We start from the raw sequence: 57671 nt of genomic DNA on the forward strand, positions 1-57671 counted from the left end.
TCGAATGTACCAACCTCTTCGCGGGCAAGCGCGCTCTTGCAGAATGCGCGTCAGCCAGCAGCATCGGTGTTTCCCGCCCTGCCCCCCATGCCGACCAGGCCCCCCGGTCCCACACCTTCAGGCAATCAGTTAGAACTCTTGCCTGCCCCGCGCACTCCCATGCAACAGAAGGTTACTCACTGACTACGCCAATCCGGGTCCGTTGACCCGTTCGGGAGAAACAAATGGAAATCATGACGCCGTCGCTTGAGCTCTTGTTCGAACAAATGGGGCTGGAGTCCGATCAGGCCAGCATCGATTCATTCGTCGCTGCGCATCAGTTGCCGGAAGGCGTGAAGGTGTCCGAAGCCGATTTCTGGACACACAATCAAGCGGCACTGCTCAAGGAAAAGATCCAGCTGGATGACGATTGGGCACCCATCGTTGACGAGCTGAACGTGTTGCTGCACACGCCGACCTGACCCGGCGCGGTGAAAAAAAGGCGGCCCTTCGAGGCCGCCCTTTTTTTGCCTGATGTCCCGTTATCGTGACCCATTGTTGAATGCAACCCGGTCACTGTGGATAACCGGGCTGACCGACATTGAAAAACGTCTGCCGCCCGTTCTGCGCAGGTGCATGCACAAAAAGACCGTCCACCAGCGCGTCGCGACGGGCGTTGTTCCAGTGGGCCGAGCGATGGATATAGCGCTGATGCAACAAACTCAGCTCCGCGTCGCTCAACACCCCGCCCTCTCCTTTCGCGTGGCTGATCAGCTTGGCGGCGATGGGGCGCAATTCCGGTGGCAGGGTGATCTCTGCCGAGTCGCGGATCGGCAAAAACGGCACACCTTCATCAGTTGCCAGCGTGTGCATCACCCGCAGGTAAACGTGGGCCAGGTGGTTGTAGACGCGCCGCTCCAGCGTCACCGTCGCGACCACCGTTTTGACCCCGCGTGAGCTGCTGGCGAACCGTTCGAAGCATTCAACGCCCAGCGAGGCGCTGTCATCCGTAGGGTCGAGCAGACGCTTGGCGTCGAGGGTGGACAGCTCGGCATGGGCCTGCAGCCAGGCTTCTGTGGCGTCGTACGGCGTACTGACGCTGACCAGACTGCGGCGAGGCCGGAACAGCGACACTTTCTCCACCTCCTGGGGTTGATAGCCGCCGCCGATGTCCGAATGGCTGCCGGGCAGGACGATTTCACGGGGCCAGTCGGGTTTGACGCTGTTGAGCACAAAGTTGCGCCGATGCTCATCGCCGGCCACCAGATGCAGCACCTGCTGCGCGCACCCGGGAGGCAGAAACAGATTGACCCGTTTATTGACCCCATCGCGAACGCTGCCCAGATCGGAAATCCCGCCCACGGCAGCCACCGTGTCGAACAGCCCGATAACCTTCAACCGCACGCTGCCGCTGGCCCATGAGAAGCTGTCCGAGAGCGGCAGTTTGCGGGGGTCGAGCACCGGATCCAGCGCGCCCCGGGATTTTTTCAGCACTTCGTTGGCCAGATGCCGGGCCGAAGCCGCACCCCGACTGAAGCCAAACACGTCCAGCTCCAGCGCACCGATGACACAACCCGGGTTATCGCTTTCAAACATTTGAAGTTCGTCGGCAAGTTTTTTGATGCCTCGTGACACTTTTGCCACCACGCCGGTGGTGCCGCGACCAAAGCCTTGGCCCGATACGCGGGAATCGCGCCCGCCAGAGGTAGTGCCAACGCCACTGACATACACCGCGCCATACACATACATGCCGTCCGGGTTAACAATTGCCTTGCGCTGTTGCCTGTATAAACCGGCGAGTCTTGCGATATTGGTGGGGCTGTTGCTGTAACTGCTGCCGGGGTCAGTGTGTCGGCCGCCACATTCTTTTATATGCATGCCGCCGTTAACTTCCGACATGGCCTGACAGTCGGCGCCTATCTGGCTATTCACCCGGTTATTACCGGTCCCGTCGAAGAACACACCGAGGCGGACGGTGACTTCCTGGGCGTCGGTGCGGGAATCGGCCGACGCATGAGTAGAATTTTTCTTTGTCATTTGATTCATCCGTGAGTACTGACATGAGTCCCGAACAGGCATTTACATATTCGGACATATACTCACAGGATGATCGCACTTAACGTCCCGTCAACCGATGGAACTGCACTTCAGACGCTTCCTACTTCAATATCGGACGGTTAAATAGTTTTCCGGAGCTGCAAGCTACAAGTGGCAAGCTACAAGACGCCTGCTCTTAGCTTGCAGCTTGCAGCTTGCCGCTTACAACTTGCCGCTCAGCTTTTCTCCGGCTTATAGCCCAGACGCAGCCCGCCCCAATGCCGTCCCTTGACCATGATAGGCACGGACAGATCGTGCATCAGTTCGCCGGTGTCGCGGGTGTAGGTCTGCAGCAGCACCGGTTGCTGGTGGCTGCCGCAGCGAATGCCGGTGCGGTCGTCGAACTTGCGCTTGGTGCGGTTGTTGACCGCGTCGACCGCCGTGTCGCCCGTCAACGGTCGGCTGAACACCTGATTGTGGGTCGGCACGTAGCCTTGCTGTGTGCAGGCGATGGCGAAAACCATCCCCTCATGACGGGTGAGCAGCGGTTCCTGAATAGCCGGGAGCGTCTGATCGGTGTAGCGATCGAAGCGCGTCTGGTACTTGGCCGGCGAGGTGTTGGCGATGGGCTGATAGGTGCGGTCGAACAGATCGGTCAGGCTGACCCGGCCCTGATCGATGTCCTGCTCGAACTTCGCTGCAATCTGGCTGGCGCCTTCGCGCGCGAGGTCGTAGATGCGCTGGTGATAGTCATCAAGACCCACCTGAGCGAGGCGTTCACTGATGGTTTCCGCCTGTTCTTCCATCTGCAACGCCGACTGCGCCAGTCGCCGGGTCTGGTCATCGCTGATGGCAAGGTCGCTGCGCATTTGCTCGACGGCAACGAACAGGCTGCTCAGTTGCTCCTGATTGGTCTGCGCGCCCCGTGCGATTTCGCCGACCTGCTGTTCTACCCCAACGGCCAGCCGGGCAATACTCGCCAGTTGCTGGCCGGTGGATTCGACCTGCGCCACGCCACCGCTCAGGTCACCCGACAACTGCCGAATCTGCTCGACCACCTGACGGGTGCGCTGCTGGATATCCACGACCATCTCCCCGACTTCACTGGTCGCCGTCGCCGTACGCCCGGCCAGCCCGCGCACTTCATCGGCGACTACGGCAAAGCCACGGCCGTGTTCACCGGCCCGCGCCGCTTCGATGGCGGCGTTGAGGGCGAGCAGATTGGTCTGGCTGGCGATGGACTGAATCACCGCCGTGACACGCTGAATGTCTTCGCTGCGCTGGCTGAGGGCTTCGATGAGTTCACGGCTGCTGTCGGCCCGTTCACTGAGTTGGTGCATCAGGCCGATGGAAGCGTTGAGCACGTTGAGCCCGGCGCCGCTGCTCTCCCGCGCCTGGCTGGCGGCGGCCAGCGCTTGCTGGCTGAGGGTCGAGGTGGCGCGCTCGGTGGCAATCATCACGTCGGCACTGCTGACGATCTGCTCGGCCGCGTTGACTTGAGACTGCAGCTTGCCCGCCAGTTGCCTGACCGAAAACGCCACGGCCGCAGCAGACAGCGCGTTGCGGCTGGTGCTCCGGGACAGATCACGGGTCAGGCGCGTCATGTTGTCTTCGGCCGACTCTGCCAGGGCGACCGGCGCTCGCCCCGAAAAAAATCGCGGCACCCACAACAGCAACAGCGCAACGGGGAGGCACAGGTAGACGGACACATTACCCCAGGCCATCGCCGCGAACAGCAGACACAGCCCAAGGCTTTGCAGGGCGGGCGTCAGCCAGCGAGAACCGGTAACGACCTGCTGGTCGGCATCCCCGTGCGTCGGGTGAAAGGGTGTTGCTGCGTGACGACCTTTCGCATCCATGTCCGGGACCTGCCCTGCTTTCGTTATTGTGAAAGCATTAAACGCCCAAATAGCGGCCATGCGCCATGAGTCATTGGTGGTAGTCGGTCGGAATGTGCTGCGAAGGGAGGGTGAGACGATCAGCGCGTAAACGGTGCGCAAGGGAACGGCTCGACCACCCGTTGCGGGCGGTCGAACCCGATGGATCACGCCTGACGCTGGTGGCGGTCGATCTGCTCGTGACGTTCCTGAGCTTCGATGCAGTACTTGGTGGTCGGGCTGATCAGCAGGCGCTTGAGGCCAATCGGCTCGCCGCTGTCTTCGCACCAGCCGAAGCTGTCGTCAGCGATGCGGCTCAAGGCCATTTCCAGCTGTGGCAGCATGCGCTGGTCGCGGTCAATCACGTTCACCAGCCAGTGACGCTCTTCTTCGACGGAAGCTGCGTCGGCAGGGTCAGCCGGGGTGTCCAGGCTTTCGATCGCGATACGGCTCTGCTCGATGCGCGCGTGGATTTCGACTTTCATGGCTTGCAACAGGTCGACGAAGAACGCGTGCTGCTCGGCGTTCATGTAGTCATCGGCCGGCATCGCCAGCAACTTTTCCTTGGTCATTGATTTCTCTATAAAAAAACGTGCATTAAGGCGATCTCAAAGGTGCGCCTCAACCTGGCATTAAACGCGCCGTAGTCTCGAAGCGCCGCTTGGCACTCAATTTACGAGGGGCGGCAGTCTAAGGCCGGGTTCGGTACTCGGCAACATAATTGATCAGGATTCGTCCAACAAGGGCTTGAATACCCGGTGGCGTTGGGTCGCGCCGGGGTTTTATTGCACACTTCGCCCGGCGTGGGCGTCCTCAAAAAGAGGCAGATGGTGTCTGACCGGCCGTGGCGTGATCGGTTCAAACCGATAAAAAAACGAAAAGGGCCTGCGAACAGGCCCTTTGTATTAACGCATGCTCGACTCAGCGCTTGAGCTTGCGCTTGTTGCGGTACTGATCGATGACCACGGCGACGACGATGATCAGGCCTTTGATGATGTCCTGCACGTAGGCATCCACGCCGACAAAGGTAAAGCCGCTGGCCATGACCCCGAGGATCAGCGCGCCGATGACGGTGCCGGTGATCCGGCCGACGCCACCGGCCAGGCTGGTGCCGCCGATCACCGCCGCCGCGATGGCGTCCAGCTCGTAGGAAACGCCCATGCCGGCCTGCCCCGTGGCCGCCCGCGCCGAGGCCACTACCCCGGCCAGCCCGGCCAACAGACCGGCAATGCTGTAGACGATCACCAGATGACGCTTGACGTTGATCCCCGAGGTGCGCGCCGCCTGCATGTTGCCGCCGATGGCATAGGTGTATTTGCCGTATTTGGTGTAACGCAGGGCGATGTGAAAGATGACCGCAACCACCAGAAAGATGATGACCGGCATGGCGCCCTGGCCAATCGCGGTGTAGGAATCGTTCAGCATGCTGACGGGCTGGCCGCCGGTGTAATAGCGCGCCAGCCCCCGCGCCGACACCATCATGCCCAGTGTGGCAATGAACGGAGGGATCCCGGTAATGGCGATGATGCTGCCGTTGATGGCCCCGGCGAGCAGGCCCACCCCAAGTCCGGCGATGACCGGCGCCCACACCGGCAGATCGGTCAGCGACGGAAACACCGCGCGGGTGTAATCCGACGATTGCGCCAGGCTGGCGGCAATCATCGCCGAGAGCGCCAGCACCGAGCCTGACGACAAGTCGATGCCGGTGGTGATGATGACCTGGGTGACGCCGATGGCAAGCAGGCCGATGATCGAGACCTGCAGAATCATCAGCACCAGCCGCTGGGAGTTCATCAGAAAGCTCTGATCACGGACGATCCAGCCGAACAGCTCGAAAATCAGGCCGATGCCAATCAGCACCAGAAAGATGCTCAGTTCAGTGGGCATCCGGCGCTTGTGCTTGCGAGGCGCCAGCGCGGGTTTGTTTTCCAGCATCGTGTTCATCTTCATGTGTGCCTCTTGTTCTTTTTCGACCCGACTGGGGCATTACGGCTGGGGCGTGGCGCAGTGCTCGAATCGGCGCTTCAGTCGCCAGATATCTGGTGAACGGGGAGTCAGTGAACAGGGTTTCCGGACGCCAGGTGCATGACCCGTTCCTGGGTGGCTTCGGCACGGTCAAGGGTGCCCATCATTTCGCCTTCGTGCATGACCATGACCCGGTCGCTCATGCCCAGCACTTCCGGCAGCTCGGAAGAGATCATGATCACCGCCATGCCTTCGCTGGCGAGCAGGGAGATCAGCCGATAGATCTCGGCCTTGGCGCCGACGTCGATGCCGCGGGTGGGCTCATCGAGAATCAGCACTCGCGGGTTGGTCATCAGCCAGCGCGCCAGCAAGGCTTTCTGCTGATTGCCGCCGGACAGCGTGTCGATGCACTGCTCAAGGGATGGCGTTTTCACCCGCAGCTTCTTGCACATGTCTTCGCACAGCACACGCAGGGCTTTCTGGTGGACAAAACCGTTGCCAACGTAATGGGGCAACACCGCCATTTCCATGTTTTCCAGCACCGACAGGCACGGAAACAGGCCGCTGAGCTTGCGATCTTCGGTCAGCAGCGCAAAGCCTTTCTCGATGGCGAAGTGCGGGTCGCTGACACGGATCGGCGTGCCGTCGAGGAGGATTTCTCCCCGTGTACTCGGCGTGATGCCGAAGATCGTTTCAGCGACGTTAGTGCGCCCCGAGCCCATCAGCCCGGCGATGCCCAGCACTTCACCGGCGTGCAGGTCGAATGACACGCCTTCGAACACACCGTCCAGAGACAGGTCGCGCACCGACAGCAGCAACTTGCCCACCGGCTGATCGCGTTCTGGAAACAGCTGGGTCAGTTCACGGCCGACCATCATCGAAATCAGGCTGTCACCGTTCATGCTGTCGGCCCGCTGCAGGCCGATGTAGGCGCCGTCACGGAACACCGCCACTTCATCGGCGATGGCGAACACTTCGTTCATCTTGTGGGTGATGTAGATGATGCCCTTACCCTGTGCGCGCAGGTCGGCAATGATCGAAAACAGGTGCGCCACCTCCGTCTCGGTAATGGCGGAGGTCGGCTCGTCCATGATCAACACGTCGGAGTCGTAGGAAACCGCCTTGGCGATCTCGACCATCTGCCGTTCGGCGATGCTCAGGTTGCCGACCTGCTCTTCAGGATCGAGGTTGATGCGCAGGCGTTCGAGCAATTCTGCCGTGCAGCGGTGCATCGCGCGGTGGTCGACCATGTGCAGGCCGTTGAGCTGCTCGCGGCCGATCCAGATATTCTCGGCGATGCTCATGTGGGGCATCAGGTTGAGCTCCTGATGGATCATGGCAATGCCCGACTGCAGCGCCGCCAGCGGCGACTGGAACACCACCGGCTTGCCGCGCAGGCGGATTTCGCCGGTGTCGGGCTGGTAGATGCCGGCGATGATTTTCATCAGCGTGGACTTGCCCGCACCGTTCTCGCCCATCAGCGCCAGTACGCTGCCGGGGCGCACGCGCAGTTGCACGTTGTCCAGCGCCACCACCCCGGGGAAGCCCTTGCTGATGTTGGTGATCTCCAGCAGATAAGGGTGCTCGGCGTCGTTCGCCGTCCCGGAGACGGGCGGGTTCGTTGAAGCCGAAGCGGTTGTGGAAGCGAACATGGTCACAGGCTCCTCGGGTGACAGGGTCGGCAGAGGCACGGCCGGGCCGTGGTCTGCCGGGTGTCAGTCGGTGTGAGGTGAGCGGTTATTTGAAGGTATTGACGTTGTCCGGCGTGATCAGCTTGAAAGGGATCACGATGGCCTGTTCGGGCAGCGTTTCCTTCTTCGCCAGTTTCACGGCCGCATCAATTGCGCCCTCGCCCTGACCCTTGGCGTCCTGGAAAACCGAGACAGAGAGGTCGCCCTTCTTCACGGCGCTCAGGCCATCCGGTGTGCCGTCGACGCCGGCCACAAACACCTCCCCTTTCTTGCCCGCCTGCTTAAGTGCCATGGCCGCGCCGATGGCCATTTCGTCGTTGTTGGAGATGACCGCTTTGAAGTCGCCGCCCTGGGTCAGCCAGTCATTGGTGACGTCCATCCCCTTCTGCCGCTGCCAGGCGCCGGTCTGCTCCTGGGTGACTTTGATGTTGGGGTAGTTTTTCAGGACTTCTTTCACGCCCGCCGTGCGGTCGCGGGTGGAGTTGTTGGCCAGCTCACCGAGCAAGATGACGACATTGCCTTTGCCGTCCATCTTCTTGGCCAGGTATTCCATCTGCATGCGCCCGGCTTCCTTGTCGTCGGAGGTCACGGAAGCAACGCCTGCGGGCAGTTTCGGATCGTCCGGGCGGCGGTTGACGTAAACCAGCGGGACGCCGGCGGCCGTGGCCATCTTGGTGATGCGGTTGGTCGCCTCGGTGTCGACCGGGTTGACGATGAGCGCATCGACTTTTTTGCCGATCAGCTCTTGCACCTGATCGAGCTGTTTGTTCACGTCATTGCGGCCATCGACGAACTGCAGATCGACGCCGCCCATGGCTTTTACTTTCTTGTCCATGTCCTCGCGCATGTAGGTCAGGTAAGTGTCATCGAACTGCGACATGGACACGCCGATCTTCAGGTCGGCGGCCAGGGTGGCGCCGCTGCTCAACATCAGGGCCAGGGCGAGTGAGGTGAAACGGAGCGGGGTATTCATGAACGGTCTTTCTCCAGATTCTTGTTGTTGTAGTGGCAGGAATAACGACTGCTGGAGGTGCTGATACTTAGCGCGGAGCCATTGGCGCCGTGTCTGAGAGATGCGCGACCGACCCGCCCGATGGCCCGCACACCACAACGCCGCGGCTTTGGACGCAGAGCACGTGAGCGATGGTTTCAAGGGCGGATTCGAAGGCGGATTCGAAGGCGGGGGCAGCGTTGATCAATCTGCGGGCTACAGTGTGGAAAAGCGCGTGGGAAACAGCTCGGGGAATGGCGGGAAGCGCGAGTAAGAAGGGACGGCAAGCCTTGGCGGCTGATCTGAAGATGTTCATCGGCGGTACCTGTCTGCGATTGGCTTTCTTGTTTTTGTGTCGCGCGTCCGGCCTGCTGCCGGGAGACCCGGCACCAGGCGCTGACGGCGATCGTCGGCAACCTGGAAATGACTCTATTGGAAAATAATTTCTACTTCAACAGCTTTTAGAATTAATTTCTATTTTCGTTCTGATGCGCCACGTCCGAACTATCGGAAGGTGTTGCGCAGTGCCTCACAGGGCACCCGCGTGCGCTTTTTACAGCACCATCACCCTGCCCTCCATTGCGCTGATTCTCGCAGCATCCAGTACGTTGGCCGAAGCCACGGCATCGTTGGCATCCACCGGATTACGCCCCTGATTCATCACCGCTTCCTGCCACTGCCGGTAAAACTCGGTCCAGCAGCCACGCTCCGACGGGACCCGCTCACGGTGCTCGCCCTGCTCGAACCAGCCCCAGCGTCGGTGTTCTTCCACGCCCCAGCGTTCGCCTTCGGATCGGGGAGACAACCCGGCCAGCGCAGCAGCTTCCTGACCGTCGAGGCCCTCCACGGTATAGCAGCCCTGGGAACCGTTGACCCGAAATCTCGGGCCTTGAGCGTTCTGCAGGCAGTTGCCCCAGAGGTGCGAAACCACGCCGTTGGCATGGGTCAGTGAAACAAAGAAGCCGTGATCAACTTTTTGCTCCGGCGTGGCGAACTCAAGCTCGGCGTACACCCGCTTCACCGGCCCGAACAACAGCAGCGCCTGATCCACCAGATGACTACCAAGATCGCGGAGAATGCCGCCGCCGCTTTCCTTGCCAACCGACGTGGGCGAGTAGCGCTCGACCCGGGACTCGAAGCGGCTGATGTCGCCTAAAACACCCTGATCGATCAGCTTGCGCACGGTGAGAAAATCCGAATCCCAGCGGCGGTTCTGGTACACACCCAACAGCACGCCTCGGCGTTCCGCAGCGTTCACAAGTTCCCGGGCGGCCTGGGCATCCGGCGCGAACGGCTTGTCGCTGACCACCGGCACGCCGAGCTCAATGGCTTCAAGAATCAATGCACGCCGGGAGGCCAGCGGTGTCGAGATCACCACCGCATCGACACCGGCGGCGACCAGATCGGCCAGGCTGTCGAAGGCCGGGACTTTGGGGTAATCGTTGCGCAGGTCATGACGGCGTTCCGGCGAACGGGTGACCACGCCGGCAAAGGTGGCGCCGGGCAGGCTGGCGATCAGCGGCGCATGGAAATAGCGCCCGCCTTTGCCGTAGCCGATGAGTCCGATTTTCATGTGTAAATCTCCTTGCAACACCTTGTCTGGCTCCTACAGGACAAATGTGTCTCTGCAGGATGAAAGCGTTCTCACTGTAGGAGTGAGCTTGCTCGCGATAGCTTTCCGTCCGGTACCTATATGTATCTGATACACCGTCATCGCGAGCAAGCTCACTCCTACAAGGGTCATATCCATCAATACTGACGGGCCTTGGCCAGCGCCGCTTTTTGCCGCTCATACGCCTCGGCCGTTGTGCCGGTGGTCGACACCTGCGCCACGCCCACGCGCCACCACGACAGGTAACCGTGGATCATGGTTTTCGGCAGCACCTTGATGTCGATCAGCGTGGAGACGGTCTGCCTGCGCGTATCGGCCAATGCCGCCTCCAGCTCCTGAGCGTTGCTGACCTTGTAGGTCTTGCAGCCATACGCCGCGGCACTCATCGCAAAATCCACCGGCACGAAGTCGCCGTCCAGCTGCCCGGTCTCGGGATTGCGATACCTGAACTCGGTGCCGAAACTGCCCATGCCGTTGCCCATCTGCAAATTGTTGATGCAACCGAAGGCCATGTTGTCGAGCAGCACCACATTGATCTTGCGCCGTTCCTGAATCGATGTGGCCAGCTCCGAGTGCAGCATCATGTAGGAACCGTCGCCGACCAAGGCGTACACCTCGCGCTCCGGCGCCGCCATTTTCACACCCAACGCGGCGTTGACCTCATAGCCCATGCACGAATAGCCGTACTCGACGTGATAACTGTCGACACTGGTGCTGCGCCAGGCCCGCTGCAAATCGCCGGGCAGGCTGCCGGCCGCCGCGACGATGACCGCGTCCGCTGGCAATTGCTGATTGAGCACGCCCAGCACCCGGCTCTGGGTCAGGCATGACCCGGTCATCTCGACGACATCGCGCAGCACCTGAGGGTCGAGATGGCCGCTGACTTCCGGCTCGAAACCCTCGGTCTGGTATTCCACGGCGTGCAGCCGATCCACTTCCGTGTCCAGGGCGGCCCTCGCCTCTCGCGGCTGATCGCCCCATTGCGCGCGGTAGTCGCCCAACTGATCCGCCAGCGACTGCAACGCCAGGCGCGCATCGGCCAGCACCTGCACGCCATCGAGTTTCTGCACATCGAATGCGCCGATGTTGAGGTTGAGAAATTGCACGTCAGGATTCTGGAACAGGGATTTCGAGCCGGTGGTGAAGTCGCTGTAACGGGTGCCGACGCCGATGATCAGGTCCGCTTCCCGGGCCAGGGTATTCGCGGCCAGGGTGCCGGTCTCACCGATACCGCCCATGTTCAGGGGATGGGCGGAGACGATGGCGCTCTTGCCGGCCTGGGTTTCGCTGAACGGAATGCCGAAGCGCTCGGCGAATGCTTGCAACTCGGCGGCCGCGCCGGAATAGCGCACGCCACCGCCACAGATCAGCAGCGGCTTGCGTTTGCCTTTGAGCAGCGCCACGGCGTCGCTGAGCATGGCTTCGGTGGGCGGACGTCGGTCGATGCGGTGCACGCGCTTTTGCAGGAATGAATCGGGGTAATCGTAGGCTTCGGCCTGCACGTCCTGGGGCAACGCCAGGGTGACAGCGCCGGTTTCGGCAGGGTCGGTGAGCACGCGCATGGCGTTGAGGGCCGCGCTCATCAGTTGCTCGGGGCGGTTGATGCGGTCCCAGTATTTACTCACGGCCTTGAAGGCGTCGTTGGTGCTGATGCTGAGGTCGTGGAATTGTTCGATCTGTTGCAGCACCGGATCGGGCTGGCGGCTGGCGTAGACATCACCGGGCAGCAACAGCAGCGGAATGCGGTTGGCCGATGCGGTGGCCGCGGCGGTGATCATGTTGGCGGCGCCGGGGCCGACCGATGAGCTACAGGCGTAGACCTTGCGCCGCAGGTGTTGCTTGGCAAACCCCATGGCAGCGTGGCACATGCCTTGTTCGTTGCGGCCTTGATGGACGATGAGGTCGCCACTGTCCTGCTCCAGCGCCTGGCCCAGGCCCAGCACGTTGCCGTGACCGAAAATGGTGAACACCCCGGCGACGAACTTGCTCTGCACGCCGTCGACTTCGACGTACTGGTTATCGAGAAACTTCACCAGGGCCTGGGCCATGGTCAATCGAGTCGTGGTCATGCTTGCACCTTGTTGTTATTAGAGGTGATTGCTTCATCTGCTCACCGCGATCCCCTGTAGGAGTGAGCTTGCTCGCGATTGCTATGTGTCATCTGCACAGGTCTTGGCTGATACCACGCAATCGCGAGCAAGGTGGACCGCCACTTCGGTCACTCCTACAAAGGTGATGCATCGCAGGCAGGATTGATATGGCCTCTTACTTCGCCGTCGGCATGCTGAATTCCGCGCCCTTGGCGATGCTGTCCGGCCAGCGCTGCATGACGCTTTTGTAGCGGCTGTAAAAGCGCAGGCCTTCTTCGCCGTAAGCGTGGTGATCGCCGAACAGCGAGCGCTTCCAGCCGCCGAAGGAATGCCAGGCCATCGGCACCGGGATCGGCACGTTGATGCCCACCATGCCGACCTTGATGTTGCGCGCAAAGGCCCGGGCGATGCCGCCGTCGCTGGTGAAGCACGACACGCCGTTGCCGAATTCGTGGGCGTTGATCAGCTCCACCGCCGAAGCGAAATCAGGCACGTGGACGATGCCCAGCACCGGCCCGAAAATTTCTTCCTTATAAATAGTCATCTCCGGGGTCACGTCATCGAACAGCGTAGCGCCGACGAAGAAACCCTGCTCCGCTCCCGGCACGCTGAAGTTGCGCCCGTCGACAATCAGCTTCGCGCCTTCCTGCACGCCCTGGGCGATGTAGCCCTCGACCTTGGCCTTGTGCACCGCGGTGACCAGCGGGCCCATGTCCGAATCGGCGTTCATGCCGTTGCCGACCTTGAGCGCATCGATGCGCGGCAGCAGCTTGTCGATGAGTTTCTGCCCCACGTCACCCACCACCACGGCGATGGAAATCGCCATGCAGCGCTCGCCCGCCGAACCGTAGGCCGCGCCGATCAATGCGTCGGCGGCCTGATCCAGGTCGGCATCGGGCATGACGATCATGTGGTTTTTCGCACCGCCGAGGGCCTGCACGCGTTTGCCGTGTGCAGTGCCCTGCTGATGAATGTATTCGGCGATGGGCGTGGAGCCGACAAACGAAATAGCCTCAATGCCTTTGTGCTGCAACAGCGCGTCCACGGCGACTTTGTCACCCTGCACCACGTTGAACACGCCATCGGGCAGGCCCGCCTGTTTCAACAACTGCGCCATCAGCAGGCTCGCGGACGGGTCGCGCTCGGACGGTTTGAGGATGAAGCAGTTGCCGGTGACCAGCGCCATGGGAATCATCCACAGCGGCACCATCACCGGGAAGTTGAACGGCGTCACGCCAGCGCAAACCCCCAGTGGCTGACGCAGGTTCCAGTTGTCGATGCCGCCACCGATGTTGTCGCTGTAGTCGCTCTTCAACAGGCTCGGCGCGCCACAGGCGAACTCGACGATCTCGATGCCTCGAACCACTTCACCCTTGGCATCGGAAAACACCTTGCCGTGCTCGCGGCAGATGATGGCCGCCAGCTCGTCATGGTGCTGGTCGAGCAATTCCTTGAACTTGAACATCACCCGCGCACGGCGCAGGGACGACTGATCCGCCCACGCAGGAAACGCCGCCTGGGCAGCGGCAACGGCTTCGTCGACAGTCTTCAGTTCCGCCAGCGCCACCCGGGCCTGCACAGCGCCGGTGGCCGGATTGAACACATCACTGAAACGCTCGGCGCTGTCGTGAATCTGGCCGTTGATGTAGTGGCCGATGATCGGGGCGTTGCTCATGACGGGCTCCTTCAAAAAAAATTGGGTTACAGATCCAGCAGCCAACTGTGCTGCGGATCATTGTGAAATTGCCAGGCGCGTTTCGGGCCGGCCATCACGTTCAAATAATAGGACTCGTAGCCATACGGCACGGTGACCGGGTGATACCCCTTGGGCACGGTGACCAGATCATTGTTCTCAACGGCCATGGCCTGATCGATGCTGCGATCGTCGGTGTAAACGCGCTGGAACACATAGCCCTGGGGCGGGTTGACCTGATGGTAATAGGTTTCTTCGAGAAAGCTCTGGTGCGGTAAATCATCTGTGTCGTGCTTGTGCGGCGGATAGCTCGACGAGTGGCCCGAGGGCGTGCGCACCTCCACCACCAGCAATGAATGCGCAGGTTCGGAATCGGGAAGGATGTCGCAGACGTAACGGGTGTTGGCCGCCCGGCCGCGCACGCTGCGCTTCATCGTGTCAGGCGTAATCAGCCGCGCGGGCAGGTCTTTGGACGCATCACCCGGCGCGGCGCACACGGCAATCTGCACTGCGCTCAACGCCGTGACTTCGGCCTGACTCCCTGGTGGCAGGTACACAGCGAAAGGCGATTTGTCCTCGAACACGGACTGCCGATCGCCGAGGTTTTCCCAGCTGAAACCGCCCTGCCCCGGCGCCTCGCCGCTGACGCTGATGCGACCGCTGAGCAGCACCACGCAGATTTCCTTGTCGCCCGCACTCACCGGCAGACGTTCGCCGACGCTGAGTCGGTGTGCGGAGAACCCGACGTAGGTCAACACGCCGTCGGCCAGCGCTACGACGTCGCGCCCTTCTGCTTTGCTCTTGACCAAGAGATTCATGTTCACAGGCTCCTGTGTTCAGGCGGTTGTTGAGGCGTGCTGTGTTGTTGAGCGGAGTGATTCACCTGTGCGGCGGCCAGCAACGCGCGCAGGGTCTCGTAGCCCTTCTTCGCATAGGCATAGCTCGGCGCGACGGCCGGGTCCTGCTCCGCTTCTACCACCAGCCAGCCTTGGTAACCGGCCTGCATCAACACGTTCAGCAGCGCGGCGAAATCGATGTCGCCATCGCCGGGCACGGTAAAGGTGCCGTTCACGATGCAGTCCGGAAAGCTCCACAAGTTGTTGCGCGCCAGTTGCACCACCGGCTTGCGCACGTCCTTGAAATGCACGTGGCAGACGCGATCGACGTGTTTGCTCAGCACCTCCAGCGGTTCGCCGCCCCCCATGTAGCAGTGACCGGAATCGAACAGCAGACCAACTTCGTCACCGGTCAGGGTCATCAGCGTGTCGATGTCCTCAGGGGACTCCACGTACGCGCCCATGTGATGGTGATAGGCCAGGCGAACGCCCCGGGACAATGTGAACCGGGCCAGCTCGGTGAGTTTGTCGGCGTACGCCTGCCAGGCACTGGCGCTGTGGAAGCGCGGCCGCTCGACCAGTCGGATGCGCTGGCCCTGAATCGAATCGGCCACTTCGCCGTAGACCAGCACCGAGGCGCCGTTGTGTTTGAGCAGTTCGACGTGGCTGGCGATGGCGTCGATTTCCTCGGCCGCCGAACGGCTGGCGAGTCGACCGGAATACCAGCCTGACACCAACGCCAGGTCATACGGGCGCAACACATCGGCCACGCCTTGGGCGTCCTTGGGGAATTTGCCGTTGAGCTCGAAGCCTGCGTAGCCGATCTCCTTGCCCTCACTAAGGGCCGTGCTCAGAGGCGTTTCCCCGCCGAGGGCCGGGAGGTCGTCGTTGCTCCAGGAAATCGGGTTGATGCCAATTCGGATTGCAGAAGCGGGCATGGCTGCACCTTTATTGTTGTTATCTCGTTCAACTGAAAACACAGGCCTGGCGTGCTGACGTCAGGCCCGGGCGTCGCGCCAGGATTCGATCAGGAAACCGAAGTTGCTCTGCACCCGAGTGATCAGGTCCGCGTCATCGATTTCGCCCTCCAGCCAGGCTCGGCTGGGCTCGTGAAAGATCGTGCGGCCTACGGCAAAACCCCGGCAGGTGGTACTTTTCGCCGCCTGACGAAAGCCTTCCGCCAGGGTTTCGGCGGGCGCGTTCAGCCCCAGCAACACCACGCCCCGGCAGTACGGATCGCGCTCGTGGATCAGCGCGTCGAGTTGCTCCCAGACCTCGGCAGTCTGCGATTCGATTTTCCACCAGGCCGGGTAAATGCCGAGGTTGTAGAGGCGCTTGAGGGAACGGTAGATGACGTCCGGATGGGTCGAAGGATGATCCTTGGGCGGGATAACCTCCAGCAGCAGTTCGTGCCCACTGGCCAGAGACGCCTGATACAGCCCCAACAACTGCGCTTCCTGCTCCAGGCGCAGCATCGGCTCGTCGTCCGGGTGGTATTGCACCAGGCACTTGATGATTTGTTCCTGAGGCCAGGCCAGTAACGTGCTGCCCACCGAACGCCCGTGTTCGAACGCCAGCGGGCGTGAACCCTGCACTTCCACCGGACGGGCCACCCACCAGCCGCGCCCGCTGGCGGCATTCAGTGAATCCTGAGCAAAGCGCTGATCTGCAAGCACGCCGACATCGGCGACGATGCCGCGCTTGTGCAAGTCGGCCTCGACCCGCGCGACCGCCTGAACGAACAACTGCTTGAGCGGGCCGATGCAGGCCGGATCGCGCCCGGCTTTTTGCGCCAGTTCCACCAGTTGCCCGCGATGATCGAAGGCAAAAATGAACAGTTGCTGCCACTCGCGACGGGGCACGCTGACGCGATGCAGGCGTTGCAGCACCGGGTCTTGATCGGGTCGGGTAATGGGCACCGGGCTGTTGAACAGGTATTCCAGCTCGACCAACGTCGGCATGGCCGGCGCGCAGGCGTGGCGCGATACCACCAGACCACCGCAGGCATTGGCCAACTGGCAGCAGCGCTCGTCGCTCTCGTCGTTGAGCCAGCCCTTGAGAAAACCGGACATGAACGCATCGCCCGCGCCCAGCACATTCAACACTTCCACGCGCACGCCGGGGTAGATCGCGCCGTCTTCAAGCTTGGCGGGAATGGCTCCGTGAATCACCGTACAGCCTTGGGGCCCGAGCTTCACCACCAAAGTCGCGGCACTGAGCTCGCGGACCCGGCGCAGGGCGTTGAGCAAATCGGTCGAGCCGCCAGCGATGAGAAATTCTTCTTCGGTACCGACGATCAGGTCGAAGCGCGGCAGGATGCGCTGCACGTGCTGGCTGACGGTGTCGTTGGCGACGAAGCGCGTCTCGCCGTCAGCCTTGCCGGCCAGGCCCCAGAGCACCGGGCGGTAATCGATGTCGAGGACGCGTTTGACGTTGTGCTTTTCGGCGTAGTCCAGCGCCTGACTGCTGGCGCGGAACACCTGATCGGTGGAGAAATGCGTGCCGGTGATCAACAGCGCCTTGCTGGAGGCGATCTGTGCTTCATCAATGTCTTCCGGTTGCAGCGCCATGTCGGCGCAGTTTTCGCGGTAGAACACCAGCGGAAAGGTTTCGCGGTCCTTGATGCCCAGCAAGACCATCGCGGTCAGGCGCTCGGCGTCGACCTTGATGCCGCTGACATCGCAGCCCTCCCGCGCCAGGGATTCCACCAGAAAACGGCCCATGTGGTCGTCGCCCACGCGGGTCAGCATGGCTGACTTCACCCCCAACCGTGCGCTGCCGAAGGCAATATTGGCGGAGGAGCCGCCGAGGTATTTGGCGAAACTGCTGACGTCCTCCAGGCGCGCGCCGATCTGCTGCGCATAGAGATCGACGCCCAGGCGCCCGAGACAAATCACGTCCAGCTGACGCCCGGTGGCAAAACGAGTCTGGCCCATGCCGGCCCCTCTTCTTTTATTGTTATGGGTTTGATTGCTGATGCCCTCGCCCGCAAACGCAATGCTTGCACGCGAGTTCGTGGATGCAGACTAGAACGGCGCCGGGCCTTGATCAATGAATTTTTCTAAATTATTTTCAGGTGGAATATTTATTCCACTTTGCATTGCGGGTCGCAGCCTGCAAAACTGGCCGCCTGTCTTCTCGCACAATTTGCCACGCCACAACCCGCCAAAGGATTCGCACGTATGCCCAGCCTCGATCAGCCAGGCTCTCCCGACACCGGAACCGACGGTTTGACGCCCGTCACCGCCGCGCCCGAGACCGCCGATGCACTGCTCAAGCTGATCACGGCCGAATACGAGAGCCTGCCGCGCCAGCTCAAGCGTATCGCCAGCTACATGAGCCAGCAGAGCGACCGGATCATGGTCGACCGCATCAGCGACATTGCCCGGGAATGCGAAGTGCATCCTTCGGCCATTGTGCGGTTCTCCCAGCGCTTCGGCTTCAGCGGGTTCAGCGAGATGCAGGCGCTGTTTCGCGAGGCCTACACCCACAAAACCACGCCCGTGCAGAACTACCAGCAACGCATTCGCAGCATGATCGCCAACAAATCGCAGAAGGCGGGCGCCGGCGACCTTGCCCGCGAATGCGTGAATGCCACGCTGTCGGGGCTGGAGCGGCTGGCGCTGGAACTGGACGACGAAGCGTTCGAGAAAGCCGTGGACCTGGTGGTCAACGCCGACAATATCTACGTGGTCGGGGTACGACGCTCCTTCGCCGTCGCCGATTATCTGGTCTACAACCTGCAGCACACCAACAAGCGCATCCACCTGATTTCCGGCCTCGGCGGCAGCTACCGCGAGCAGATGCGCAGCGTGCGCGCCAATGACCTGGTAATCGCCATCAGCTTCACGCCCTATGGCAAAGAGACCCAGCACTGCCTGCGCATCGCCCAGCACCATCAGGCCAAGACGTTGATCATTACTGACAGCAACCTTTCGCCGCTGGCCAAGCGCGCCAACGCCGTGCTGCTGGTCAACGAAGGCAGCTCGTTCGCGTTTCGTTCACTCAGCGCCACGTTGTGTCTGTGTCAGGCGCTGTTCATTGCCGTGGCCTATCGCCTGGAGCTGAAGGTGGACGAAATCTCCGAACAGGCCGGTTTCGACGACTGATAACCGGCGACCCTGTACACACCCGACGAGCTGTACAAGCTTTGTATAGCTTTTTGACATCACGTACGTGATTATCTGCGGCATTGCACATGGAACATGCATCTGAGCTGACTCTCGCTCGCAAGGTCATGGATCAGGACCACACCTCATCCACTTGCCTGAGCCGCCATCATGTTTTTCGACTCGTCCAAGAACAAAACCATCCAGGACCTGCACCTGACCGTCGCCCATCAGGCCAGCCTGCTGGAGGCGATCAATCGCTCCATGGCCAGCATCGAATTCGATCTGAACGGTGTGGTGCTCAAGGCAAACGACAACTTCTTCAAAACCATGCGCTACCGGCCCGAGCAGGTCATCGGCAAGGAACACCGCCTGTTCTGCACGCCGGAGTATGCGCGCAGTCCGGAGTACGCGCAGTTGTGGTCGCGCCTGCGTAACGGCGAGTTCGTGTCGTCAACTTTCCAGCGCATTGCGGGCGATGGCAGCACGGTGTGGCTGGAGGCCAGTTACAACCCGGTCAAAGATTCGGACGGCAAGGTCACCCGAGTGGTGAAGTACGCAATGGACGTGACCGCCAGGCTTCAGGCCGAAAGCGAAACCCGCAATAAATTGCAGGCCATCGACCGCGCCATGGCGGTGATCGAGTTCGATCTGGACGGCACGATCATCGCCGCCAACGACAACCTGTTGCGCTTGCTGGGGTACAGCCGGCAGGAGTTGTTGGGCAAGAACCACAAGATGCTTTGCCCGCCGGAGTTGGCCAACAGCGCCGGGTATCAGGACTTCTGGCGTCGGCTGAACAAAGGCGAATTTTTCAGCGATCAGTTCAAACGCGTCGGCAAGCAGGGTCAGACGCTCTGGCTGGAAGCGTCTTATAACCCGGTGTATGACGCCAACGGCAAGCTGTGGAAGGTGGCCAAATTCGCCTCGGACGTAACCGCACGTATCGAGAAGCACGAGGCGGATTCCCACAGCGCTGCCCAGGCTTATCACATTTCGGTGCAGACGCAGAAATACGCCGAGCAGGGTACGCAGGTGATCCAGCAGGCGGCCAGCGAGATGCGTCAGATTTCGCGGAATATCGATGATTCGTCGCGGATCATTGGTCAGTTGGGTGAGCGCTCGGAGCAGATTACGGCGATCGTGAATACGATTCGCAGTATTGCGGATCAGACGAATTTGCTGGCGTTGAATGCGGCGATCGAAGCGGCTCGGGCCGGTGATCAGGGCCGTGGCTTTGCGGTGGTGGCCGATGAGGTTCGGCAGTTGGCGGGGCGCACGAGCCGGTCGACGCAGGAGATTTCGGAGATGATTCAGGTAATCCAGGCCGAGACGCGGCAGGCGATTGTGAGTATGGACAATACGCGGAGCACGGCGGTGAAGGGTGTGGATCTGGCGGATCAGGCGGGGGATGCGATTGTGCAGATCAGTTCGGGGACGAATGATGCGGTAGATGCCGTGAGGATGTTTGCGGGCCGCGATTGACCCTTAAGATCAAGTGCGTTTGCCTAACGGCAAACATTTCGCCTTCGGCGAGTTACTTGGAAAAGTCGAAAGTCGCACCATCCCCAAGTAACCAAGGGTGCTTGCTCCTGGTTGGGCCCTTCCTTCGTCAGGGTACCCTCACTCCGACGACGCTCCGTGGGCCCGCGCCGAACGGACATCCATGTCCTGACGGCGCTCTCGCCGCATCCATGCGGCTCGGCCCACTCCGCGAGACCTGCGTTCAGCCTGCACCCAAGTCGCGTTTGGCGGTGTCTGGACTTTTTGCGTATGAAGATCAAGAGCAGATCAAACGCTTTCCGGCTGAAGCCCCACTGACGGCACGCGATGCTCTCGCGCTGATCGTGCCCACGCTCCGCGTGGGTATGCATCCCGAGACGCTCCGCGTCCATTCAAGGCTGGAGCCGATGCCGATGACTGCATGCAATGCTTTCTGTTGGACCGGCTTCAGCCGGGAAGAGGCCAGTTCAGGCGCTGGCGATTGCGCAATGTTTGAAGGGGACTTGTTTGAAGGGGACTTGTTTGAAGGGGACTGATTTATTTACAACGCTTCACCGTAAATTAATCTGTCCCCGACCTGCAATCTGTCCCCGTGCTCCCTCCCCACGCGTCACCCGTCCTTACCTACAACTGCCCTTCATTCCGGCTACGCATGGCCTTCGCGCGCTTTTCCAACACAACGTAAACCACCAGCGCAATCATCAGCGGGATGAGGAAGTAGATGACCCGATAGCCAATCAGCGCGGCAAGCAGTTGGCCTTTGCTGAATTGGTGTTGCATCAATGTGATGAACACCGTCTCAAGCACGCCTAGCCCAGCAGGGATGTGGGCGATGACGCCGGCTATGCTGCTGATGAGCAGGATCCCGAGCACGGCCGGGTAGAAGGCTTTTTCCGGCAGCAGCACGTAGATCAGCAGCGCCATCAGCCCCCAGTTCAGCGCGCCCAGCAGGGCTTGGCGCATCGCCTGGTTGAGCGAGGGCAGCACAAACTGTTGCTTGCGAACGGTCCAGGTGCGTTTTCTGGAGAAGCGGCAGGCCAGAAAGTACGCCAGGCAGACCGCCAGCAGGACAAAGCCGATCAGTTGCAGCGTGGTGTCGCCGATCTTCCAGCCTTCGGGCAAGTCGACGAAGTCACCCGCGAACACAAACCCGGCCAGCAGCATGTAGCCCAGCCAGTTGGTGATCAGGCTCAGGCTGAGGATGCGGGTGATGGTCGGCACGTCCAGGCCTAGCCGCGAATACAGGCGGTAGCGAAGCGCGATGCCGCCGACCCAGGAACTCAGGTTGAGGTTGAACGCGTAGCAAACGAAGGTCACCGGAATGATCTGTTTCACCGCCAACTTGTGTTCGGTATAGCGCCGGGCCAGGACGTCGAAGCAGCAGTAGGTCAGGTAGCTGCCTGCGGCGATGACAAAACCCAGCGCCAGGGTGCTGAGCTTGTAGGACTCCAGCGCGTGCATCACCTCGTTCCAGTCGAGGTTTTTCATCAGCGTGAAAAGAAGCACCGGCACGGCGATGAAGAAGAACAGCGTGAAGGCGCGCTTGGCCCATTTCAGCCAGGGACGATGCTTCCCCGCGTCGTCCGACTTCTGCTCGTGGGTAGAGGCTTGAGAGACACCGGTCATAGGGATTTCTCCTGTTCGGCCGGCAGCTCGTTTTTGATCGCAGCGGCTTCCGGCAGGGTTTCCGGGGCGCGCACGGGTTTCAGGCGCGGGCCGTGGACCGGGAACAGGCCGGCAATTGCCGGGAAGTGCCGCAGGAAGTGGAAGCTGAGGAAAATCATCGGCGCGCGCCACCACTGCCCTTTCGCCAGGCCCTTGAGGTTGACCTGTTTGCTGTGGGCCACGGCGAGGTCGCGCAGGTGTTCGTGCAAGCGCTGGTTCAAGGCGTGGTCGCGGATGAACAGGTTGGCTTCCAGATTTAGCGCGAGGCTCAGCGGGTCAAGGTTGCTGGAGCCGACGGTTGACCACTCGTGGTCGATCAACGCGACTTTGCCGTGCAGCGCCCTTTGTTTGTATTCGTGGATGATCACGCCTTCGCGCAGCAGCCAGGTGTAGGTCAGGCGCGAGCACACGCGCACGAACGGCATGTCCGGCTTGCCCTGGAGGATCAGCGTGACCTTCACCCCGCGACGGGCCGCGTTGCGCAGTTCACGCAGGAACCGGTAGCTGGGAAAGAAGTATGCGTTGGCGATGGTGATGCGCTGAGTCGCGTTGCGCATCGCCAGCAGGTATTGCTCTTCGATGTCGGTGGTGTGGTGACGGTTATCGCGCTCAGCAAGCAACATCCGCGCGCTGCCGGCCTGACGCGTCACCGGCTTGAGTGGCGTGAAGGTCTTGCGCACGGCGGGGCCGAGCATGCCCAGGGTCGAGCGATAGATGTCCGCGACAATCGGCCCGCGCACCAGCACGGCGTAGTCCTGTTTGGCAGTGATGCCGGTGTCGGCCATGTGGTCAACGCTGTAGTTGATGCCGCCCATGAACGACGTCTCGCCATCGATCACCACCACTTTGCGGTGCAGGCGCCGGAACAGGTTGGTGCGCATGCCCATCAGTTTAGGGCGCGGGTCGAACAGCTGAATCTGCACGCCGGCTTCGATCATTTTGCTGACAAAAGCTGTGCTCAGGTCGCTGGTGCCGTAGTCGTCCACCGTGATGACCACACGGACGCCACGGCTGGCCGCTTCGATCACGGCCTGCTGCAAACCCTCACCGACGCGGTCTTCGAAGATGATGAAGGTTTCGATCAACACTTCTTCGCGCGCCGCCCGGATGGCGTCGAACACCCGGGCGAAAAAGTCTTCGCCATTGATCAACAACTCCACCGAGTTGCCATCCCGCCAAAGGCCACACATGGCGCCCATCGCTTTCATACCCCTCATAGCGTTACCTCCACCGCCAACGGCGCATGATCGGAAAGGTGCGACCAGGGACGATTCGACATCACCCTGGGCGACCGGATGTGCGCGTTGCGCACGTAAATGCGGTCCAGGCGCAACAACGGAAAGCGCGCCGGGAAGCTTTTCGCCGGCGCACCAAATGATTCAACAAAGACTTCGCGCAGCCCGGCAGGATTCAACACGCTATCGGCCTTCTGCCGCCAATCGTTAAAGTCCCCCGCCACGATCACCGGCGCGTCGGCAGGCAAGCGGCCCACCAGATCCGCGATCAACTTCAGTTGCTGCTGTCGGTGCCCTTCTTTCAAGCCCAGGTGCACACACACCGCGTGTAGCTCGCCGAAATGCGGCACATCCAGCACGCAATGCAGCAGGCCCCGTTCTTCGGTGCCATGGATGGAAATGTCGAGGTTTTCGTGACGAATGATGGGGTATTTGGACAGCAGCGCATTACCGTGGTGACCATGGGGATACACGGCATTGCGGCCGTAGGCGAAATCCTTCCACATGCTGTCGGCGAGAAATTCGTACTGCGACGTGGTCGGCCAGTTCTTCACGTTCTGCGCGTGGTCCTGATGTTCGCCGTGGACTTCCTGCAGGAACACGATATCGGCCGACACCGTGCGCACCGCGTCGCGCAGCTCCGGCAGGATAAAGCGCTTGTTGAGAAAACCGAAGCCCATGTGCATGTTCATGGTCAACACGTTGAGCGTGACTGACGCCGACGCACTGTGTCGTCGGCCATTGAGGTCATCGGGAATCAGGGCACTGGTCACAACGTGGCTCCATGCAAATCGCCTGGCGCAACTTCCAGGTTTTCAGTGAGATTGAAACGCTCAAGCAACCGGCGCGCGTCGTAGGGGGCGCGGACCTTGATGTCGTTATCGAAATAGCAATAAACGTCGCGGGACTTCCGCGCTCGGGGGGCTTTGTCCACGATCAGTTGAGCATCCTCGGGCTGCGCGCCCCGCTGCCAGGCATCGATGCGGTTGCCCCAATGGTTGATCGCCTCTTCGGAATAACCGCTGGCGTACAGTTCTTTGTCGCCATGCAGGCGCACGTAGACGAAATCAGTGGCGAGGTCTTCAACGTGGGGCCACTTGCCGGCGGTGTCAGCGACCACCAGCGCTACCTTGTATTTGCGCAGCAGCGCGACAAACTCAGGTACCAGAAAGCTTTCATGGCGGATTTCAACGGCGTGACGCAGTTTCAGCCGCGCCGGAATGTCCAGATAACCCGGCTGCTGCAAACGCTCGGCGCATTGGCTGGCGCAGGCCTTCGCGGCTTTACCGTTGTGGGGCAACAGCTTCAGAAAATGCTCGAAACGCTCGGCGTCGAATTTGAAGTTGGGCGCGAACTGCCAGAGGATCGGCCCCAGCTTTTCCTTAAGCTGAAACACACCGGAGGCGAAAAAGTTGGCGACGGGCTCGTCGATTTCCTTGAGGCGGCGGACATGGGTGATGTAGCGCGGGCCCTTGACGCTGAAGACGAAGCCTTTGGGCGTGTCGTCGTACCAGCGCGCATAAAGGTCAGGCGACTGCAGCGAGTAGAACGAGCCATTGATTTCGATGCTGTTCACGGCTCTTGAGGCGAATTTCAACTCGTTTTTCTGCGTCAGGCCGACGGGATAGAAATCCCCGCGCCATGGCGTGTAACGCCAGCCTGAAATGCCGATACGAATGTCGCCCATGCCTGTGCTCTCTGATGTCCTGCCGCGGCACCTGCCCCGACACTTCTGAACTAGAGATAAGAAGCTTGAGAACGTGGCAGGTTCCCTGGCTTTTTGCCGCCGTTATGGCGCAGATTGCCGCAGCCTCAAACACCGCTTGCGCTCAGGAGTCGACCATGGCCCTTTTGACCTTTTCCCGCGCGCCGCAGACATTCATACGGCACCAGCGGCGGCGACCGTTTTTCGACGTATCGAGAAACAGCCAGTCGCAATCCGGCGCGGCACAGGCCTTGAGCCGGGCCCTGTCGCCGGAGGTGAGCAGCGCCGCCGCCTGCACCGCGAGACGACCGATAAACCCGGCCGTCATCGAACCCAGGTCGTCACCGACACGCCAGCGCCAGATCACACCCGGTGGCGTCAACACCAGCAGGCGCTGGTCGGCGGTGTCGGCGAGCGCCTGATTCAACGCATCAAGGCTGCCCGGGTCGGCATCGTGGTCCAGCGCCATGGGCTGCAACAACCGATACAGCGCTTCGCGGAAATCGATCAACTGTTGAAACGCCGTCACTGTGCGCCAGGAAGAACGCCGCACCAGCGCGACGAAGTGCTGATGCTCCTGATCGTCGATCAGCCCGGCATGGCGGAACCAGTGGACGATGTCCTCCAGATTGCTCAGCGCGTCGACAACCTCCCGCGCCCCCGTGCCCGGCCGACCGCCATCACAGGTATTGAGGTAATCCAGCACCGCTGCGCCACCGACGAGATGGATGGCGTTGATCTTCAGTTGTCCGATAGACATGGCATGCCCTCAGTTTGAGGCGATGAGGGAATGATGACAGAGAAGTGAGGGGCTGCTGAAGTGTTGCAGGGTTGTGGGGTGGGTCTCACCCCACATCTACTGGGCTCGCCACGCCTATCAACTCGTCCTCCCAAGCTGAGCAAGACTCGCCGCCAGGTCGCTCTCGCGGAACGGCTTGGTCAGGCGTGGCAAATCCGGATCAAGCCCTTCATGCTCGGCATATCCTGAGACGAGCAAAATCGGGGTCCCTGGCCGGGCGTTTCGGACGCGTCTGGCCAGGTCGGTACCACTGATGCCCGGCATGAGGTGGTCGGTCACGATCAGATCGACGCGCTGCCCGGTGCTCAGCAGTTGCAAGGCTTCCTCGCCGGAAGAGGCTTCGATCACGCGATAGCCTAGACCGGCCAGCATGTATGAGGTGCTGGCGCGCACCAGTTCTTCATCGTCGACCAGCAGCGCAGTCCCGCGCAGCGAACGGCGCTCCGGAGCCTCGTCGATGCGCAAAGCCGCCGCCGGCACGGTCATGCTCCGCGGCAGCCACAGCTCCACGTTCGTGCCGAGCCCCGGCGAGCTCTGGATCGTCAGCGCGCCGTTGAGCTGAGATGCCAGCCCATGCACCATCGACAGCCCCAGCCCCGTGCCTTTACCGACGCCCTTGGTGGAGAAGAACGGTTCCACCGCCCGGGCAAGCGTGGACGCATCCATGCCAATGCCGGTGTCCGCAACGGACAGACAGAGGTAATCGCCGGTCGGCAGCCTGGACCGGTGTCCGGTGCACACCCATTCGGCGCTCGCCGAGATCCTCATCGTGCCGCCTTCGAGCATGGCGTCACGTGCGTTCACGGAGAGGTTCAGAAGCGCCATCTCCAGTTGGTTCGGGTCCGCGATCGCGGCAGGCAGATCAGCCGGCGCATCGACGACGACGCGGATTTGCGGTCCGGTGGTGCTGGCGACGAGATCGCCCATGCCGTTCACCAGTTTCGCCACGTCGACCGACACCGGCTGCAACGGCTGACGGCGCGCGAAGGCAAGCAAACGCTGCACCAGCGTCTTTGCGCGATCAGCCGATTGCACGGCGCCGGAAATCAGCCGCTGTTCACGTTCGCCGCCCACGCCTCGACGCTGGAGCATGTCGAGGGTGCCGACGATCGGGGTGAGCAAATTATTGAAGTCATGGGCCACGCCGCCGGTCAGCTGTCCCATGGCTTCCATCTTCTGACTCTGGCGCAGCGCCTCCTGGACCTCTTCCCGCTCGGCGATGGCCTTGGCAATCCGTCCTTCCAGCGTGGCGTTGAGTTCGCGCAGGCCCTCCTCGGCGTCTTTGCGGGCGGTCACTTCAACCACCGTGCCAGTGACGCGCAGGCAGCGGCCGGCCGCGTCGAACACGCCCCGCCCCTTGGCGGCCACCCAGCGAATCACACCGTCGTCCCTGCCGACGGTGCGGTAGTCGACGTCATAAAGGGCGCGGCGTTCAGGATCGCTGGCCGACGTGAATGCCTTGATCGTTGCGTCTCGATCCTCGGGATGCAAGCCGTCATAAAAGTCTTGAATCGTGACCGGCACATCAGCCTGGATGCCGAACATGGCTTTGGTTCTGGGCGGCCAGATCAGCGCGTCGTGCACGATGTCCACGTCCCAGAAACCGATATCGGCGTGTTCGACGGCAAGGCGCAGACGCTCTTCGCTCTCGCGCATGCGCATCTCGGCGCCCACCCGCTCGACATGCGCCCAGCAGCGCTCGACGACTTCCCTGACCAGCAGGACCTCAGAGGGCAACCAGTCGCGAGGCTGATCCTGATGAACCGCCATCATGGCTGTCAGCCGGCCATTCTTGACCAGCGGGCAGCAGATGATCGCGTCGATGCCAATCCCGCGAAAGGTCTCCAGGCCTTCGCCGGGACCGAGTTCTGCAACGGCGTCGCGCACAATCAGGGTTCGGCCTTCGCGCATGTCAGCCGCCGTCCGCGGGCCGAAAAGATCGAGGCTGTAGGTGCCGACCGAGCTCTGAATGCCAGCTGCGTTGTAGTCGCTGCGAATCCAGAAGCGGTCATGATCGATGTCGACATCCGCGTAGGCGCAGCGCGACACGTTGAGCCTGCGGCCGAGCAACTCGGTCGCGGCGAGCATCGCGTCTTCGGCCCGGCGGATACTGAAAAGCCGGCTGTCCAGCTCATCAAAAAAACTCAGCCGCGCCGCGCTGTCTTGCAGCGCCGCTTGCGCCTGATGCTCGGCCGTGCAGTCGCGGAAGATTTTCACGAAACCGCCCTGGTCCATGGCCAGCGGCATCATCAGTCCCGATCCCCAGAAGCGCGCACCGTTTTTATGAACGTGCCAACGCTCATTGACGGCCCGCCCCTGCGCCCTCGCGCGTTCGAGCTCGCCCTGAAACACTCGTTCGACCTGCTCCGAATCGGTGTAGAAGAGATCGCCGTCGCGGCCCATGACTTCCTCGGCGCGGTAACCGACGATGCGCTGGGCGCCGATGTTCCAACCGGTAATCGTGCCCCGCGCATCGAACGTGATGATCGCGAAGTCCTCTGCGCCCTCCACTATCTGGCGGTAGCGCGCCTCGCTGCTGCGGATGGCGGATTCGGCGCGCGCACGGTGCACGACCAGTCCCACCGTTTTGACCACGAAATCACCGATCTCGATATCCGCCGGTACCGGCTCGCGCAGCTCGGCGTGGTACATGACAAAAGTGCCGAGCGTGGCGCCCTGGGCCGACCGGATCGGGATGGACCCGCAGACGTGCAAGCCGTGTCCGACGGCCAGCGCCCGTAACTCGGCCCACTGCGGGTCGTTTGTGATGTCGGAAACCGCCGCCCGCGGATTCGGGGTCGCCACGGTACTGCCAGAACCTGCACCTGCGCCGACATTGATGCGTTCGACCGCGTTGATAAACGGAAGGGGCAGGCCCGGTCCGGCGCAATGCTGCAGCTGACTGCCCTCCTCGTTCAGCAGCAGGATGCAGCCCAGGAAACGAGACGGCGACAGCGCCTCCACCTCGCGGACGATTGCGTCCAGCGCGACATTCAGCGGCGTTTCTTCAACGGCCAGCTCAAGGATACGGTTCTGGGCGGCCCCGAGTGCCGCCGCGCGATTGCGGGCCTGGGTCAGGCGCGCATTCTCGATGGCGATCGTTGCCAGCCGCGCCAGACTTTCCAGACGCTTGACCGTGTCGTCATCGTGACGGCGGACCTGCGACCAATAGGCGCCCAGCGCCGCGACCGGCACAGGCCGACCGATAGGCGCCATGATGAGGCTACGCACGAACGTCGGCGAATAGATGTCCTGCGGGATGCGTGGATCGAGCCGAATGTCGCTGATCGCAATCGTCTCGCCGCGACGCATGACCCACCCGGAAACGCAGTGATCGGCCGCGAAGGTCTGGCCCTGCCAGAGCGCAGAGACCGCATCTTCGGCTATGTAAGAACATCGCCCTTCGTCCCGAATCACAACGGCAATGCCCTCCGCGCCGAGCGTGGCGCGCGCCACGTCTCGCAGCACGGCGACGACCTCGTCCACGGACTCCGCCATTACCAGCCGCTCACTGGCATTCAGTACATGAGACAGGCGCTCATCGCCGCTAGGGTCGACTGGAACAGTAGTCAAACGGATCTCCCGACATCTCCACGGCATCAACATCCCGCAGACTGGTTCGAACTGGACAGGGCTAAAGTGGCAGTGTATCGGCTATCCCTTGGATCTCTACACGGCTCGATTCAGGTTTTATCAGAAAGGCGACCAACGCGCGCACACTTGCCACTCTCCAGAATGATTCATGAAACAACTACGGCCATTGTCAGAAAACAGACCAACCAATCCGCGAACTCAGCAACTCCAACGCCGCCATTCCGGCGAGCGAATTCCCTGCAGCGTTCAACTCCGGCGACCACACGCATACGGTGAACTGCCCCGGCACGATCGCCACGATTCCGCCCCCTACCCCGCTCTTGCCCGGCAACCCCACGCGATAGGCAAAATTGCCGGCTTCGTCATAGAGCCCGCTGGTGGCCATGATCGAGTTCACTTGCTGGGTCTGGCGCGGCGTGAGGATCTGCTCACCGCTGTGTTTGCAGAAACCGTTGTTCGCCAGAAAGCAGAACGCCCGGGCCAGATCGAGGCAGCTCATCCTCAGCGCGCAGCAACTGAAATAACTGCGCAGCACGGTCTCGACCTCGTTATGGAAGTTGCCGAAGGACTGCATCAGGTAGGCCATCGCCGCGTTACGTGCGCGGAATTGATATTCGGAATCCGCCACACGGGCATCGATCAATACCTGGGGATTGCCCGACAGCCGCCGCACGAAATCGCGCATGGACAAGGTCGGTGCCGCGAACCGCGACTGGTTGATGTCGCAGATCACCAAAGCCCCGGCATTGATAAAGGGGTTACGCGGGCGTCCGCGCTCGAACTCCAGCTGCACCAGCGAGTTGAACGGCTGGCCCGACGGCTCATGACCCAGGCGCTCCCAAATGGCTTCACCGGAATGGCCGATCGCCTGAACCAGGCTGAACACCTTGGAAATGCTCTGCACCGAAAACGGCTCAAGCGCGTCGCCCGCACAGTAATAGGTGCCATCGTTGCCGTAGACGGCAATGCCCAATTGCTGCGCTGGCACGTCGGCCAGTGCGGGAATGTAGTCAGCCACCTTGCCCTGGCCGATCAAGGGACGCACTTCGTCGAGAATCTCGTTCAACAGCGTTTGCATGGAGGGTCCTGGCGTTGATCCCCTGACGGCAGCAGGGGTTAGGGTTCATGACGAATGCTGAGAGGGCGGGATCACACATTTGGGCAGGATTTTGGTTTTTTTGTGGTGAGTGGGTTGGCGCTCTCAGGTCGGCGGAGACTGGTTGGCCGCCAGCGCTTATGGGGCTGATTTTCTGGAAATAGGCCCTGCCATCACATCGAGGTGTCGGCTCCGAATGCTTGCCGCAGCACGGTGATGGCTTGTTCAATTGATGGGCCTTCTATGGGCGGTGGGTCGGGACGCTCACAGAATTCTCGCCATACGAAGAGGGTCAGTTCTGCGCCGTCGGTTTGGTTTGAACAGTCAGGGAGCGAGCCGAAGGTTTGCAGCGATCTGTAGCGTTCGTCCGCCCAGAACAGCGCTTCGACCCATGGGTAGATCGGGATGAAATGGAAATGAATGGCGTGGCCCGCATCATGGCCGAAACGGCAGATGTAGAGGCGTTTGGAGTGCAGGCGTGTTTCGATGGCTTGCTGGATTTGGGCTTGCAATGGGCCGAGTTCGGCTAGCGCTTGGGCTGGCAGGTTTGCCATTGAGTTTGTTGTCTGCTTGGCGACAAGCATCAGGTAGCCGGGGAGGTGGCTGTCCGTGCGGTGGTTGATGAGCCAATGGGTGGTTTCGTGGATGACGAGGCTAGGGGGTATGTCCATTGGGCGGCCATTGGTAAGGGTCGGGGCAGTCTGGTAATTCAAGCAGGAATTCAGTTAGTGTTCTCGCCACAATTTACGAAAGCAGGGAGCTAAGCATGGCATTTGATGCATTTATGAAGGTCGACGGTGTTGAAGGCGATTCGCTGGACGGTGACCATATAAAGGGCTACCGAATTTGTAGTTCCGCTTACTACTGCTTCGCTGTACAACGCATTTCGAGTCTCATCAGTAAGAGCAGGTCGGATATCTGTTGTCACCAGTGAAAAGCCACTCCAAGCTTCAAAGAAGCTGGGCGGTGGGCATACGATCTTCAAGCATGTGGGTAAGAATATTGATGAGTTAAAAACACGATTCGCATCGAAAAGGTCCACGTCTCATCCACATTCTATGATCTCGAAACTGCCGAATGGGCGGTCAGTCAAGCACTTCAACGAAACAGACTCAAAATATTGATGCAGTCCAAAGCCAGGCTGATTCTTACAGAAAAAAGATTTGAGATCTCGACGACCTTAGAAAAGCCGGTTGGTTGGGGTGTGACCAGAGAAGCACCCAACACTGCGGTGAATATGTCAAAGGTCACGATTGCAATTAAATGCGTGAAATACAACCATATGCCTTATTTTATAATCACTGCTTTTCCATCACTGTGAGACTAAAACCATGGCATACGGATTAATAACAGACTTCATTTATGAAGTCGGCGATGGTGTCGGTGAATTTTTACCTGACGATGAGAAAACGCTATTCTCGCCACCAACCCTAGATCAAATAGTTAAAGAATATATTGACGAAGGCAACTTATTGAATGTCTTTTTTTTAAAAAGACAGATTAAGCATTACATCAAGAACCATATGACCCCAGAAGGTCTAGAATATGTGCACCCGCCATTTGGGCAAGACACATCTTTCGTTGAAGATTATTTCGACGGAGATCTGTATGTTTTTCTGACTAACACCTTGGGTTTGCTTGACAAAGAGTTTAAAGCTCGCGCCCCTAAGGTCATATCGAAGTTTACGGGACTTGGGTGATCATGCCCGTATCTTAGCAATTCCTTTACTTTAGATGGCCGGCATGTCGACGCCTCGCCATTCAAGAACATCTTCGTCGTAACTTCAGTTGACCTGGTTCAAAAGGAGCTATTAGACAGTTATCCATGTTGCTTGAATCGGTTGTATTGCACTCACATCGAGCACCCCGACCTTTATTGAACCCGACGAGTACTAAAAACAGTTGAGTGCGCAGGACAGCGCACCGCTCCGATCGTCTCTCAATTGCAGCAAACTCGAAGTGAGGTTTAAACGGCGCAAATGCAAGCAGCACGGATATTGGGCGGCGCGATTCCCGGGCGCCCATGGGTCAATGCTGGCTATGGCCTCGGTGTCATGCGGGGTTCGATTGACGGCGGGCTAACCTGTGCAGCCACACTGGCTGCGGACCTGGCAGCGTCATTGCCGTTTACCCCGGATGCAACAACTATCCACAAAGAGACTGCAAGCCCTAGCGATTAACCTTGCGTGTGACGGCATCCTCTGCCGAGGACTGAAGAAAACCTCGTGCCAATTGTTGGTACAACTCAGGCCCCATTCTCGAGCTGACGCCTTTGGCGATCAACGCAACCGCCATAAGGCTGATCACCATGCCGTGGCTGTCGATCATTTCCATCACGATGATCGCGGACGTGATCGGCGACTGGGTCACAGCGGCCAGAAAACCCACCATGCAAAGGGCAATGATCGGCTGCGCAGCCAGACCGAAAAGGTCAGCGGCGTTGGCGCCGACTGCCGCCCCTACTGCCAGGGACGGTGCAAAGATGCCGCCGGGAATACCAGAAAAATACGTGACCACGGTGGCGAGAAATCGCGTGACAGGCGCGTGCCAGGGCAAGCCGATGTCGGAGGCGATGACCTGAGAGGTAATGCCGTAACCGCTACCGAAGGACATCCCTCCGCTGAGCCAGCCCAGGATCGCAACAATCAGCCCGCAGGCGCCGGCGAACCATACCGGGTGCTGGCGGCGCCATTCCCAGACAACAAAACCGCTATGACGCTGGGGCCACAGCAGCATCCGGCTGAACAATCCGCCGAGCAACCCACAGCCGATACCGATCGCCAGGACAGGCCCGAGGATATCGACACTGATGTCCGGAACATCGAAGTGACCGAAATAGTTGTAGTTGCCCTGCAAGGCGATGGCGACCATCCCCGACAGAATGATGGTGCTGAGCAGGACACCGCTGGTTCGGGTTTCGAGCTTGCGGCCCAACTCCTCCACCGCAAAGGCGATGCCGGCCAGCGGCGTGTTGAACGCTGCAGCGATGCCGGCCGCGCCCCCTGCCAGAATCAGGTCTTCGGCGCGCACGATGCGAGCGTTGGGCAGAAAACGGTGAAAGAAATGCATGATCGAGGCCGCCACCTGCACCGACGGGCCTTCGCGCCCCGCGGAAAACCCGCCGGTCAACGCCAGCGTGCCCAGACTCATCTTGGCGAACGCAATGCGCAGCGACAGCAGTTTGTCGACACGCTTGCCCTGATGCACCAGCCGGGTGGCTGCGATGACTTGCGGGATGCCACTGCCCTGAGCGCCAGCGAAGAACCGGGTGGTGAGCCACACGACAAGCATGCCGACCAGTGGGGTATAAACGAACGGCAGCCAGGGCCGCTCAGCGGTGTGCAAGGAAAACTGTGCCAAGGCGAGGTCGGCCATGCGGGCGAACAGTACGACAAGCAGCCCGGCAAGCGTAGCCGCTGCCCAGAGCGTGACCCGGGTGCGCCATCGCATGGAGGCGAAACGACGGCGGATCAGCAGTAGAGGTTTGATCACCGGTGGGTTTCCCATTTAAAGATCAGCGCAGTTCGACCGTCAGACTACCCAAATAAAGCCATGACCTCCAAGGTGCTGTGATCCCGGGCCCGCCCCCCCTCACCTCAAAGCCAGCCCGAGTGGCGATGATGCGGCTGAGCGCTGTTCGAACGGGCTATTCACTGCACTGGCTTCAAACCGCTGCGTTCTATGGCGTCATGGCCCTTCTGCGATCCCATGTAGTCCAGCAAGGCCTTGGCTTCGGTGGGATGGGCACTGTTTTTAACAACGGCACCTGAGTACAGAACCATCTGCTGCACGTTGTCCGGTATCAAGCCCACGATGTCGATGCCCTGAATCGGCGTGAGCCCACTCAACTGCTGAAACCCCAATTCTGCTTCGCCTCGGGCCACCACATCCCCCACCGGCTCAACAGACACGACCTTGCCCTTGAGCATGAATCGCGGGTAGAGCTTCATGTGCGGGAACAACCAATGGGAGAGATAAAGGCCGCTTGCGCTGTCGGAATAGGCGACCGATTCTGCGTTCAGGAGCGTCTCGCGAAAGGCTTTCATACTGCCAATATCCGGCTGTACTGCGCCTTTGCGCACCGCCATGGCAATGAATGATTTCCCCAGGTCCACCCGCGTAAGTGGGTCGACCTGATTGCGGGCGGTCAGCGTGTCCAGGGAAGAACCCAGTGTCAGCACCACGTCGGCTTCTTCCTTGCGATCGAGACGGTTATCAATTGCCTGCGGCGCGGGGCCGCTTGCCTGAGCCACCGTTACCTGCAGCTTCACCCCACTGGCTTTTTCGTATTCGGGGGCGATGGCGAGTATCGCCCCCTTGAAGCCACTGGAGCTGAGGACCTTGAGCGTTACTGGCAGCGTTTTGGGTGCATCGGCGGCGTGGATGACGCCCGTACTCAACAGCGCACAGGACAACACGAAAGGTTTGAATAGAAGGCGCACGGCGAGCAGTTCCTCGTCTGGAAAAGACCCTACGCTAAAGGAGCCTTTGGCCCGGCCCGCGTTAACCCGTGTTAAGAAAGATTTACTTTCACGGTGGGACGTACCGGCCCAAGGTGCACCTGCCGTTAGAATGAGCGCCCTTCTCAGCCTGGAGATCCGAATGATTCGTGCACTGGTCATCGAGGATGACGAAGTCACTGCGCAGGCCATCATCGCCGAACTTGAGGCCCATGGATTCAGTGCGCAGTGGGCCGATAACGGCCGCGCTGGCCTGGCAATGGCGATCGCCGGAGGCCATGAGGTCATCACGCTAGACCGCATGCTGCCTGATTTCGACGGGCTGACCATTGTCAGCACTTTGCGCCAGTTGGCGATACAGACCCCCGTCCTGATGATCAGCGCGCTGTCGGATGTCGACGAACGTGTGCGCGGTCTGCGCTCGGGGGGTGACGACTACCTCACTAAACCATTCTCCATGGTGGAAATGATCGCGCGCCTGGAAGTCTTGCTGCGCGGTCCCTCCCTGGACAACCACGGGCACTGTCTTGAGTTTGGCCGTCTTCACGTCAACTTGATCGAGCACTCCGTCACGCTGTACGAAGAAGCCGTCGTGCTCCTGCCTACCGAGTTCAAGCTGCTCACCTACCTGATGCGAAATGCGGGACAACTGGTCACGCGAACCATGTTGTTCCAGGAGGTGTGGGGCTATCACTTCGACCCTGGCACCAACATCATCGATGTGCACATCGGCCGCCTGCGCAAAAAAATAGAACGCAGTGGCGCGCCGACTATCCAGACAATTCGTGGATCAGGTTATGTTCTCGTCGAAAAAAACTGATCGCTGGCGCTCCAGCAACAGCCGCCTGATCGGTTTGTATGCACTGTTCTTCGTGGCATGGGGCGGCGCCTTCACCGGCGTGCTGTATTGGGAAATTTCCGCCTACCTGGGCACGGTGGCAGAACGAACGTTGATGCAGCGTGCCCATTACTACCAGAAGGTCCCTGATGCCGCCCTGGTGGACGAACTGGCTGGCAGCGAGGTGTATTCCACCCCGGGAATCGACGCTTACGGTCTGTTCGAGGCCAGTGGTAACCATCTCGCCGGCGACCTGCTGAAGCTTCGCTCCAATTTGCCTGACGATGGCCGCGTGCACTATCTGGAGCGCGGGTTGAGCATCGCCTTGCCCAACGAAGAAACCCGCAGCAGTTACGCGCTCAGGCTTAATCGGCCGGATGGACGCATCCTGATTCTCGCCCGCGATGGCGGATCCATCTCGGCAGTCGGCGGCATCATCGGGCAGGCGCTGTTCTGGGGACTGTCACTGACGCTGATCCCCGGTCTGATCGGCTGGCGATTGCTGCGCAGGCGACCCATTCGCCGGGTCGAACGGCTGCAGCGCAGTACCGAAAGCATCGTTTCAGGCAACCTGCGCGAGCGTCTTCCACTTTCCCCTCGCCGGGATGAACTCGACATGCTGGCCAGCGCCGTGAACACCATGCTCGAACACATCGAGCAATTGATGCTTGAAGTCAAAAGCGTTTGCGATGGCATAGCGCACGACTTGCGCACGCCCCTGACGCGGCTTCGTGCTCGCTTGTATCAACTGCAAAAGCTGCCGCTGCAAGACGCCCACGCCCAGACATTGAATCTGGCGCTGGAAGAGAGCGAGTCGATCATGTCGAGGTTTCAGGGGCTGCTGCGCATCTCCGAGCTGGAAGATACTCGGCGGCGCTCGGCGTTTCAGGCATTTCAGCCGGAGGCGCTGCTGCAACAGGCCCATGAATTTTATGAGCCGCTGGCGCAAGAAAAAAGCCAACGGCTGATGTTGTCCCTTGGCGGGGAATATCCGGCCCTGCAAGGTGACGTTTCCCTGCTGTTCGAGGCTTTGGTGAATCTCATGGACAACGCGATCAAGTTCACTCAGGCCGGGGGCGAAATACACTTGAGTTGCTGGCGCACGGAACACAGCCTGACCATCGAGGTGCTCGACAACGGGCCCGGTATCCCGGTCCACGAAAGAAAGGATGTCACCCGACGCCTTTATCGCGGCGATGCAACAAGGCAGCAACCCGGCAACGGCCTGGGCCTCTCGCTGGTCGCAGCCATCGCGCGCCTGCACGGATTTGGTTTGAGCATTAAGGCCGGCCATGAGGGCCGTGGTACGCGTGTCGTTCTCGACTGTCCGCTGAGTGGCGTCACAACGGGCTTCTTAAACAATTATTAACCCTGCTTAATTTGAGGGTCGCAGGCAGTCCACCTAGGTTGACGAACCTTTCGAAGACCAAGGCTCCACGCTTGTGAAACACCTGACACTGCGCCTCGCTTTGACACTCATTTGTGCGCAGGGGGTGTCGTCCTTTGCCGCCCCCGTACCCTCAGGGCCGATGACCCCCTCGCCTCCCCGGCTAAACGCCAAGTCCTGGGTGCTCATGGACGCCGTCAGCGGCAATATCATCACCAGCCATGACGCCGAGGAGCACCTGCCCCCCGCCAGCCTGACCAAACTGATGACGGTTTATGCGGCCACCAACGAGATCCAGGCAGGCCGATTGAATCCCGATGACCTGGTGACCATCAGCGAACATGCATGGCACACCGAGGGTTCGCGCATGTTTCTGGATCCGCGCAGCCAGGTCTCCGTCCATGACCTGTTGCGCGGCATCGTGATCGACTCCGGAAATGACGCCAGCGTGGCGCTTTCGGAGCACATCGCAGGCAGCGAAGACAGCTTCGCGGGGCTGATGAATGTCACGGCCAAACGCCTGGGGCTTGATGACACGCATTTCATGAACCCTACCGGCCTTCCGGCGCCTGAGCATTACTCATCGGCGGGTGACATGGCCAGGCTTGCCCGCGCGATCATCACCGACGAATCCGCGTACTACTCACTCTACAAGCAGAAGCACTTCACCTGGAACGGCATCCGCCAACCCAACCGCAACCTGCTGCTCTGGCGCGACAGCTCGGTTGACGGTCTGAAAACCGGTCATACCGAAGCCGCCGGTTACTGCATGGTGACCTCAGCCGTGCGTGACGGTCGCCGACTGATCACCGCAGTGTTTGGGTCCACGTCAAAAACCAATCGGGCCAACGACGCCGAAAAGCTGCTGACGTACGGATTCCGCTTCTTCGACACCCAGACCTATGCCAAAGCCGCTGAGGTCCTGGCCAACCCAATGCTCTGGAAAGGCGAAGCGCGCACGATGCCGGTGGGGGTGCTCGACGAAATCACGCTCACCCTGGCCAAGAGCAGAAACCGCAAGGTGGAAACCCGCCTGACCATCGACCAGCCTCTGGTTGCGCCCATTGCCCTGGGAGCTGTCGTCGGCAGCGTGACGATGTACGACGGAGAGCAAAAACTCGTGACGCGACCGTTGATTGCGTTGAAAGAGGAAGTAGCAGGCAGTTGGTGGAAACGCGCCTGGGACAGCATTCGGTTGTTCTTTTTCAATACGTTCAATACAGGTGCATCGGCTCAATGAGTACCCAAAAAGAGAGCCAATCGATGAACACGGCACTTTAGTGCAGCACACGGTTGCTTCGCCGTGCCACTGCTGCTCGGCAACCGCCTACCTGAACGTCATGCCCTCCCCCGAAGTCATAAACAGAACTTCAGCCACGCCCATCAAGGTGCCTTATGCGTTTGATACCCGAACTGAACAGCGAAGCTCACGTCCTGATAGCCGGAGCCAGCCGAGGTATCGGCCTGGCACTGTGCGCGGCGTTGCTGGCTCGCGATGATGTGGCTCAGGTGTGGGCAGTAGCGCGGGCAGCCAGCACTTCCCCTGAGCTGGCAGCGCTTGCAGCGCAATATGGAGACCGTCTGAAACCCGTCGACTGCGACGCGCGCAATGAGCAATCCCTGGAAGCGCTCGTGAGCGATGACCTTGCAGGATGCGAGCATCTGCACCTCGTTATCAGTGCGCTGGGCATTCTTCATCAGGACGGCGCCAAAGCCGAAAAGGGGCTGGCACAACTGACCCTTGCGAGCCTGCAAGCGAGCTTTGCGACCAACACCTTTGCGCCGATCCTGCTGCTTAAACACCTGCTTCCGTTATTGCGCAAACACCCTGCTACCTTCGCGGCGCTCTCGGCGAGGGTTGGCTCTATCGGCGATAACCGATTGGGTGGCTGGTACAGCTACAGAGCCAGCAAAGCGGCGCTCAACCAGTTGCTGCACACGGCCAGTATCGAATTGAAGCGGCTGAACCCTGCTTCGACTGTCCTCTCCATTCACCCAGGCACGACTGATACCGAGCTGTCTCGGCCCTTCCAGGGGAACGTGCCTGACGGCCAGCTGTTTGAACCGGCGTTCTCGGCGGATCGCATTCTTGAGGTGGTCGGCGCACACGGGCCAGCCGACAGCGGGACCTTTTGGGACTGGAACGACAAACCTATCGTCTGGTGACGTGTCCCACTCGCGAAAACATGACTTCAATAATTACTTCGCCAACGCCTTCACCAACGCTGGCGTCACGTAATGCGGACCATCGAACAGGTACAGCGGGTAGCCGTCATAGGCGGCCAGCTGCGGTTTGAGTTCGGCGGCCGTTGCGGAGCGGAAGCCGCCGCCGTAGTTGGGGCGGAAGGCTTCGACGATGATGCGCACGCGGTCCTTGCCCAAGCGTTCACGCAGGGTGTCGGCGTAGGTGCGGGCGACCGGTGCGGTGCGGGCGTAGACGCCAACCCCGTCCTGAAAGAACACGCCGATGTCGTCTGGCAGCCATTGCTTTAGCCAGTCGGCTGTGGCGGCCGGGCCGATGTTGGCGCCGTCATAGACGCTGATCCACAACGGACGCGGCAGCTTGGCCAGCAGCGCGGGCAGCTCCCTGGCGCGGGTCCAGCTGGGGTCGACTTCCGCCGGGAAGTAATAGCCGGTCACGTGCAGCGGCGTCGGCAGTTTGGCGATGCGCTCCGAGACGGCGGCCAGTTGCTCGATGTTGTCCCGGGAGCGGTTTTCGCTGAAGTATCCCGCCAGGCCGAGGATCACATCCTGAGCCCAAGGCTCCTTGGCAATACGTGCCCAATCGGGCAGGACCGGCACGCTGGGCAGCCCGGTCCCGGGCACGAAAGCCTGATCGTCGACCACGGTCCATTGCACCAGCAACTCCCTGGCGCCGAGCTGATCCCAATGCCCCTTGATGCCCACGGTTTTGTTATCAGGCTGCCAGACGATACCAACGATGCCGGGGTCCAGCCGTTTTTGCGTGGTGACGTACATGGCGGTGCCGGAGACCAGTGTCGCTGCGAGCAGCAGGACACCTAGAGTGGCACGCCCGAGGCCCCCTGGGAGAATCTTCAAGGAAGCGCCTTCGTGATGCGCTGGTGCCACTGTTTCAGCGAAGTCACACCCTTGGCGTTCCATTGGGCGGCGGCATCAGGGCCGAGATGAAACTGGCCCTCGTTGAACTGCCATACGATCACTTGCGGCTTGTGCTGCGCAAAGTCCGGTGATTCCAGGTATTGCAGCAGCGTCGCCCACGGGCCGACGTCGCCGGGGTTCCAGGTCAGCGTGACCGGGCGGTCCAGGGCATTGGACAGTTTCTGGGTATAGCCAAGGTAAGGCTGCACGAAACTGTTGCCGATGACCTGAACAGGTGCCGGGGCGTCGTCGATCAGCAGGTCTTTCTCGACCTGATGGCGCACGGTGTAAATGTCCCGGCCGATGGCTTTACGCTTGATGGACGGCAAGAAGTTGCTGGCCAGATCGCCGAAGGCACGCTTGTCGAACCATTCCCCCAGCACGGCACCGCCGCCGGCTTCACCCTGCAGGCGATAGCGTCCGGTGATCAGTTTCGCAGTGGCGTCGGCCGTGTTTTCGGCGCTCCAGGCGGTCCAGTGATAATCGGCGCGGTAAAACGCCGTCTGCTTGCCTTGCTCGGTGGCTTGCAGTATCGGCTTGATGTTCAGCGTCGTCAGGCCGGCCTTGGCCAGTTCGCCTTGCAAACGGTCGTAGCGCTGCGCCACGGCCGGGCTCAAGGGTTGGTCGACGGGCAGGCGCTGGGCGTAGAACGGCGCTTTCATCGGCACCACCAGCACCACCAGCGCGATGTTCTCGCGCTCAAGTTGCTGTTGGACGTCCTTGATCAGGGCGATGCTGCGCACAGTGCCTGGGTTATCGACTTTGTTCAGGCTTTCCCACGCGGGAAATAACCAGCCGCCCTGCCCGGTGATCACAGCCGACTCAGCGTGGGCGGCTCCGCCGGACAGGCTCAGCAGCAGCCCGGCGATCAGGCCGGACACCGGCGGGCGGCGGAGGATGTGACGAGGTTTTACTAAAAGGTTCATTGGGCAGTCTGGTCTACGAGGCCAATCAGGCGGGGGGTCTGGCGTGAGCCGACCAGGAACAGGCTGTAACGGTCACCGGCCTTGAAGGGCTCAAGCTTGAGCGGCAGGCTGGCGCTTTGATCGCAGCTGGCAATCAGGGTCGCCTGCACCGGATTGATGGTGCGCTGGGCCTGGCCGCCAAGCGGCAGCTGGCTAAAAACGCTCGAACCGTTGGCCAGCTTGATATCGGCTTTTTGACAGCCGGCGCTGAGGTTGTAGACGTTGAGTTCGGCGCGCAAATCTTTGCCTCGCGGCTGCGGGTCGATTACCACCCGGGGGGCGGCCGCCGGATCGCTGCCCAGAATCACCGTGACGAAGGCATTTTTCGGGACGGCCAGGCCCTTGATCTCACGCTCGTTGATCGTAAGGCGCAGCGGTTGCCGCGAGTCCACCACCTGATAAGGACTGGCCACCACCGACTGCGCAGACAGGGCAACACCCGGCTTGTGGTCCAGGCTCACTTGTAAGGCACCGTCGGCAGGATTGACGACCCGCACCCAGGCCGAGCCTTCAGGCAGTTTCGGCGCCTAGAGTTGAGCGATTTCCGACGCGGCCTGGGCCACTGTCGACGCCATGCCCAGGCTCAGCCCGAGCCCCATCAGCCAATACATACGAGGGTGCATATCCGTCCTCAATAGGAGTAAGTCAGGCGAGCGAAGACACCTTTGGCGCGGTCATCGCCAGACACTTTCACTCGGTATTGCAACGAAAAATCTACATAGGAGCGCGGCGCGTTGTAGGCGTCTTCGCGGAACCAGTAGCGCACGTTGTTGCCCACGCCGATGCCGGCGGCATGGCCGGATGAGTATTCGGTGCTGCCATCGGTCCGGGTTTCGCTGTCCATCTTCGAGTCGTAGTCGAAGGCGGCCACCACGTGGGGGAACGTCACCCAGCGCGAACCGGCGCCGCCAATGGCGTAGCTGCGACCACCCTGCCATTCGCTGTTGATGTAATTGCGCGAGTCGTTGACGTAATGACCGGTCTCGGCGAACAACTGCGACGTCCACCAGCTGGGGACATCAACCCGCAAATCGGTACCGATGCTGGAGCCATAACCCAGGCGCAACAGCCAGTCGCCGTCGACGTCAGAAGATCCCAGAGGAAAGGTGCGTTCCACGGCCGCCATGACGTTCAACGAGGTGAACGGCTTGACCCGCACACCCAACGCGCCTTGCAGCGCATCCAGGCCGGTGTCCGAATCGCTGTTCTTGCTCCACAGCGTGTCGGTGACCCGGCCATACAGTTCGACGAAACGGGCGTTGCGGTAACCCAACGGACGCCACGACAGTTCGGTGCTGTTCTGCAGGCTGTCGTTGCTGCTACTGCCGCTCCCGCTATTGCCATTATTGCTGCCAGTGCTGGGCGCCGAGCTCAGGCCACTGGTGGAACTGTTGCCGCGATAACTGGTGGTGCTGGTCAGGCCCCAAGTGCGCGACACATCGGCCACGGCGCGGCGGGTGTCGAACGCCTGCTGGTCGGTCATGTCCAGTTCGCCGCTATTTTTGGCGTCGATAACCCGCTTGAAATAGCCGACAGCGTGTTCGTCGTCACTGACCCGCATTGCGTTGTAGGCCGCGTCCTGAGTCGCTGTCGGCGCGAGAGGCGCGGCAGCGTCAGCCTTGCGGAATGACTCATGGGCGCTGTCGTCGTCGCCGGCCTGTACCGACAGGTACGCCACCTGCAGGTCGCTCATGCCATCCAGTTCGCCGGCGTCGCGGGCGACCTGAAGGCGTTCCCGCGCCGTGCGACGTTGACCCAGGGCAGCATAAAGGCTGGCTTCTTCATACGTGGGCAGGCTGCCCAGGGCCAGGGCCTGGGTGAAGTCCTGGCGGGCACCGGCATCGTCTCCGGTCTGCTGGCGCAACCGACCGCGCTGGGCCAGCAAACGGGCGTCGTCACCATTGGCTTGCAGGCCATCGCTGGCCGCAGCTATGGCTTCGGGCAGGCGCTTCTGGTCGGTCAGGGCGCTGACCAAGAGGCTGCGATACGCCGGGTTCTGCGGCGCCCGGCGAATGGCTTCGCTGGCCAGGGCCGCCGCCGAAGCCGAGTCTTTGCGGGCCAGCGCAGCGTAAGCCTGCACGGCTGTATCCGTACCGCCATCGCGCTGGTTACCCGGCCAGATATCGCAGATCAGGCCGAATGCGCTTTCCTGGCAGTTGAGGGCCGGGGCCGGAAAACGCGTCGCGGTTTTCAGGCCATTGTCCTTCTGGCGCAACGCGACCTGAGCGGCGGCGCGACGGCGGGCGACTTCACCGCCCGTGTCGGCGGGCAGTTTTTGCAATTGATCCAGGGCCTGTTGCGGCTCGTTGTTGGCCAGCGCCAGGTCGGCGGCGAAAAAGCGAATCTCGCGCACTTCAGAATCCAGCAAGCCTTCGATGGCCAGGGCCCGGTCAAGGTCGGCCTGTGCCGCCTGGGTCTTGCCCTGACGATCCAGGGCGTAGCTGCGCAGAATCCACGGCGCGGTTTCGCCATCGTCCTGGGCCAGCGCGCCGGTGGCGGCCAGTTCGGCGGCGCGGTAATCCTGGGTCGCGATCAGCGCGCTGATCAGCAACTGCTGGTGAGCGCCGATTTCCGGTGCCCAGGCCACGGCCTTGCGGGCCTGATCCACGGCCAGCGGCAGGTTGCCCTGTTCCAGCGCGCGATAACCGGCGATGGCCAGTGGCGCGGCCAGTTGGCGGCGAATGGCTTCGCGGCGCATCAGCAAGGTGTCGTCATCCGGGAAAACCCGCAGGGCTTCGGTGGTGGCCTGATCGGCTTCCTCCAAATGCTGTTGGCGTTGCAGGGATTCGATCAGCAGCAGACGGTAATCCATGCGCTTGGGTGCCTGGGCGATGGCTTTGCGAGCGGACTGCGCGGCGACGCCGAAGTTGTCGCGATCGTAGGCCTTGAACGCCTGGGCCGCCGCACTGAAACCGGGGGCCTGTCGCGAAATCGACTGCGGGTATCGCCTGGGGTTGTCGCGTTGTTCCTTGTCTCGTTGCGCCTGCACGATCAGCCGGTTCAGACGGGTGACATCGGCCCGCTGACGCAAGGCTTCGCGGGCCTTGGCGATGGCCAGGTCGTAGTCCTTGCGGTCGTAGGCGCTGTAGGCTTCACTCGCCGCCTGGTAAGCGGGACCGGTCAACGGCAGCGGCAGAATTTCGCCATGTACCAGCGCAGGCAAAAGGGTCAGCCCCGTGGCCATGAGCGTCAGGAAGGGGCGGTTCATGCCGGAAGCTCCGTTGGGTAATGACTGTGCTGACGGGCCACGGCCTGTTCGATGGTGGCCCGAGGCAGTACGCCGCTGTCGACCAGATAGTCGCCGATGCGGCCGTGGTGCTGCGGGCGGTAATTGAGCATGGTGCGGTTGAACACGGCGCGGTCCAGCAGACCCATTTCGATCAACAGGTCGCCCAGCATCGGCGCGCGGGCATTGGGCACCGGTTGGCCGTCGAGCGCGTTGACGTTGCGCAATTGCGCGACGATCTCGCTTTCACGGGCAATCAGTTGCACCGGCTCGCTGCCCAGCTCATCGCTGATCTGTTGCAAGCCTTCAGCGGGCAGCGGGCTGGCGACGGCGATCTGCGCACGGCCTTCCTCGTTGGTCCCCAGTGGCACAACACGCCAGCGCAAAGCGAACTCGTCGGCCAGCAGCGATGCGTCGGCTTTGTGGGCCACATCGAACACCCGCGGAAGGTCGTTCTGGAACGCGATGGCTTCAGCCAGGGTTTCGTCATCCAGCCAGCCGTGGCTGAGCAAAATGCGGCCCAGTGGCATATGGCGGGTTTGTTGTTCGTCCAGTGCCGTCTGCAGATTGCTGTCGTTGATGGCCTGCCAGGACAGCAACACGCTGCCCAGCTTGCGCGGTGCGGCGGCGACCAGGTCGGTGGACGGGAAATCGTGCATGGTCTTGTCCCAGACCAGCTTGCGATTGAGCGCCTTGCCCACCAGGAACATGCGCCACGCCCGGGAGGCGGCCATGAAGTTGACGAAGTTGCCCACCACCATACGCGGCAGCGAGAGCAAACCGTGCTGCCAGCCATACAGCACCGTCGTGAAGTAGCAGCGGTGCAGGATGCGCCAGCCCAGGGCCAGGCCGTTGGCAATCAACAGGTACTTGATCCAGCCGTTGGTTTCGAACGGCGTTGGAAAGCTCACGTTCCACAGCCCGCTCTGGCGCAGGATAATCAGCGCCACCAGTTGCACGAGAATCACGTAGGCCAGGATGCTGACAAACGCTGTCACCACGCCCTTGCGGTCGCGAAACAGCAGATAACGATTGGCCAGCGAGCCGCTCCAGCCCATCTGTTCCCAGCCTTGCAGGCCGATGCCCAGGGTCCAGCGCGCTTTCTGGCGGAACGCCGTGCGGAAGGTGTCCGGGAAGAATTCGCGCACACACAGCGGCATCTTCAAGGTTGATTCGTAGGGTTTGCGGAACCACGATTTGCGCAGCACCCGGAACTCCACCGGGAAGCGTACGAAAATGGCGTTCATGCCGACCTTGGCCAGGCGTGCGCCAACGTCATAGTCCTCGGTGAGGCTGTCGGTGTTGAACGGCTGGTTCTGGGTTTCTCCGGCCAGCACTCTCAAAGCCCGGTGCGAGAAGCAGGTACCGACGCCGGCCGAGGGCACGGTATCGGTCATGCTTTCGCGCACCACCAGGTCCTTGCCGTGCCATTCGGCAAACTCGTCCATGTACGTGCCGGCCACCCATTCATACCAGTTGCGCTCCAGGGAAACGACCGGCAGCTGGATCATGTCCTTGCGGGGCAACAGGTAGTTGAACAGGCGCAGTTCCAGCGGGTGCAACACGTCTTCGCTGTCGTGCAATACGACACCGGCGAAGGTCATGCCGTGGGTTTTTTCATGCAGGAAAATTGCCTGAATCACCCAGTTAAGGCAGTCAGCCTTGCAGGTCGGCCCGGCATGCGGGACTTCCACGCGGTGCAACTGCTTGTAACGCCGACGCATGCGCTCCACCTCATCGATGGTGCGCTGGTCGTTGATGTAAGTGCCGACGAAGACCACGTAGTTCTGGTAGTCGAGGGTCGACACCATGTTCTCGATCATCGGCGCGATGACGTCGTATTCCAGCCAGGCCGGAACCATGATCGCCAGTGGCTGCTCATCCCGGTCCAGCAGTTGCTGGGCGGTCAGTGGCCGGTATTTGCGGTCCACGGTGAACTTGCGGAACAGGCGGCGAGACCAGTACCACAGGTCAATGAACAGATCGTCCAGGCTGGAGATCAGGATCAGCACCGCGACCGCAATGGTCGCGACTTCCAGAAAGCTGTAGTAATGAGCCAGCCAGTAGGGCCAATAAAGCGACGTCATCGAAGGGTTCCGTTACTGGCGATTGCGACGGGCGCTACGGCCGGCCAACATCAGGATGAGCACCAACAGGATGCCGCCGGGAATCAGCCACAACAGCGAAGGCGTGCGCCAGGCGTCCAGGCCCTTGGGCTCTTCTTTGTCGATGAACTGGCTGCCGCTTGGATCCTTGCTATCGAAGGTATTCACCACACCGTTGTCGCCCAGAATCGACACGTCGCCGCGGGTCAATAACACCGGCTTGGTGAACACAGGGGCATCGCTGCCAAGGACGCGATAGACCAGACCGTGCTGGCCGCCGGCATCCACCGCCTGCAATGACGCCAGGTGGTTGAGCGGCGACAGGTCCAGCAGCGGCTGATCCTGGTGGTTGATACGCAGGCGCCCCTGGTCATCGACCCGGACCGATTCCTTGCTGTCCTTGAGCGGCAGCTCGAAGGCCAGGAAGTCTTTGTCCGGCGTGACCGTGGCTTTAGGGTCGCTGCTGACTTTCAGTTCAGCGCGCAGCGGCGAAACGCCTGCACCGTCAGCCACCGAGATCACTTGCGGCAAGCTGCTGGCCGGGTGATCCAGGTAAGCCTGGGGCACAAGGATCTGCGCGTTCGCGGCGTAACGGGCGGCCATGCCGGAGAAACCGTCATCCAGTGAAATGTTGTCCAGCACGATGTGGCTGGTCGGCAATACGGAAACCGGGAACGCTTGCGGCGTTTCCAGGCAGCGATCACTGACGGGCTGACGCTGGAACGAAACCCGCAGGACGTTCTTGGAACCCAGGGCGTAGCTCGGGATACGCGCTTCGATGCGTTGTTTCTCGCCGTTGGCGACCAACTGTTGCGCGCCGATCAGGTAATCGTTGAGGAACACAGACGCCACCGGAGCGGTGTCCGAAGCGCCAGGGGCAGCGGACACATCCACCACGGCCTTGACTGGCAGGCGACCGTCGTAGGCCACGCTGCCCAGCGGGAACGAAGCGCTCCAGTCAGACTTTGCGAGCACGTCGATGGTGCCCGGGTTACCGCCCAGGTTGGTCAGGGCCACACGGCCATCGGCACTCAATGGCATCTGCGCTTCGCTGACAGTCAGCGTGCGACTGCGGGCCAGTTTGTTCCAGGCGCTGCTGAACAGGGCCATGGCCTTGCCGGTCGCTTCAGAGGCAATCATCAGCACCGGACGGGTGCCGAGCAATGCCAGACGCACGTTGTCCGTGCCCTTGGCGGACATACCGGCGTTCACGTGACGTTCGCGCCATTGCGTGAACGCGGTGGCTGCTGTGGCATCCAGACCTTGAATCTGGCTTTACAAGGCGTCCAGGGATTCGTTGATCGCCTTGAGCAATTGCGGGTCATTGATCGCCAGGTCGGCCTGCACGTCAGGGGTCTGGCCGAGCATCAGCAATGCGCCGATTTCCGCCGGATTGGCCAAAGCATGCATGCCCTTGCCGTTGAGGCTGGCGAAGGCCGGAATGCTCTGCAGTTCAGCCGGAATGCGCAGTGCGCTCAGGTCAACGCTGTCCTGCACGGCAGGGAAAGACAGGATGCGCGCATGTTTGCCGATCCGTTCCAGCGCAACGCCCAGGCGCCAGGCGGCGTCGTAAGTACCGACTGCCAGGCTGCCCGGCGCGACCATGATGCCCGGCTTGGCCGGCAATGCGGTCCACGCAGCGCCGACGTCCTGCAACAGATTGGCGTCGTAGCTGTAATTCAGTCGGGTGTCGGGTTCGATGCGCAACACGTTGCCAATCGCGCGTTCGTCTTCACACAGCACGCGCGAAACGATCGACGACCAGGCCACGCCCAGGCGTACCGAGCCGCTGTCGCGAGCAGCCTTGTCCACACCCAGCGTGGCGCCGGCGTTGCCTTGCGCTTCGCTGAGCCCTTCGGCCCGTACCGGGTAGCCATCCAGGGACAGCAGCAAGGTGTTGCGACCGCCCTCCCCGTTCAGGTAGCTGGCATCGAAGGTCAGCGACGCATCGGACAACGGCACGCCCGCCGGAACCGGCAGGTACAGTTCGCGGCGCGAATCCGTGGAACCGAGCACGATGGGTGCGTCGATGCCCAGATCGCTCAGGCGAATCTCCCGGTGTTGCTGGATATCGGCATTGAGTCGGTTGATCGCCTCGGTGAGCGGGCTGTCCGCCGCCAGGGCAAAGTTGGGCATGATCGCGAGCAGGCTCACGCCACAGACAAGGGCGCTTATCGCGCCCGTTTGGGTGGCGACGGAAGACTTCATTCGGGCAGATCTCAAGCTAATAGAGGGGGCGGACGGTTGTTATTGGTACGTGGACGCCGGGCGGTTGCTGTCCGGTGCCGGGGCGCGTTGCACATGCTCAAGGTATTTGGGCACGTGCAGCTGGCCGACCACGAAGTCATTGACCGGGCGGCCCATCAAGGCATCAACGATGCGCGAGCTGGCCTTGCCATCGCCGTAGGGGTTGGCCGCCTGGGACGCGCGGCGCCACAGCAGGTCATCGTCAAACAGCGCAGTGACGCCGCTGATGATCGAGTCCGGTGAAGTGCCCACCAACCGCACGGTGCCCGCTGCAACGGCTTCAGGCCGTTCGGTCACATCGCGCATGACCAGCACCGGTTTGCCCAGGCTCGGCGCTTCTTCCTGCACGCCACCGGAGTCGGTGAGGATCACGTGGGCGCGCTGCATCAGGCGCACGAACGCCAGGTAATCCAGCGGCTCGATCAGGTGCACATTGGCCAGGCCACCTAAATGCTCGGTCACCGGGCCCAGGACGTTAGGGTTCAAGTGCACCGGGTAGACGATCTGGATATCGCTGCGCTGGGCCAGTTGGCGCAAGGCTTTGCAGATATCCAGAAAGCCGTCACCGAAGTTTTCCCGACGATGGCCGGTGACCAGCAGGACTTTGCGGTCGTTGCGCAGGAAGGAGAATTGCTGATCCAGCCGGGTACGCAGTTCAGCGTTCTGGTCGATGCGTTGAGCGGTCAACTGCAGGGCATCGATCACCGTGTTGCCGGTCACGTAAGAACGCCCTTGCAAGCGCTCGCCCAGCAAATTGCGGCGCGATTCATCGGTCGGGGCGAACAGCATGTCGGCACTCAAATCGATGCAGCGACGGTTCATTTCTTCCGGCCATGGGCTGTAGATGTCACCGGTGCGAAGACCGGCTTCGACATGGCCCACAGGGATCCGGCGATGGAAGGCACACATCGACGCAACCATGGCGGACGTGGTGTCGCCATGCACCAGCACACGGTCCGGCCGGGTGATTTCCAGCACCGGATCAATGGCGCCGTACAGCGCGGCGGTCAGCGAGTTGAGTGTCTGGTGGGGCGTCATCACATCCAGCGTGAAATCAGCTTTCAGATCGAACAGCTCCAGCACCTGCTTGAGCATGCTCTGGTGCTGGCCGGTGATGCAGATCTGAGAGTGAATGCCCGGCTCTGCAGCCAGCGCCTTCACCAACGGAGCCATCTTGATGGCCTCAGGACGTGTACCGAAAATCGACAGGATCTTAATCCCGGGTTGACTACGAGCGATGATGCCCTCCTCACGCGGATATCCCGCGCCTACTCGCTGCTCAAGGCGTGACCGCATCTTGAGCGAACAGAGAATCGAGTTTATTGGGCCGGGGACTTAATCAGAATGGAGACTTGATATCACTTCGTGTGAGGTGGCGCATTGCCTTGCTTCCCGGAGCAGGCCGGATTATTAACATTAATAACGATGACTGCAAAGGCAGATGTGCAAAATGAATGTTTAATTCGCACGCGTGAAACTTTTAAAGTTGCAGACAGTCATTTAGAAGTTTTGATTTTTTTGGAAGTTGGACTTCCATAACAACTTGAAGGGCGTTTGGCCCTTTGTTTCCGGGGGCGGGAAGATTATCACATGCCGCTCGTCTAGCCACTTGGATTTTTTCATATCGAACGTTGTCGCGACAGAGACCATATAGGAATACTTAATCCAGTGCACCTGGAAGAGTTACCCTAATGGCGCCTGTATATTGTCGAAGTCGAGAACCGGAGTGTCGGACAATAAATGGCGAGTTGCAAGCCTGTTATGTATCGAAACAGAAATATATAAAGCCGCCACGGGGAGGCTTTCATGAAGTGCGCAGCACTTCGAGAGTTCGACCTCTTCAGCCTGAGGCCTTGGAGGTGAGAAAGCTCGCTTCGAACTGTCACACTCAAGGCCGGTTTGTGCATCAAGCCGTACCTCGTCCAGATCCCTCGCTACCCTATACCCGCCATCAGCCCAGCCGATAAGCCCACGTGGCAGGCCAGGGCAAATGTCTTCCTGTCCGGCCCGCAGGCAAGCCTTGCGCACCGGTATCCACACACACCTGTTCTCACAGCCCTACAAACGGAACCGAGCCACTTCTTGTTTGAGCCCTTTGGCCAACTGATTCAGATCATTGCTACTGCGCAGAAGATCTTGCACTGACAGATTATTTTGCTCGGCCATTTGTGCAGATCGCTCGACGTTACGTGCGACGTCCTGACTGGCCTCTGTTTGCTCACGCAATGCCAGCGAGATCTGTTCGACTACCACGAGCACCTGGCCAGAACTTTCACTGATTTCGGTAATTGCCTTGCCCGCCGATTCCGCCATCTCCACGCCTTGGCTAACTTCCATCACACCGCTGCGCATGCTCTCCACGGTATCGCGGACCCCGAGCTGGATCTTGTCGATCATGCTGGCAATTTCCTTGGTGGACTTACCGGTGTTCTGCGCCAGCAACCGCACCTCGTCGGCCACGACTGCGAATCCGCGGCCCTGCTCCCCCGCCCGAGCGGCCTCAATGGCAGCATTGAGTGCAAGCAGGTTGGTTTGATCTGCGATGCCCTGGATAACACTGATGATGGTAGAGATCTGCTCGGAATGTTGACCCAACTCCGACACTTTGGTCGACGCATGCTGCACGGTCTTGGCGATACCGTTCATGCTGGTAAGGGTGTTCTGAATAACGGTCGATCCATCCACTGATTGCTGACCGGAGCGACTGGCAAGTCCACCGGCCTCACCCGCATTCATGGAGACATGGTTGATACTGACCGTCAGTTCTTCAACCGTGGCTGCCATCGAAGATGCTGCGTTTGACTGTTCACTTACCGCGCCGGAAAGCTGCTGCGAAGCGACCGAGATGTTCTGTACGGACTCAATCAACTGGCTGGCAGCTTGATTGATCTGCTGAATCATTTCCCGCAAGCGGGTTTGCATACGAGCAAATGCCTTGGGCAGTTCATCGCTGGTGCTGGTATCAATCACAGTGTCCAACCTGCCCTCGGCGACGGCCGTCGCCGCGTCGATAGCCACTTGCAGGCGGGCACGGACAGTGCGGCCCAACGCGTAGGCCAGGATGATTGCCAGAACGGCGGCAATCAGGCCACCGGCCAACAGGATCGTAATCGCGCGACTCTTGGCGTCGTTCATCTCTTGGGTACGTCGAACCAACAGGGTTTCTTCCGCCTGCGACATATCTGAAATGATCCCGCGCATCCCATCCATTTTGGCTTTGTCTGCGCCAGTAATGATGCGCTGATCGAGCGAATCATCGGAGCTGCCGCTTTGGGTCAGTTGACGCCGTTGCGCGATGATCGGATGAACGTCTTCGTCCAGCCAACGGGTTTGCAACTGTGCCAGTGAGGCCAGCCGTTTCTGTTGCTCGGCGTTATCAATCGTCAAAGCCTTGAGAGAAGCCAGCGTGCTGGAGAACTTGCTTTCACCGGCAATCTGCGGCTCGAGAAAGTTGTCCTTGCCCGTAATCACGAAGCCGCGCATGCCGGTCTCGATATTGATCAACTGTTCAAGGGCCATCTGGGACTGACTTAAGACCCGATAGGTGTGGACGTTGCTGCTGATTGCACTTTCGACCTGGCCAAAACCACGATAGGCGCTGAAGACAAGGACGCCGAGAAGGACCACGATAGCGGCGAAACTGAGGTAGAGCTTTTGGGAAATACTGAGCTTGCTATACATATTCATGCACTCCATTAGCGGAGCATCCTTGGCTCGGGGTTTTAGTTTTTTTCATGAACACGTCTTCCGATGTCATGTCGATATCACCCTTATCGACTGCTGGAGTTAGAGCTTGAATTCAGCTTTCATTACCCGCTAACTTTCAGGATCGCGCAGGAAATCCACGTGTAGGCGCAGCAGGATTCGAGTGATCAACACGTGCAAGACAGGCTTCGCCAGGACGGCGCTAAGGGAGGGAAAGGTCAGACACCGCCGACGCTTGCGAGCCTGCAAGCGAGCACAACGGCCGCTCCTGCCGAGCATGCCCCCCGAAAAGGAAACATGCGGCAGGAATCGTTTAGCGCATGCCCGCTACGTTGCGCACCTCTTCTGGCGCAGCTTTGGTTTTTGACAAGGCGCCGGTATAGGCGCCAGCCGCCATGGCTGCCGGGTTGCCGCCACCGCCGATCATGCCTTCGGCCGCGCCTTTGGCGATATGCGCCCCGCCTTCGACTCCGCCTTTGAGCATCCCGACAGGGCTGCCATCAGACTCGCCGACTCCCGTCATGAAGCCACTCACACCGGGGACCATCCACATCGCTTTGCCCACTTCGCCAGCAGCGGAAGCCAGGCCGTTCTTGTCTGCGCCTTTTTCGGCCACAGGGGCATCCCTGGTCTGAGTGCGAGCAGAATCGCCGGCGGAATGCGAACTCGCCCCGCCACCGAACGGCTGCAACAGCGCCCCAATCAACTTATCAAGCAACTGTAGCAAGGGAGAAGACGGCTTCGACGCTTCACCGCTGTTGCTTTGCCCCTGACTGTGCTCGGCCAGAGGCTGGTTTTGCAGAGCGGCCGGCGCGCCACTCCCGGCAGGGCTGCCGTAGTTGACCGCGCCCGCGGGGGACTGCGCGGCGTATTGGGGATTCTGAGTGCTTTGGTCAGCCCGATAGATGGCCGAGCCGCCGCTGGCCAGAGCCCCGCCACCCTGGGCCACATTGCTGAAATTGCCGGTGGCTCGGCTGCCGCCGTTACCGGAATCGTTGGGGCCATTCGTCGGTTTGCCCGCGTCGGGCGTTGGTTTGCCGCCCGGTTTGGAAGCTTGGGGGGTGATATCAGGTGTCTTGGGCGACGAGGCGCCGAGTCCGGGTAATTTCACGTTTTTTCTCCAAACTGAAAGGTCGGTTGGCAGTGCCCCAGGCCCACTCTTGACCGCTTGCACAGGTGCAGGCGTGCTGGATGTTGTAACGGGGCGATCGCGGTGAGGTTCGCGTGGTGAGTGGGTAGCCCTTGTGTGGCGCTGACGGCCAGATCGGTTCCCCTGAAAAGAACCGGGGCGCAACGCTGCTCACCGTCCCGGCAGATGACAGGGTGGCAGGCGCGGGATTTGAAGCGCGCAGTACCTTAAAGCACCCCCGTCAAAAACTGCGCCCGGCCGTGGCCAAAGCTCCAGTCTGCATCCGTGTTGGTGACGATCGAGACCATGAGGTCATTGGCCTCGATACCACAGTCTTCCTGCAGCGCCTGGGCGAGTAGCTGATAAAACCTGACCTTGGATTCCTCAGTTCTGGGGCGGCTGGTCACGCTGATCACCACGACCTTGTCCGTGCGAGGAATACCGAGCCCCGTATCTTCAACAATCATTCGGCCTGGCCGATGTTCGTTGACGATCTGATAGCGATCACCTTGAGGCACCTGGAATGCTTCAACCACGGCGCGGTGTGCAGCATCCAGCAGGATTTTCACTTGTTCATCGGAACGGCCTTCAATGAGGTCAATGTTGATCAATGGCATGGTTGAACTCTCGTCATGGAAAGCGCCGGGCGGCGCCAGAAGAGATCACACGATAAAGCGCCAGACTGTTCACGAACAGATAAGATAATTGAATTCATTGTTTACATATGAGAACAATCGCCCCATGAAAAAGTCGGAGATCGAAGGCTTGTGGACGCACATCCACTGGCTGTCTGTGCTGGAGGAGCAAGGGACCTACACAGCGGCGGCGACACGATTGGGCGTCAGCAAATCTGCAGTCAGCCAACGAATCAGTGAGCTAGAAGAGGCCACGGGTCTGCGTCTGGTTTTGAGAACCACACGCAGCGTTCGCTTGACTGAGGCAGGTAGCTCGCTTGTCACAGAGGTGCGCGGTGCTTACGCGCATATCGCCAAAAGTTTCCTGGACGTCAGGGATTCTGCGGGCGCTGTGCGTGGGCTTCTGAGATTAACTGCACCGGTAGCCTTCGCCCGGCAACAATTGGTGCCACGCCTGGCCGGCTTTCTCGAAAAATATCCCGAAGTCCGATTGCAGCTGGACGTTTCCGACCGCATTAGCTCGATCGCCACCGATGGGTACGACCTGGCTGTTCGTCACAGTGATCAGGTGCCGGACACGCATGTTGCCTGGAAGCTCTGCGACACCCGGTCTGTACTGGTCGCCACCCGCAGGTATCTGGATCGCTGTGGCGAACCCGAAACGCCCGCTGATCTCACGGAACACAACTGCCTGTTTTATCCACGGGGCAGCGATACCCCAGCCTGGACGTTCGAGGGCTCTTCAACAGGAAGGGAATTGCGTGAGCGGCTAACGATCCCGATCAAAGGGACGTTTGCCACCAACAACAGCGAAGCCCTTCGTGAAGCGGCTCAGGCTCACCTGGGCATCGCGCTGCTTCCCGACTTCAGCGCCCAGGCAGCGTTGGCAGAAGGTTCGCTGGTTCAAATACTCGACCACTGGGACCTCAAGGGAGCCTTCTCTGACGAGATCAATCTGATCCGGCCTTACTCGCCTCAGATTCCCAAGGCCGTCACCGCACTGGTGGCGTATCTCAAAGACCAGCTCTCGCAAGGTTTCCAACGAAGACACTGATCATTTTTCCGGGACGATTACATCAGGCCACGGGCATCGTCGTCCTGCGCAGCAACAGTTGCTTGCCCAGCCTCTGCCCTTTGAGCTCGACATAGTGATACGTCGCGCTGGAAATGGTCACCACCACCGCCAGAATCAGCAGCATGATCAAGTTATTCAGCCAGACATGCCCGGTATCCAGGTAGCGGGTATTAGCGATCATCGGCGCGGCTTCGAAGCCGGTTTTTTTCTGCACCACCATAAAAGCGGAAATCACGAAGAACAGCACGGCCAGATGGGTCAGGTAGATCGAGTAGGACAACCGCCCCAGGCGAGCGAAGAATTCGTGCTTGAGCACGTACGACAGCACACCGCCATCGAAGGCGAACAGCACGATGGTCACGCAGAACACCGCGCTGGCGGCCAATACCTTTTGCTGCAACTCACTGGTCAATATCGCCCAGATGGCGATTACGGCCAACGCCTCCAGTACGCTGAGCAAGGCAAAACCGGGCTCTATCCAGCGTCTGAGGCGGTTGAAAACGGCGTAGGTCAATGCACCGGCAAAGAAGCAGCCCAGGCCTTTTTGCGCGTAGAGGGTGAGCACATCGGCATGGCTGTAGAACAGAGCAAATCCGGCAAAGGCAATGACGGTCCACAACAGGTATCGACCACTGGACGCTACGATCATGGTCGAGGCGAAAATCATATAGGTCCAATACTCGATGCTGATGCTCCAGGCGGCGGTATTGAATGAGAGATTTTCTGTCAGGTGCGTCCAGCTTTGCAGCAGCAGGAGATTTGGCAGTATCTGCGATGCCGCGTAGGGGCCGGTAAAGGGGGTTTGATTGAAGCTGAAACCCTGCTTGTAGGCGACGTACTTGAGGAGTTCCAGGGCAATGAATACCCCGAGCATGAAAGCATGCAGGGGTAACAGGCGAAAGGTGCGCGAAATCAGGAAGTGGCTGAAGTCCAGTTGGCGCTTGCTGCCGTAGGCGTGAGCCATAACGAAGCCGCTGAGGACAAAGAAGAACTCGACGAACAGGTCGGCATTGGAGAAAAAGGCCCACTCCGTGATGCTGCCGACAAGATGGGTGTGGTAAAGGACAACGGCTATTGCGCAGATGCCGCGCAGGCTGTCCAACGCGTGAAATCGTTTCACGTTTTGCATGCAAATCCCCGATCAGATGCCATCGCTCGAAAGCGCCTAAAGCAACCCATCGGGTTCGGTCGCGTTATTACCAAAGACCAGACGATAGCTCAGTGCGGCGGTTGTGCAAGGGATCTTGTTGAACGGGTAAGGCACCAGGTTGTTTTGCTGCATCGGGCCGGGTACGCGGGCGCGGGTGATCATGACAATGCGCCTGCCTGGGTCAGCGTCAGGCATGGGCCTGGTGGATGATGAAGTCTGCGTTCATGACGTCGTAGATCGGTTTGAAATCCCCATACGCATGGGGAGCGCGGAAACCCGCCGCACGCAGTTCGTCCTGCAACTGGCGCGAGCGGATCGGGCACACCCGCAGTCGATACTGCGCACCGTCGGCAAAGCGATAGATGAACTCGCACACCGACTCGTCCACTTGGCCGAGGGCGACGCTGACGGAGTCGCCGCAGTCGTCATCACGCGCAGATGACCTGAAGCGGCCGGCGAGGATGGCTTCAAAATTGCGCTGATCAATCAGCAGCAGTCCGCCGGGCTTGAGCATCTGGCGAAACCGCTTCATCACGGCGATGCGCGCCTCCCTATCGAACACCTGGCCCAGCGAACTGCCGAGGCACAGCACTGCATCGAACTTGCCCAGAACCCGGGCGTCCAGCGCTTGCCAGTCGCAGCGATGGACCGGCACGTCGACGCCCAGCCGCTCGAAATTGCGCCGGGCACGATCCACCAGGGTCGGGCTGCCGTCGCAGGCGGTGACGTCGAAGCCCGCCTTGTATAAGTGCGCCGCGTGAAAGCCGCTGCCAGTGGCGGCATCCAGCACACGCCAGGCACCGGACCGGCGCAGCAGATCGTAGAAGAAGGAGCCCTCGCCAGCCGCGCGTTTGTCCCAGTCGATGAGTTCGTCCCGGCGCTCAATGAAGTCCGCCGCATCACGGCGAGCGTGGTCGATATCGGCGATCGCCAATCGATCAGCAGGCGAAAGCGCGATGACCGGTGGCATGGGCGGCCACTCCTGTGTGATGGCTGCTGGTGTGCTGATGGGTGGCTTCGGCGTAGGTCAGGTATTTGCTGCCAAGCTCCTCTGCCCAGGCAGCGGCATCGGACACGCGCATCTCGGCCATAACGAAATTGAGCTCGCGCTGCATGATCTGCATCTGCGCCTCGCCGAACACCGCCGTGCCG

The 57671-nt window shown here is 60.7% G+C and carries 44 protein-coding genes and 4 pseudogenes (1 of these 48 running past the window's edge); 12 read left to right on the forward strand and 36 right to left on the reverse strand.

From position 1 onward, the window contains the following. Positions 1–224 precede the first annotated feature (224 nt). Entirely contained in the window at positions 225–461 is a 237-nt protein-coding gene (locus BMY98_RS17000; RefSeq protein WP_074891113.1) for a DUF2789 family protein, read from the forward strand. 91 nt (positions 462–552) lie between these two features. Here BMY98_RS17000 and BMY98_RS17005 read toward each other — a convergent pair whose 3' ends face one another. From BMY98_RS17005 to BMY98_RS17065, 12 genes are all read right to left on the reverse strand, one after another. Continuing rightward, positions 553–2016, reverse strand: coding sequence for a T6SS phospholipase effector Tle1-like catalytic domain-containing protein (locus BMY98_RS17005; RefSeq protein WP_074891115.1), 1464 nt, complete (start codon positions 2014–2016; stop codon positions 553–555). 236 nt (positions 2017–2252) lie between these two features. After that, a complete protein-coding gene (locus BMY98_RS17010) occupies positions 2253–3935 on the reverse strand; it encodes a methyl-accepting chemotaxis protein (protein WP_425438887.1) in 1683 nt (560 codons plus the stop codon). Positions 3936–4060: 125 nt separating this feature from the next. After that, a complete protein-coding gene (locus BMY98_RS17015; RefSeq protein ID WP_074891117.1) occupies positions 4061–4465 on the reverse strand; it encodes a TraR/DksA family transcriptional regulator in 405 nt (134 codons plus the stop codon). Between the two features lie 349 nt (positions 4466–4814). Next, positions 4815–5837: an ABC transporter permease gene (locus tag BMY98_RS17020; RefSeq protein WP_074891219.1), complete on the reverse strand. Its 1023-nt coding sequence runs from the start codon at positions 5835–5837 to the stop codon at positions 4815–4817. A 110-nt stretch (positions 5838–5947) separates the two neighbouring features. Beyond that, the gene (locus BMY98_RS17025) at positions 5948–7510 is read right to left on the reverse strand and encodes a sugar ABC transporter ATP-binding protein (protein WP_074891119.1); all 1563 of its coding nucleotides are present in this window, start codon (positions 7508–7510) and stop codon (positions 5948–5950) included. Positions 7511–7595: 85 nt separating this feature from the next. After that, a complete protein-coding gene (locus tag BMY98_RS17030; protein WP_074891121.1) occupies positions 7596–8522 on the reverse strand; it encodes a sugar ABC transporter substrate-binding protein in 927 nt (308 codons plus the stop codon). A gap of 571 nt (positions 8523–9093) precedes the next feature. Beyond that, entirely contained in the window at positions 9094–10113 is a 1020-nt protein-coding gene (locus BMY98_RS17040; RefSeq protein ID WP_074891124.1) for a Gfo/Idh/MocA family protein, read from the reverse strand. Between the two features lie 176 nt (positions 10114–10289). Continuing rightward, positions 10290–12221 (reverse strand): 3D-(3,5/4)-trihydroxycyclohexane-1,2-dione acylhydrolase (decyclizing), encoded by a 1932-nt coding sequence (gene iolD, locus BMY98_RS17045; protein ID WP_074891126.1) that lies wholly within the window; start codon positions 12219–12221, stop codon positions 10290–10292. Positions 12222–12417: 196 nt separating this feature from the next. Further along, on the reverse strand, positions 12418–13917 hold the full coding sequence (locus BMY98_RS17050; protein WP_074891127.1) for a CoA-acylating methylmalonate-semialdehyde dehydrogenase: 1500 nt from the start codon (positions 13915–13917) through the stop codon (positions 12418–12420). 26 nt (positions 13918–13943) lie between these two features. Further along, positions 13944–14753 (reverse strand): 5-deoxy-glucuronate isomerase, encoded by an 810-nt coding sequence (iolB, locus tag BMY98_RS17055; RefSeq protein ID WP_074891129.1) that lies wholly within the window; start codon positions 14751–14753, stop codon positions 13944–13946. Between the two features lie 2 nt (positions 14754–14755). Then, entirely contained in the window at positions 14756–15709 is a 954-nt protein-coding gene (iolE, locus tag BMY98_RS17060) for a myo-inosose-2 dehydratase (protein ID WP_074891131.1), read from the reverse strand. Positions 15710–15769: 60 nt separating this feature from the next. Continuing rightward, on the reverse strand, positions 15770–17707 hold the full coding sequence (locus BMY98_RS17065; RefSeq protein ID WP_074891132.1) for a bifunctional 5-dehydro-2-deoxygluconokinase/5-dehydro-2-deoxyphosphogluconate aldolase: 1938 nt from the start codon (positions 17705–17707) through the stop codon (positions 15770–15772). Between the two features lie 246 nt (positions 17708–17953). Between BMY98_RS17065 and BMY98_RS17070 the strand changes: the two genes are divergently transcribed. From BMY98_RS17070 to BMY98_RS28145, 3 genes and pseudogenes are all read left to right on the forward strand, one after another. After that, positions 17954–18880: a MurR/RpiR family transcriptional regulator gene (locus BMY98_RS17070; RefSeq protein ID WP_074891134.1), complete on the forward strand. Its 927-nt coding sequence runs from the start codon at positions 17954–17956 to the stop codon at positions 18878–18880. Between the two features lie 264 nt (positions 18881–19144). After that, positions 19145–19828: pseudogene (locus BMY98_RS28140) on the forward strand (PAS domain-containing protein); the annotation flags it as partial. Between the two features lie 105 nt (positions 19829–19933). Further along, positions 19934–20365 (forward strand): annotated as a pseudogene (locus tag BMY98_RS28145) (methyl-accepting chemotaxis protein); the annotation flags it as partial. A gap of 642 nt (positions 20366–21007) precedes the next feature. On the opposite strand, the gene BMY98_RS17085 reads toward BMY98_RS28145, so the two are convergent. The 8 genes from BMY98_RS17085 to BMY98_RS17125 all read right to left on the reverse strand — a co-directional run bounded on the left by BMY98_RS17085 (position 21008) and on the right by BMY98_RS17125 (position 31148). Then, positions 21008–22009 (reverse strand): lysylphosphatidylglycerol synthase domain-containing protein, encoded by a 1002-nt coding sequence (locus BMY98_RS17085; RefSeq protein ID WP_074891140.1) that lies wholly within the window; start codon positions 22007–22009, stop codon positions 21008–21010. Beyond that, positions 22006–23247, reverse strand: a complete 1242-nt coding sequence (gene clsB / locus BMY98_RS17090; RefSeq protein ID WP_074891220.1) for a cardiolipin synthase ClsB — start codon at positions 23245–23247, stop codon at positions 22006–22008. The genes BMY98_RS17085 and clsB overlap by 4 nt, the downstream gene beginning before the upstream one ends. Positions 23248–23261: 14 nt before the next feature. After that, complete coding sequence (locus BMY98_RS17095) at positions 23262–24056, reverse strand: endonuclease/exonuclease/phosphatase family protein (protein WP_074891142.1); 795 nt, start codon at positions 24054–24056, stop codon at positions 23262–23264. Beyond that, the gene (locus BMY98_RS17100; protein WP_074891144.1) at positions 24053–24970 is read right to left on the reverse strand and encodes a DUF72 domain-containing protein; all 918 of its coding nucleotides are present in this window, start codon (positions 24968–24970) and stop codon (positions 24053–24055) included. Before BMY98_RS17100 ends, BMY98_RS17095 begins: the two co-directional genes overlap by 4 nt. A gap of 142 nt (positions 24971–25112) precedes the next feature. Continuing rightward, a complete protein-coding gene (locus BMY98_RS17105) occupies positions 25113–25748 on the reverse strand; it encodes a CGNR zinc finger domain-containing protein (protein ID WP_074891146.1) in 636 nt (211 codons plus the stop codon). Between the two features lie 117 nt (positions 25749–25865). Beyond that, positions 25866–29273, reverse strand: a complete 3408-nt coding sequence (locus tag BMY98_RS27330; RefSeq protein ID WP_175514179.1) for a PAS domain S-box protein — start codon at positions 29271–29273, stop codon at positions 25866–25868. Between the two features lie 277 nt (positions 29274–29550). Then, positions 29551–30459, reverse strand: coding sequence for a glutaminase B (gene glsB, locus BMY98_RS17120; protein WP_074891147.1), 909 nt, complete (start codon positions 30457–30459; stop codon positions 29551–29553). A gap of 191 nt (positions 30460–30650) precedes the next feature. After that, positions 30651–31148 (reverse strand): HIT family protein, encoded by a 498-nt coding sequence (locus BMY98_RS17125; RefSeq protein WP_074891149.1) that lies wholly within the window; start codon positions 31146–31148, stop codon positions 30651–30653. A gap of 356 nt (positions 31149–31504) precedes the next feature. Here BMY98_RS17125 and BMY98_RS28150 point away from each other — a divergent pair, with 356 nt between their 5' ends. The 3 genes and pseudogenes from BMY98_RS28150 to BMY98_RS27670 form a co-directional block, all read left to right on the forward strand. Continuing rightward, a complete protein-coding gene (locus BMY98_RS28150; protein WP_425438888.1) occupies positions 31505–31798 on the forward strand; it encodes an RNase A-like domain-containing protein in 294 nt (97 codons plus the stop codon). Positions 31799–31808: 10 nt separating this feature from the next. Next, positions 31809–32177: a hypothetical protein gene (locus BMY98_RS17130; RefSeq protein ID WP_074891151.1), complete on the forward strand. Its 369-nt coding sequence runs from the start codon at positions 31809–31811 to the stop codon at positions 32175–32177. Between the two features lie 276 nt (positions 32178–32453). Next, positions 32454–32620, forward strand: a pseudogene (locus tag BMY98_RS27670) (serine hydrolase); the annotation flags it as partial. 26 nt (positions 32621–32646) lie between these two features. On the opposite strand, the gene BMY98_RS17140 reads toward BMY98_RS27670, so the two are convergent. After that, positions 32647–33969, reverse strand: coding sequence for a chloride channel protein (locus BMY98_RS17140; protein ID WP_074891224.1), 1323 nt, complete (start codon positions 33967–33969; stop codon positions 32647–32649). 158 nt (positions 33970–34127) lie between these two features. Beyond that, positions 34128–34919: a substrate-binding domain-containing protein gene (locus BMY98_RS17145; RefSeq protein WP_245760083.1), complete on the reverse strand. Its 792-nt coding sequence runs from the start codon at positions 34917–34919 to the stop codon at positions 34128–34130. Between the two features lie 160 nt (positions 34920–35079). On the opposite strand from BMY98_RS17145, the gene BMY98_RS17150 reads away from it, so the two are divergent. From BMY98_RS17150 to BMY98_RS17165, 4 genes are all read left to right on the forward strand, one after another. Further along, positions 35080–35757 carry a response regulator transcription factor gene (locus tag BMY98_RS17150; protein WP_074891153.1) on the forward strand — a complete coding sequence of 226 codons (678 nt, stop codon included), beginning with the start codon at positions 35080–35082 and terminating at the stop codon, positions 35755–35757. Beyond that, positions 35735–37144 (forward strand): sensor histidine kinase, encoded by a 1410-nt coding sequence (locus tag BMY98_RS17155; RefSeq protein WP_074891154.1) that lies wholly within the window; start codon positions 35735–35737, stop codon positions 37142–37144. Before BMY98_RS17150 ends, BMY98_RS17155 begins: the two co-directional genes overlap by 23 nt. Positions 37145–37217: 73 nt before the next feature. Then, a complete protein-coding gene (locus BMY98_RS17160) occupies positions 37218–38402 on the forward strand; it encodes a D-alanyl-D-alanine carboxypeptidase family protein (RefSeq protein WP_074891156.1) in 1185 nt (394 codons plus the stop codon). Between the two features lie 155 nt (positions 38403–38557). After that, positions 38558–39328, forward strand: coding sequence for an SDR family NAD(P)-dependent oxidoreductase (locus tag BMY98_RS17165; RefSeq protein ID WP_074891158.1), 771 nt, complete (start codon positions 38558–38560; stop codon positions 39326–39328). A gap of 33 nt (positions 39329–39361) precedes the next feature. On the opposite strand, the gene BMY98_RS17170 is transcribed toward BMY98_RS17165, so the two are convergent. The 10 genes and pseudogenes from BMY98_RS17170 to BMY98_RS17215 all read right to left on the reverse strand — a co-directional run bounded on the left by BMY98_RS17170 (position 39362) and on the right by BMY98_RS17215 (position 54276). Continuing rightward, on the reverse strand, positions 39362–40141 hold the full coding sequence (locus BMY98_RS17170; RefSeq protein WP_245760087.1) for an alpha-amylase family protein: 780 nt from the start codon (positions 40139–40141) through the stop codon (positions 39362–39364). A 77-nt stretch (positions 40142–40218) separates the two neighbouring features. Beyond that, a complete protein-coding gene (locus tag BMY98_RS17175; protein WP_074891162.1) occupies positions 40219–41208 on the reverse strand; it encodes an alginate O-acetyltransferase AlgX-related protein in 990 nt (329 codons plus the stop codon). Further along, positions 41205–41765, reverse strand: a complete 561-nt coding sequence (locus BMY98_RS17180; RefSeq protein ID WP_281248183.1) for an alginate O-acetyltransferase AlgF — start codon at positions 41763–41765, stop codon at positions 41205–41207. Before BMY98_RS17180 ends, BMY98_RS17175 begins: the two co-directional genes overlap by 4 nt. Positions 41766–41878: 113 nt before the next feature. Next, positions 41879–44455: a bacteriophage N4 adsorption protein A gene (locus BMY98_RS17185; protein ID WP_074891164.1), complete on the reverse strand. Its 2577-nt coding sequence runs from the start codon at positions 44453–44455 to the stop codon at positions 41879–41881. After that, positions 44452–46560: a glycosyl transferase family protein gene (locus BMY98_RS17190; RefSeq protein ID WP_074891166.1), complete on the reverse strand. Its 2109-nt coding sequence runs from the start codon at positions 46558–46560 to the stop codon at positions 44452–44454. The genes BMY98_RS17185 and BMY98_RS17190 overlap by 4 nt, the downstream gene beginning before the upstream one ends. 12 nt (positions 46561–46572) lie before the next feature. Further along, a pseudogene (locus BMY98_RS17195) lies at positions 46573–48786 on the reverse strand (hypothetical protein). A 39-nt stretch (positions 48787–48825) separates the two neighbouring features. After that, positions 48826–50064, reverse strand: coding sequence for a non-hydrolyzing UDP-N-acetylglucosamine 2-epimerase (wecB, locus tag BMY98_RS17200; protein WP_281248184.1), 1239 nt, complete (start codon positions 50062–50064; stop codon positions 48826–48828). Positions 50065–50883: 819 nt separating this feature from the next. Next, entirely contained in the window at positions 50884–52506 is a 1623-nt protein-coding gene (locus BMY98_RS17205) for a methyl-accepting chemotaxis protein (protein ID WP_074891170.1), read from the reverse strand. 337 nt (positions 52507–52843) lie between these two features. Continuing rightward, a complete protein-coding gene (locus BMY98_RS17210) occupies positions 52844–53641 on the reverse strand; it encodes a hypothetical protein (RefSeq protein WP_074891171.1) in 798 nt (265 codons plus the stop codon). Positions 53642–53886: 245 nt separating this feature from the next. Continuing rightward, positions 53887–54276 carry a tautomerase family protein gene (locus BMY98_RS17215; RefSeq protein ID WP_074891173.1) on the reverse strand — a complete coding sequence of 130 codons (390 nt, stop codon included), beginning with the start codon at positions 54274–54276 and terminating at the stop codon, positions 53887–53889. A 124-nt stretch (positions 54277–54400) separates the two neighbouring features. Between BMY98_RS17215 and BMY98_RS17220 the strand changes: the two genes are divergently transcribed. Beyond that, entirely contained in the window at positions 54401–55348 is a 948-nt protein-coding gene (locus tag BMY98_RS17220) for a LysR family transcriptional regulator (RefSeq protein WP_074891175.1), read from the forward strand. Positions 55349–55370: 22 nt separating this feature from the next. Here the strand turns inward: BMY98_RS17220 and BMY98_RS17225 are convergent, their stop codons facing one another. The 4 genes in view from BMY98_RS17225 to BMY98_RS17235 are tightly spaced (at most 36 nt apart) and all read right to left on the reverse strand, a layout consistent with a single transcriptional unit that may run on beyond the window. After that, a complete protein-coding gene (locus tag BMY98_RS17225) occupies positions 55371–56498 on the reverse strand; it encodes an acyltransferase family protein (protein WP_074891177.1) in 1128 nt (375 codons plus the stop codon). A gap of 36 nt (positions 56499–56534) precedes the next feature. Beyond that, entirely contained in the window at positions 56535–56681 is a 147-nt protein-coding gene (locus tag BMY98_RS27340; RefSeq protein WP_158273377.1) for a hypothetical protein, read from the reverse strand. Positions 56682–56706: 25 nt separating this feature from the next. Beyond that, positions 56707–57489: a class I SAM-dependent methyltransferase gene (locus BMY98_RS17230; protein WP_074891179.1), complete on the reverse strand. Its 783-nt coding sequence runs from the start codon at positions 57487–57489 to the stop codon at positions 56707–56709. Beyond that, positions 57458–57671: the end of a hypothetical protein gene (locus BMY98_RS17235; RefSeq protein WP_074891181.1), read on the reverse strand. Its footprint extends 992 nt past the window's final position; the window shows 214 of its 1206 coding nt (coding positions 993–1206); its start codon lies off the right edge, out of view; it ends in the stop codon at positions 57458–57460. The genes BMY98_RS17230 and BMY98_RS17235 overlap by 32 nt, the downstream gene beginning before the upstream one ends.

Source organism: Pseudomonas graminis (assembly GCF_900111735.1).
In the GTDB taxonomy this organism is placed as follows: Bacteria; Pseudomonadota; Gammaproteobacteria; order Pseudomonadales; family Pseudomonadaceae; genus Aquipseudomonas; species Aquipseudomonas graminis.

Bases quoted from the DNA above. Each gene is read 5' to 3' on its own strand.
- BMY98_RS17000 (WP_074891113.1), top strand. From the start codon at position 225: ATGGAAATCATGACGCCGTCGCTTGAGCTCTTGTTCGAACAAATGGGG.
- BMY98_RS17005 (WP_074891115.1), bottom strand. From the start codon at position 2,016: ATGACAAAGAAAAATTCTACTCATGCGTCGGCCGATTCCCGCACCGAC.
- BMY98_RS17010 (WP_425438887.1), bottom strand. From the start codon at position 3,935: ATGGCCGCTATTTGGGCGTTTAATGCTTTCACAATAACGAAAGCAGGG.
- BMY98_RS17015 (WP_074891117.1), bottom strand. From the start codon at position 4,465: ATGACCAAGGAAAAGTTGCTGGCGATGCCGGCCGATGACTACATGAAC.
- BMY98_RS17020 (WP_074891219.1), bottom strand. From the start codon at position 5,837: ATGAACACGATGCTGGAAAACAAACCCGCGCTGGCGCCTCGCAAGCAC.
- BMY98_RS17025 (WP_074891119.1), bottom strand. From the start codon at position 7,510: ATGTTCGCTTCCACAACCGCTTCGGCTTCAACGAACCCGCCCGTCTCC.
- BMY98_RS17030 (WP_074891121.1), bottom strand. From the start codon at position 8,522: ATGAATACCCCGCTCCGTTTCACCTCACTCGCCCTGGCCCTGATGTTG.
- BMY98_RS17040 (WP_074891124.1), bottom strand. From the start codon at position 10,113: ATGAAAATCGGACTCATCGGCTACGGCAAAGGCGGGCGCTATTTCCAT.
- iolD (WP_074891126.1), bottom strand. From the start codon at position 12,221: ATGACCACGACTCGATTGACCATGGCCCAGGCCCTGGTGAAGTTTCTC.
- BMY98_RS17050 (WP_074891127.1), bottom strand. From the start codon at position 13,917: ATGAGCAACGCCCCGATCATCGGCCACTACATCAACGGCCAGATTCAC.
- iolB (WP_074891129.1), bottom strand. From the start codon at position 14,753: ATGAATCTCTTGGTCAAGAGCAAAGCAGAAGGGCGCGACGTCGTAGCG.
- iolE (WP_074891131.1), bottom strand. From the start codon at position 15,709: ATGCCCGCTTCTGCAATCCGAATTGGCATCAACCCGATTTCCTGGAGC.
- BMY98_RS17065 (WP_074891132.1), bottom strand. From the start codon at position 17,707: ATGGGCCAGACTCGTTTTGCCACCGGGCGTCAGCTGGACGTGATTTGT.
- BMY98_RS17070 (WP_074891134.1), top strand. From the start codon at position 17,954: ATGCCCAGCCTCGATCAGCCAGGCTCTCCCGACACCGGAACCGACGGT.
- BMY98_RS17085 (WP_074891140.1), bottom strand. From the start codon at position 22,009: ATGACCGGTGTCTCTCAAGCCTCTACCCACGAGCAGAAGTCGGACGAC.
- clsB (WP_074891220.1), bottom strand. From the start codon at position 23,247: ATGGGCGCCATGTGTGGCCTTTGGCGGGATGGCAACTCGGTGGAGTTG.
- BMY98_RS17100 (WP_074891144.1), bottom strand. From the start codon at position 24,970: ATGGGCGACATTCGTATCGGCATTTCAGGCTGGCGTTACACGCCATGG.
- BMY98_RS17105 (WP_074891146.1), bottom strand. From the start codon at position 25,748: ATGTCTATCGGACAACTGAAGATCAACGCCATCCATCTCGTCGGTGGC.
- glsB (WP_074891147.1), bottom strand. From the start codon at position 30,459: ATGCAAACGCTGTTGAACGAGATTCTCGACGAAGTGCGTCCCTTGATC.
- BMY98_RS17125 (WP_074891149.1), bottom strand. From the start codon at position 31,148: ATGGACATACCCCCTAGCCTCGTCATCCACGAAACCACCCATTGGCTC.
- BMY98_RS17130 (WP_074891151.1), top strand. From the start codon at position 31,809: ATGGCATACGGATTAATAACAGACTTCATTTATGAAGTCGGCGATGGT.
- BMY98_RS17150 (WP_074891153.1), top strand. From the start codon at position 35,080: ATGATTCGTGCACTGGTCATCGAGGATGACGAAGTCACTGCGCAGGCC.
- BMY98_RS17155 (WP_074891154.1), top strand. From the start codon at position 35,735: ATGTTCTCGTCGAAAAAAACTGATCGCTGGCGCTCCAGCAACAGCCGC.
- BMY98_RS17165 (WP_074891158.1), top strand. From the start codon at position 38,558: ATGCGTTTGATACCCGAACTGAACAGCGAAGCTCACGTCCTGATAGCC.
- BMY98_RS17170 (WP_245760087.1), bottom strand. From the start codon at position 40,141: ATGTACGTCACCACGCAAAAACGGCTGGACCCCGGCATCGTTGGTATC.
- BMY98_RS17175 (WP_074891162.1), bottom strand. From the start codon at position 41,208: ATGAACCTTTTAGTAAAACCTCGTCACATCCTCCGCCGCCCGCCGGTG.
- BMY98_RS17185 (WP_074891164.1), bottom strand. From the start codon at position 44,455: ATGAACCGCCCCTTCCTGACGCTCATGGCCACGGGGCTGACCCTTTTG.
- BMY98_RS17190 (WP_074891166.1), bottom strand. From the start codon at position 46,560: ATGACGTCGCTTTATTGGCCCTACTGGCTGGCTCATTACTACAGCTTT.
- BMY98_RS17205 (WP_074891170.1), bottom strand. From the start codon at position 52,506: ATGTATAGCAAGCTCAGTATTTCCCAAAAGCTCTACCTCAGTTTCGCC.
- BMY98_RS17215 (WP_074891173.1), bottom strand. From the start codon at position 54,276: ATGCCATTGATCAACATTGACCTCATTGAAGGCCGTTCCGATGAACAA.
- BMY98_RS17220 (WP_074891175.1), top strand. From the start codon at position 54,401: ATGAAAAAGTCGGAGATCGAAGGCTTGTGGACGCACATCCACTGGCTG.
- BMY98_RS17225 (WP_074891177.1), bottom strand. From the start codon at position 56,498: ATGCAAAACGTGAAACGATTTCACGCGTTGGACAGCCTGCGCGGCATC.
- BMY98_RS27340 (WP_158273377.1), bottom strand. From the start codon at position 56,681: ATGATCACCCGCGCCCGCGTACCCGGCCCGATGCAGCAAAACAACCTG.
- BMY98_RS17230 (WP_074891179.1), bottom strand. From the start codon at position 57,489: ATGCCACCGGTCATCGCGCTTTCGCCTGCTGATCGATTGGCGATCGCC.